The 51432-nt window shown below is 64.5% G+C and carries 47 protein-coding genes and 1 pseudogene (1 of these 48 running past the window's edge); 27 read left to right on the top strand and 21 right to left on the bottom strand.

What is annotated here, in order from left to right; translation table 11 throughout:
• Together CH251_RS21290 and CH251_RS21285 are read left to right on the top strand one after the other, a co-directional pair.
• Nucleotides 1–486, top strand: a pseudogene (locus CH251_RS21290) (hydroxymethylglutaryl-CoA lyase); the annotation flags it as partial.
• Between the two features lie 73 nt (nt 487–559).
• Entirely contained in the window at nt 560–1939 is a 1380-nt protein-coding gene (locus CH251_RS21285) for an SLC13 family permease (protein ID WP_094614913.1), read from the top strand.
• Nucleotides 1940–1972: 33 nt separating this feature from the next.
• Here CH251_RS21285 and CH251_RS21280 read toward each other — a convergent pair whose 3' ends face one another.
• Entirely contained in the window at nt 1973–2488 is a 516-nt protein-coding gene (locus CH251_RS21280) for an Lrp/AsnC family transcriptional regulator (RefSeq protein WP_094614912.1), read from the bottom strand.
• Nucleotides 2489–2665: 177 nt separating this feature from the next.
• Between CH251_RS21280 and hppD the strand changes: the two genes are divergently transcribed.
• Nucleotides 2666–3871, top strand: coding sequence for a 4-hydroxyphenylpyruvate dioxygenase (gene hppD, locus CH251_RS21275; protein WP_094614911.1), 1206 nt, complete (start codon nt 2666–2668; stop codon nt 3869–3871).
• Between the two features lie 28 nt (nt 3872–3899).
• On the opposite strand, the gene CH251_RS21270 is transcribed toward hppD, so the two are convergent.
• Nucleotides 3900–4385 carry an Lrp/AsnC family transcriptional regulator gene (locus CH251_RS21270; RefSeq protein WP_094614910.1) on the bottom strand — a complete coding sequence of 162 codons (486 nt, stop codon included), beginning with the start codon at nt 4383–4385 and terminating at the stop codon, nt 3900–3902.
• Between the two features lie 158 nt (nt 4386–4543).
• Here CH251_RS21270 and CH251_RS21265 point away from each other — a divergent pair, with 158 nt between their 5' ends.
• The 4 genes from CH251_RS21265 to lpdA are packed head-to-tail and all read left to right on the top strand — an operon-like array spanning nt 4544 to nt 9304.
• Entirely contained in the window at nt 4544–5659 is a 1116-nt protein-coding gene (locus CH251_RS21265) for a thiamine pyrophosphate-dependent dehydrogenase E1 component subunit alpha (RefSeq protein WP_094614909.1), read from the top strand.
• Nucleotides 5656–6660, top strand: a complete 1005-nt coding sequence (locus CH251_RS21260; protein WP_094614908.1) for an alpha-ketoacid dehydrogenase subunit beta — start codon at nt 5656–5658, stop codon at nt 6658–6660. Before CH251_RS21265 ends, CH251_RS21260 begins: the two co-directional genes overlap by 4 nt.
• The gene (locus CH251_RS21255) at nt 6657–7940 is read left to right on the top strand and encodes a dihydrolipoamide acetyltransferase family protein (RefSeq protein ID WP_094614907.1); all 1284 of its coding nucleotides are present in this window, start codon (nt 6657–6659) and stop codon (nt 7938–7940) included. Before CH251_RS21260 ends, CH251_RS21255 begins: the two co-directional genes overlap by 4 nt.
• A complete protein-coding gene (gene lpdA / locus CH251_RS21250) occupies nt 7937–9304 on the top strand; it encodes a dihydrolipoyl dehydrogenase (protein ID WP_094614906.1) in 1368 nt (455 codons plus the stop codon). Before CH251_RS21255 ends, lpdA begins: the two co-directional genes overlap by 4 nt.
• Before the next feature lie 120 nt (nt 9305–9424).
• On the opposite strand, the gene CH251_RS28300 is transcribed toward lpdA, so the two are convergent.
• Nucleotides 9425–10297, bottom strand: a complete 873-nt coding sequence (locus CH251_RS28300) for a VOC family protein (RefSeq protein WP_094717027.1) — start codon at nt 10295–10297, stop codon at nt 9425–9427.
• A 189-nt stretch (nt 10298–10486) separates the two neighbouring features.
• Between CH251_RS28300 and CH251_RS21240 the strand changes: the two genes are divergently transcribed.
• Nucleotides 10487–11197: a hypothetical protein gene (locus tag CH251_RS21240; protein ID WP_143537855.1), complete on the top strand. Its 711-nt coding sequence runs from the start codon at nt 10487–10489 to the stop codon at nt 11195–11197.
• Between the two features lie 148 nt (nt 11198–11345).
• On the opposite strand, the gene CH251_RS21235 is transcribed toward CH251_RS21240, so the two are convergent.
• Nucleotides 11346–12647, bottom strand: a complete 1302-nt coding sequence (locus CH251_RS21235) for an MFS transporter (RefSeq protein WP_094614904.1) — start codon at nt 12645–12647, stop codon at nt 11346–11348.
• 284 nt (nt 12648–12931) lie between these two features.
• On the opposite strand from CH251_RS21235, the gene CH251_RS21230 reads away from it, so the two are divergent.
• Complete coding sequence (locus tag CH251_RS21230) at nt 12932–14335, top strand: FAD-binding oxidoreductase (RefSeq protein ID WP_094614903.1); 1404 nt, start codon at nt 12932–12934, stop codon at nt 14333–14335.
• Here CH251_RS21230 and CH251_RS21225 read toward each other — a convergent pair.
• The 5 genes from CH251_RS21225 to CH251_RS21205 form a co-directional block, all read right to left on the bottom strand.
• Nucleotides 14319–15431: a CdaR family transcriptional regulator gene (locus CH251_RS21225; protein ID WP_094614902.1), complete on the bottom strand. Its 1113-nt coding sequence runs from the start codon at nt 15429–15431 to the stop codon at nt 14319–14321. The two genes, CH251_RS21230 and CH251_RS21225, sit on opposite strands and share 17 nt — an antisense overlap.
• 30 nt (nt 15432–15461) lie before the next feature.
• Nucleotides 15462–15830, bottom strand: coding sequence for a hydroxyphenylacetyl-CoA thioesterase PaaI (gene paaI / locus CH251_RS21220; RefSeq protein ID WP_094614901.1), 369 nt, complete (start codon nt 15828–15830; stop codon nt 15462–15464).
• 23 nt (nt 15831–15853) lie between these two features.
• On the bottom strand, nt 15854–16171 hold the full coding sequence (locus tag CH251_RS21215) for an EthD family reductase (RefSeq protein ID WP_094614900.1): 318 nt from the start codon (nt 16169–16171) through the stop codon (nt 15854–15856).
• Nucleotides 16168–18195, bottom strand: coding sequence for a phenylacetic acid degradation bifunctional protein PaaZ (gene paaZ, locus CH251_RS21210; RefSeq protein WP_094614899.1), 2028 nt, complete (start codon nt 18193–18195; stop codon nt 16168–16170). The genes CH251_RS21215 and paaZ overlap by 4 nt, the downstream gene beginning before the upstream one ends.
• Nucleotides 18196–18271: 76 nt before the next feature.
• Complete coding sequence (locus CH251_RS21205) at nt 18272–18883, bottom strand: TetR/AcrR family transcriptional regulator (protein WP_094614898.1); 612 nt, start codon at nt 18881–18883, stop codon at nt 18272–18274.
• 110 nt (nt 18884–18993) lie between these two features.
• Here CH251_RS21205 and CH251_RS21200 point away from each other — a divergent pair, with 110 nt between their 5' ends.
• The 11 genes from CH251_RS21200 (at nt 18994) to CH251_RS21150 (ending at nt 28730) form a co-directional block, all read left to right on the top strand.
• Entirely contained in the window at nt 18994–20193 is a 1200-nt protein-coding gene (locus CH251_RS21200) for a thiolase family protein (protein WP_094614897.1), read from the top strand.
• Entirely contained in the window at nt 20190–20912 is a 723-nt protein-coding gene (locus tag CH251_RS21195) for an enoyl-CoA hydratase/isomerase family protein (protein WP_094614896.1), read from the top strand. Before CH251_RS21200 ends, CH251_RS21195 begins: the two co-directional genes overlap by 4 nt.
• Nucleotides 20909–21760: a 3-hydroxyacyl-CoA dehydrogenase family protein gene (locus CH251_RS21190; protein WP_094614895.1), complete on the top strand. Its 852-nt coding sequence runs from the start codon at nt 20909–20911 to the stop codon at nt 21758–21760. The genes CH251_RS21195 and CH251_RS21190 overlap by 4 nt, the downstream gene beginning before the upstream one ends.
• Complete coding sequence (locus CH251_RS21185) at nt 21757–22527, top strand: enoyl-CoA hydratase/isomerase family protein (RefSeq protein WP_094614951.1); 771 nt, start codon at nt 21757–21759, stop codon at nt 22525–22527. Before CH251_RS21190 ends, CH251_RS21185 begins: the two co-directional genes overlap by 4 nt.
• A 120-nt stretch (nt 22528–22647) precedes the next feature.
• On the top strand, nt 22648–23595 hold the full coding sequence (gene paaA / locus CH251_RS21180; protein WP_094614894.1) for a 1,2-phenylacetyl-CoA epoxidase subunit PaaA: 948 nt from the start codon (nt 22648–22650) through the stop codon (nt 23593–23595).
• The gene (gene paaB / locus CH251_RS21175; RefSeq protein WP_094614893.1) at nt 23592–23954 is read left to right on the top strand and encodes a 1,2-phenylacetyl-CoA epoxidase subunit PaaB; all 363 of its coding nucleotides are present in this window, start codon (nt 23592–23594) and stop codon (nt 23952–23954) included. Before paaA ends, paaB begins: the two co-directional genes overlap by 4 nt.
• Nucleotides 23955–23982: 28 nt before the next feature.
• On the top strand, nt 23983–24900 hold the full coding sequence (gene paaC, locus CH251_RS21170) for a 1,2-phenylacetyl-CoA epoxidase subunit PaaC (protein WP_094614892.1): 918 nt from the start codon (nt 23983–23985) through the stop codon (nt 24898–24900).
• Entirely contained in the window at nt 24894–25403 is a 510-nt protein-coding gene (gene paaD / locus CH251_RS21165) for a 1,2-phenylacetyl-CoA epoxidase subunit PaaD (protein ID WP_094614891.1), read from the top strand. The genes paaC and paaD overlap by 7 nt, the downstream gene beginning before the upstream one ends.
• A complete protein-coding gene (paaE, locus tag CH251_RS21160) occupies nt 25403–26497 on the top strand; it encodes a 1,2-phenylacetyl-CoA epoxidase subunit PaaE (RefSeq protein WP_094614890.1) in 1095 nt (364 codons plus the stop codon). Before paaD ends, paaE begins: the two co-directional genes overlap by 1 nt.
• Before the next feature lie 18 nt (nt 26498–26515).
• Nucleotides 26516–27823, top strand: coding sequence for a phenylacetate--CoA ligase PaaK (gene paaK / locus CH251_RS21155; RefSeq protein ID WP_094614889.1), 1308 nt, complete (start codon nt 26516–26518; stop codon nt 27821–27823).
• 1 nt (nt 27824) lies between these two features.
• Nucleotides 27825–28730 (top strand): helix-turn-helix domain-containing protein, encoded by a 906-nt coding sequence (locus CH251_RS21150; RefSeq protein ID WP_094614888.1) that lies wholly within the window; start codon nt 27825–27827, stop codon nt 28728–28730.
• 10 nt (nt 28731–28740) lie between these two features.
• Here the strand turns inward: CH251_RS21150 and CH251_RS21145 are convergent, their stop codons facing one another.
• From CH251_RS21145 to styD, 8 genes are all read right to left on the bottom strand, one after another.
• Entirely contained in the window at nt 28741–29994 is a 1254-nt protein-coding gene (locus CH251_RS21145; RefSeq protein WP_256979210.1) for an acyl-CoA dehydrogenase family protein, read from the bottom strand.
• Between the two features lie 85 nt (nt 29995–30079).
• Nucleotides 30080–31027, bottom strand: a complete 948-nt coding sequence (locus CH251_RS21140) for a helix-turn-helix domain-containing protein (protein WP_143537856.1) — start codon at nt 31025–31027, stop codon at nt 30080–30082.
• A 120-nt stretch (nt 31028–31147) separates the two neighbouring features.
• The gene (locus tag CH251_RS21135; protein ID WP_094614886.1) at nt 31148–32668 is read right to left on the bottom strand and encodes a GMC family oxidoreductase; all 1521 of its coding nucleotides are present in this window, start codon (nt 32666–32668) and stop codon (nt 31148–31150) included.
• Between the two features lie 125 nt (nt 32669–32793).
• Nucleotides 32794–33270 carry a DUF5134 domain-containing protein gene (locus CH251_RS21130; RefSeq protein WP_179273478.1) on the bottom strand — a complete coding sequence of 159 codons (477 nt, stop codon included), beginning with the start codon at nt 33268–33270 and terminating at the stop codon, nt 32794–32796.
• Nucleotides 33271–33281: 11 nt separating this feature from the next.
• Nucleotides 33282–34703 carry an APC family permease gene (locus CH251_RS21125; RefSeq protein ID WP_094614884.1) on the bottom strand — a complete coding sequence of 474 codons (1422 nt, stop codon included), beginning with the start codon at nt 34701–34703 and terminating at the stop codon, nt 33282–33284.
• The gene (locus CH251_RS21120; RefSeq protein WP_094614883.1) at nt 34696–36642 is read right to left on the bottom strand and encodes a primary-amine oxidase; all 1947 of its coding nucleotides are present in this window, start codon (nt 36640–36642) and stop codon (nt 34696–34698) included. The genes CH251_RS21125 and CH251_RS21120 overlap by 8 nt, the downstream gene beginning before the upstream one ends.
• A gap of 84 nt (nt 36643–36726) precedes the next feature.
• On the bottom strand, nt 36727–37296 hold the full coding sequence (locus CH251_RS21115; protein WP_094614949.1) for a TetR/AcrR family transcriptional regulator: 570 nt from the start codon (nt 37294–37296) through the stop codon (nt 36727–36729).
• A gap of 287 nt (nt 37297–37583) precedes the next feature.
• The gene (styD, locus tag CH251_RS21110; RefSeq protein ID WP_094614882.1) at nt 37584–39068 is read right to left on the bottom strand and encodes a phenylacetaldehyde dehydrogenase StyD; all 1485 of its coding nucleotides are present in this window, start codon (nt 39066–39068) and stop codon (nt 37584–37586) included.
• Between the two features lie 294 nt (nt 39069–39362).
• Here styD and CH251_RS21105 point away from each other — a divergent pair, with 294 nt between their 5' ends.
• The 3 genes from CH251_RS21105 to CH251_RS21095 are packed head-to-tail and all read left to right on the top strand — an operon-like array spanning nt 39363 to nt 42383.
• Nucleotides 39363–40418 carry a carbon-nitrogen hydrolase family protein gene (locus tag CH251_RS21105; RefSeq protein ID WP_094614881.1) on the top strand — a complete coding sequence of 352 codons (1056 nt, stop codon included), beginning with the start codon at nt 39363–39365 and terminating at the stop codon, nt 40416–40418.
• Nucleotides 40411–41412 carry a phenylacetaldoxime dehydratase family protein gene (locus CH251_RS21100; protein WP_094614880.1) on the top strand — a complete coding sequence of 334 codons (1002 nt, stop codon included), beginning with the start codon at nt 40411–40413 and terminating at the stop codon, nt 41410–41412. The genes CH251_RS21105 and CH251_RS21100 overlap by 8 nt, the downstream gene beginning before the upstream one ends.
• A 20-nt stretch (nt 41413–41432) precedes the next feature.
• Nucleotides 41433–42383, top strand: a complete 951-nt coding sequence (locus CH251_RS21095; RefSeq protein ID WP_094614879.1) for a helix-turn-helix domain-containing protein — start codon at nt 41433–41435, stop codon at nt 42381–42383.
• Nucleotides 42384–42389: 6 nt separating this feature from the next.
• Here CH251_RS21095 and CH251_RS21090 read toward each other — a convergent pair whose 3' ends face one another.
• Nucleotides 42390–43367, bottom strand: coding sequence for an alpha/beta hydrolase family protein (locus tag CH251_RS21090; RefSeq protein WP_094614878.1), 978 nt, complete (start codon nt 43365–43367; stop codon nt 42390–42392).
• Between the two features lie 221 nt (nt 43368–43588).
• Between CH251_RS21090 and CH251_RS21085 the strand changes: the two genes are divergently transcribed.
• Both CH251_RS21085 and CH251_RS21080 read left to right on the top strand, forming a co-directional pair.
• Nucleotides 43589–44080, top strand: a complete 492-nt coding sequence (locus tag CH251_RS21085; protein WP_094614877.1) for a MarR family winged helix-turn-helix transcriptional regulator — start codon at nt 43589–43591, stop codon at nt 44078–44080.
• Complete coding sequence (locus tag CH251_RS21080) at nt 44077–44457, top strand: DUF5313 family protein (protein WP_094614876.1); 381 nt, start codon at nt 44077–44079, stop codon at nt 44455–44457. The genes CH251_RS21085 and CH251_RS21080 overlap by 4 nt, the downstream gene beginning before the upstream one ends.
• Here the strand turns inward: CH251_RS21080 and CH251_RS21075 are convergent.
• On the bottom strand, nt 44451–46832 hold the full coding sequence (locus tag CH251_RS21075; RefSeq protein ID WP_094614875.1) for an ATP-binding protein: 2382 nt from the start codon (nt 46830–46832) through the stop codon (nt 44451–44453). The two genes, CH251_RS21080 and CH251_RS21075, sit on opposite strands and share 7 nt — an antisense overlap.
• 122 nt (nt 46833–46954) lie before the next feature.
• On the opposite strand from CH251_RS21075, the gene glgX reads away from it, so the two are divergent.
• On the top strand, nt 46955–48997 hold the full coding sequence (gene glgX, locus CH251_RS21070) for a glycogen debranching protein GlgX (RefSeq protein WP_094614874.1): 2043 nt from the start codon (nt 46955–46957) through the stop codon (nt 48995–48997).
• On the opposite strand, the gene CH251_RS21065 is transcribed toward glgX, so the two are convergent.
• Nucleotides 48978–50411, bottom strand: a complete 1434-nt coding sequence (locus CH251_RS21065) for an FAD-dependent oxidoreductase (RefSeq protein WP_094614873.1) — start codon at nt 50409–50411, stop codon at nt 48978–48980. The two genes, glgX and CH251_RS21065, sit on opposite strands and share 20 nt — an antisense overlap.
• A gap of 104 nt (nt 50412–50515) precedes the next feature.
• On the opposite strand from CH251_RS21065, the gene CH251_RS21060 reads away from it, so the two are divergent.
• Complete coding sequence (locus CH251_RS21060) at nt 50516–51076, top strand: TetR family transcriptional regulator (protein WP_094614872.1); 561 nt, start codon at nt 50516–50518, stop codon at nt 51074–51076.
• Nucleotides 51077–51081: 5 nt separating this feature from the next.
• Here the strand turns inward: CH251_RS21060 and CH251_RS21055 are convergent, their stop codons facing one another.
• Nucleotides 51082–51432 carry the 3' portion of a glycerol-3-phosphate dehydrogenase/oxidase gene (locus CH251_RS21055; protein ID WP_094614871.1) on the bottom strand. It continues 1356 nt past the right edge of the window, so only the last 351 of its 1707 coding nucleotides appear in the window; the start codon falls outside the window, past its right edge — the gene reads right to left on this strand; the stop codon is at nt 51082–51084.

Raw genomic sequence — 51432 nt, 5'->3', positions numbered from 1 at the left:
TTCATCGGCGGAGTCAGCACCGCATTCGTGTGCCCGTTCGACGGCGTCATCACGTCCGAGCGCCTCGTCGAGGTGTGTGAACGGATGGCCGACACCGGTGTTTCGAGCCTCGGTCTGGCCGATACCCTGGGGATCGCCACCACCGATCAGGTATTGACCGGTGTCGACGCCGTCCGAACAGCGTTGCCCGAGTTGACAATCAGCCTGCATCTGCACAACGCTCACGATCAGGCCCTCGACACAGCGGTACGTGCAGTACTCGACCTCGAGATCGAATACTTCGACAGCGCACTCGCCGGGTACGGCGGTTGTCCCTTCGCCCCGGGCGCGCACGGAAACCTGGCCACCGAACAGCTCGTGGATACGTTTCATCGCGCCGGAATCGACACCGGTATCGACACTGCCGCTCTGGCCGCCGCTGCCGATCTCGCTCGTGCAGTGGTCGATCGCGCCCTACCTCTCCCCACCCCCGCCTCCGCACTGTGATCAGACGGGCCCCGGCCCGCGCATCGCCGCTTCCTCTGCGGCACAACCTCATCCTCCGTCCGAAAGGCCAGCCATGGTCTACGCAATCTCGATCGTCGCCCTCATCGCCATCTTCACGGTCGCGACGATCACTCCCATCAACATGGGTCTACTCGCCTTCGCCGGCGCTTTCCTCATCGGTGGCGCGATATCCGGCATCCCCATCGACGACATCATCGACGCATTCCCCGGTAGTACGTTCATCATCGTCGGCGGCATCACCTTGCTGTTCGCCATCGCCAAAGCCAACGGAACCATCGATGTCGTCATAGATCGATCCCTCCGACTGGTGGGCGGACGACGCTGGGCCATTCTGTGGATGATGTTCCTGCTGTCCGGGCTGCTGATGGCCCTCGGCTCCGTTCTCGCCGTCGGCATGCTGGCACCGATCGCGATGCCACTGGCCAAGCGCAACAACATCAATCCCTTCCTGATGGGCATGGTCGTGAGCCACGGCGCTCTTGCGTGCTGCTTCTCCCCGATCAACCTGTACGGCGCTTTCGTCAACGGCCTGATGGATTCCACCGGAGTCGGCTCACATCCGCTGGCCTTGTTCCTCATCCCGTTCGTGCTCAACACCTTCATCGCTCTCGTGCTCTTCCTCGTTCTCGGCCGCGACCTCATCACAGACCGGACGCGTGCGTTCGACGTCCAGGATCTGCGCGACCAGGAGGGCGGACTGCCGACGCCGTCCGGACCGCGTCCGGGCCACACCGGGTTGCCCGAGGGCAGCGGTGGCGGCACCGCAGTGCAAGTCGAGGCCGATCCCATCGAAGCCGCATCGGTCACAACGGTTCCCGATCAGCCCGTTCCGCTGAATCGAGTGCGTATCCTCACGCTCCTCGGCATCGCCGCCCTGGTACTGCTGTCGGTGACCTTGGGTGTCGACATCGGCGTCAGCGCGATCTGCGTGTCGGTGGTGCTGCTGCTGTTGGCACCCAAGACCCACCCCAAGGTGGTCGACAACATCGCCTGGCCTGCCGTGGTCCTGGTCTGCGGCGTCCAGACCTACATGACGGTCATGACACAGAACGGCACACTGGGATTCCTCGGCGACGCCGCGTCGGCCCTCGGCTCACCACTGCTGACGGCACTGATCCTCTGCTACGCGGTGGCCATCATCTCGGCGTTCGGATCGTCGATCGGCACCATCGGTATCGCCCTACCCCTCGCTGCACCGATGCTCGCCGCCGGCGAGCTGGGTGCCATCGGATTCGTTGCTGCCATTGCTTTCTCGGCGACGGTGGTCGACGTCAGCCCGTTCTCCACCAACGGTGTCATGGTCCTGGCCGAAGCACGAGTGGACGACAAGGTCCGATTCCAGCGAAAGATGCTGGGGTACTGCGGGCTCGTCGTTCTGCTCGCCCCGCCAACGGTCTGGCTTCTGACAGTGGTTGCTCCATCGGTCACCTGACTCGGCGAACCGACACGCCCCTGCTGACCGCCCTCATTCCCGCGCGGGTCGGTAGGCAGGGGCTTTCGGCGTTCGATCGGTCTCTGCGGTGTTCAGAAGCGGCATCGTTCGGAACTCGACCAGTTCCGACAGCACCACCACACTGGTCGACCGCGCTATGGTCCGAGATTGGTTGAGCACGATCAGAGTTCGTTGCAGATCGTCGTGGGACGCAGCTGCGACTCGGCACAGCACGTCTCCCGAACCTGTGGTCGCGAAGGCTTCCAAGACACCGGGGATCTGCTCCAGGGTAGCGACGACGTCGCCGAGCGCACCTTGTGCAATCTCCAAGGTGACGAACGCCTGAACCCCGTAACCTGCTGCAGCCAACCCGATTCGCGGTCGGTATCCGGTGATGACACCGCTGTCCTCCAGCCGTTGCAGCCTCGCTGTCACCGTCGCCCGCGCCACCCCGAGGTTCCGCGACAGCTCGAGCACCCCGATTCTCGAATTGTCCTGCAGCGCAGCGAGTATTGCGCGGTCCAGCTTGTCGAGCGTCGGTTCCATCATGCACCTCGGTGGTCATCGCATTTTGTAGGCATATCGTATAGCAGGACGTGAGATCGTCTGCACTATCTGTACAGCTGAGACAGTCGAAAGGAGGTCGATTGACGACCTATCCACCAGATGTTTTGCTCGACGGAACAACTGGTCGACACGACGCCAGCTCGGCAACAGGGAGATTCAATGAGCCTCGACAACATCCTCAACGACGACGAACGGTTGGCCGATCTCGACGCCGAACAATTGCGTCAGCTCGTCGGTCTGGTCGAGTACGACGACAAGCGCGACCCCTTTCCGGTCAGCGGCTGGGACGCCATCGTGTGGGTGGTCGGCAACGCGACGCAGACCACCCATTTCTTCCAGTCCGCCTTCGGCATGGAATTGGTGGCGTACTCCGGTCCGACGACAGGCCAACGCGACCACCACGCGTACGTACTCAAGTCGGGCGCAGTGCGATTCGTCATCAAGGGAGCCGTCGATCCCGACAGCGACCTGGTGGCGCACCACACGCGGCACGGCGACGGCGTCATCGACATCTCACTGGCCGTCCCCGATGTGGATCGATGCATCGAGCATGCGCGGGCGCAGGGCGCGCGAGTACTGCACGAACCAACCGATATCACCGACGAGCACGGCACGGTGCGGACTGCGACCATCGCCACCTACGGCGACACTCGGCACACGTTGGTCGACCGATCCCGATACACCGGCGCCTACCTCCCCGGCTACGTGCCGCGGACGTCGACACTGCAGCGACCGGTAGGCGCTCCCAAGCGGATCTTTCAGGCCCTCGATCACGTGGTGGGCAACGTGGAGCTGGGCAAGATGGATGAGTGGGTGGACTTCTATCACCGCGTCATGGGATTCACGAACATGGCCGAGTTCGTCGGAGCCGACATCGCAACCGACTACTCGGCGTTGATGAGCAAGGTCGTCTCCAACGGCAACCACCGGGTGAAGTTCCCGCTGAACGAGCCGGCCGTCGCCAAGAAGCGATCGCAGATCGACGAGTACCTCGACTTCTATCGAGGCCCGGGCGCACAGCATCTGGCGCTCGCGACCAACGACATCCTGTCTTCGGTCGATGCCCTGCGCACAGCGGGCGTCGAATTTCTCGCCACCCCCGATTCCTATTACGAGGACCCGGAACTGCGGGCCCGCATCGGCAACGTTCGGGTACCGATCGAAGAACTGCAGAAGCGTGGAATTCTCGTGGACCGAGACGAGGACGGGTATCTGCTGCAGATCTTCACCAAGCCTCTGGTCGATCGCCCGACGGTGTTCTTCGAGCTGATCGAACGCCACGGCTCGCTCGGCTTCGGCATCGGCAACTTCAAGGCCCTGTTCGAGGCCATCGAGCGTGAGCAGGACGCTCGCGGTAACTTCTGAGAAGTGATCTGTTCGACGCCGCCCACTGTCAGCGTTCGGTGGGCGGCGTCGTGCGTCCCAGACCACCTCGGTCCTCGTCGAAGATCAGCCACGTGCGGGTCGCTCGAACGCCGTCGAGCGATTGCAGCCCCTCCAGCACCACTTGCCGCAAACTCTCGTTGTCGGGAGTCCTGATGAGCACCAAGACGTCGAAATCGCCACCGAGCAAACTGAAGTGGTCGACGAACTCCATCGACCGCAACCCCTCGGACACGGTCCGCCACGAATCCTGACGGATGGACAGCGCAATGAACGCCGAGGTCCCCAGCCCTGACGCCGCATGGTCGACCTGCACGGTGAACCGCTCGATTACACCCGAGTCCTTCAACCGATCGACACGCGTATAGGTATGTGCACGAGAGAGATTCAATCGATCGGCCAGTACCCGCATCGAGACCCGACCGTCGGCGGTCAGCTCGGTGAGGATGCGCCGATCGGTGTCGTCCAACTCCACACGCCTCGAGACGTCGTCCATTCGTCCGCTCCTACCTGGTCGTTCTATGCACTGATCGGACATATCGCTGGTGTACGCGAGGATCGGTAGCCATATGTCTGCAATTCTACGACCATAGGACTTCTTCCTCACAGAATCGGCCAGAATCGCCGTACAAGCCGATTTCAGGAGAGTGCGCCATGACGACCGTCGAGAAGGTTCCGGCAACGTCCTATCAACAGTTCATGCCCGCCGATCGTCCCGTGCAGTATCTCGCACCCGACGGGACAGGTGTCGACAGCGCCGCACGGTATGCGCGCCCGTCCGACGAACGGCTGCTGGAGATGTACCGCTCGATGGTGCACGGCCGCCGATTCGACCAGCAGGCAACGGCATTGACCAAGCAGGGCCGGCTCGCGGTCTATCCCTCCTCGCGTGGACAGGAAGCCTGCCAGATCGCCGCAGCCCTCTGCCTGGGTGAGCAGGACTGGATGTTCCCGACGTACCGGGACTCGATGGCTCTCGCGGCGCGAGGCGTCGACCAGGTGGAGTTGCTCGGTATGCTCGCCGGCTACTGGCACTGCGGTTACGACCCGACCGCCTACAAGGTCGCTCCCCAATGCACTCCGTTGGCAACACAATTGCTGCACGCGACCGGTTTCGCCTACGCCGAGGCCAAGCAGGGACGAGGCACCATCGCCCTCGCGTTCTGCGGTGACGGCGCGACCAGTGAAGGCGACTTCCACGAGGCCCTCAACTTCGCCGCGGTGTTCCGAGCCCCGGTCATCTTCCTGGTCCAGAACAACGGATTCGCGATCAGCGTTCCGCTCGCGCGTCAGAGTGCAGCTCCGTCGTTGTCGCACAAGGGCGTCGGCTACGGCATCGGCAGCGAGCAGGTCGACGGCAACGACCCCGTGGCGATGATGGCCGTGATGGACGAGGCCGTGAAGTACGTCCGAGCAGGCAAGGGACCGGTTGTCGTCGAGGCGCACACCTACCGCATGGACGCACACACCAACGCCGATGACGCCACGCGCTACCGCAAGGCCGACGAGGTCGAAGGATGGCTGGCACGAGATCCGCTCTCGCGCTTGGATTCCTACCTCGAAGGCCGAGGAATCCTCACCGACGAGCTCCGCGAGCAGATGACGTTATCCGCCGACGCCGACGCCGCGGCACTTCGCGCCGGCATGAACGTCGAGCAGGACGTCGACCCCGACGACCTGTTCCGGTTCGTCTACTCCTCCCCCATCCCCGGCCTGACCGAACAACGCAATCAGGTCGCCGCCGAAATCGCTGCAGGAGAACTGTCATGACCACGATCACCATGGCCGGAGCCCTCAACGCCGCCCTGCGCGACGCGTTGACCGAGGACGAGAAGGTCGTCGTCTTCGGCGAGGACGTCGGCACGCTCGGCGGCGTCTTTCGCGTCACCGACGGACTGACCCGCGACTTCGGTGACGACCGCTGCTTCGACACCCCGCTCGCCGAATCGGGCATCGTGGGATTCGCGATCGGGATGGCGATGTCGGGCTACAAGCCCGTAGTCGAGATGCAGTTCGACGCCTTCGCCTACCCCGCCTTCGAGCAGATCGTGTCCCATGTTGCCAAGCTGCGCAACAGAACCAGGGGCTCACTCACTGCGCCGATGGTCATTCGTATCCCGTTTGCGGGCGGTATCGGCGGCGTCGAGCATCACTGCGACTCCTCCGAGGCCTACTACGCGCACACCCCGGGATTGAAAGTCGTCTCCCCGTCCACCGTCGCCGACGCGTACTCACTGATGCGTGACGCCATCGCCGACCCGGATCCGGTGATCTTTCTCGAACCGAAGCGGCTGTACTTCTCCAAGGACGACATCGAGCTGACCAAGACCGAGCCGATCGGCACCGCTGTCGTGCGCCGTGCCGGTACCGACGTCACGCTTCTCGCGTACGGACCCACCGTGTCGGTGGCCATGCAGTCGGCAGAGTTCGCAGCCGAGGACGGTCGGAGCGTCGAGGTCATCGATCTGCGATCGCTCAATCCGTTCGACGACGAGACCGTTGCAGCCTCGGTACGCAAGACCGGACGCTGCATCGTGATTCAGGAAGCACAGGGCTTTTCCGGCGTCGCCGCGGAGATCGCGTCACGGGTATCCGAGCGTTGCTTCCATCACCTGCACGCTCCGGTCCTGCGGGTGACCGGACTCGACATTCCCTACCCTGCACCGAAACTCGAGCACTTTCACCTGCCGTCCGCAGACCGCGTACTCGACGCGATGGACCGACTGCAGTGGAACGACGCCCCGGATCTCAGCAAGGCGGTCACGGTATGAGCATGCAGGTATTTCTGCTCCCCGACCTCGGTGAGGGACTGACCGAGGCCGAGATCGTCGAGTGGAAGGTAAAGCCGGGCGATACCGTCACCATCGATCAGGTCGTCGTCGAGGTCGAGACAGCGAAGGCCTCCGTCGAGGTGCCCTGCCCGTTCGAGGGTGTTGTCGGCGAACTGCATGCGGCCGAGGGCACCTCACTTGCCGTCGGCGCTCCCCTGATCAGCATCACCGGCGGTGCTATCGCCGATACGCCTGCTGCCCACGAGCGGTACCGCGAGGAAGAACGCGCCGGTTCGGGCAATGTGCTCATCGGCTACGGCACGGGACACGGCCCTACCGGACGGCGTCGGCGAAGTGCGGCTCCGCCGCAGTGGCTTGAAAAAGTGCCCCCTGAGGCACTTAACCGCACCACTGCGCAGCACATCTCACATGCACCGAAGGTGCTCTCCCCCATCGTCCGCAGCATGGCGTTGCAGGGTGGGCTCGATCTGGCGAGCATCGATACAGCGGGCGGCCACGGAGTGATCACCCGCGCGGATGTCGAACGAGCCTTGGCCGGTTCGACCGTTACATCCTCGCCGGAGGGCGTCACGCGAATCCCGATCACCGGCATCCGTAAGACCATCGCAGACAAACTCTCTCGTAGTCGTGCGGAGATTCCCGAAGCGACCGTCTGGGTCGACGTCGACGCGACGGCTCTGCTGCAGGCCCGACGCGACCTCGACTCCTCCATCGACGGAGTCAAGGTAACGCTGTTGGCGGTCCTCGCCAAACTCACCATGATCGCGTTGGCGAAGTTCCCGGAGCTCAACAGCACGGTCGACACCGCAGCCGGCGAGATCCTGCGCTACGAGAACGTCGGCCTCGGCATTGCCGCGCAGACCGATCGCGGGTTGATGGTTCCCGTTGTGCCGCAGGCAGACAAGGCCGATCTGAAGGAACTCTCCGAGCGGCTGGCCGAGTTGACCGAACTCGCACGGACCGGTTCTCTCCCCGCAGCTCGACTGAGCGGCGGAACGTTCACCCTCAACAACTACGGAGTGTTCGGGGTCGACGGCTCGGCCGCGATCATCAACCATCCCGAGGCCGCGATCTTGGGCATCGGACGCATCATCGACCGTCCCTGGGTGGTCGACGGCCAGTTGGCCGTGCGCAAGGTCGCACAGTTGTCGTTGGCGTTCGATCACCGAGTGTGCGACGGCGGAGTGGCGGGCGGATTCCTGCGCACTGTTGCCGATTTCGTCGAGAACCCCGTCGTGGCATTGGGATCCGTCCGATGAGCGACGTGGACGTCATCATCCTCGGCGGTGGATCAGGTGGGTACTCCTGCGCCCTGCGAGCCGAACAGCTCGGCCTGTCCGTGGCCCTGATCGAGGAGGACAAGCTCGGTGGCACGTGCCTGCATCGCGGGTGCATCCCCACCAAGGCCCTGCTGCACACCGCCGAGGTGGCCGACGCGGTCCGCGGCTCGGCGCATGTCGGCGTCACTGCTTCGTTGACCGGCGTGGATATGCCTGCTGCACTCGACTATCAGCGCAGTGTGGTCGCAGGCTTGTACGCGGGGCTGCAGGGGTTGTTGAAGCGTCCGGGCATCGAGATCGTGTCCGGCCGTGGCCAGGTGGTCGGACCTCGCACCGTCGAGGTGGAGGGTCGGCGCATCACCGGGGCTTCGCTGGTTCTCGCCACCGGGTCGTATTCACGCACCATTCCGGGTATCGAACTGGGGCCGCGCGTGCTCACGAGTGACGGGGCCTTATCCCTGGATCGGGTTCCGGAGTCGGTCGTCGTGCTCGGCGGCGGCGTGATCGGCATCGAGTTCGCCAGCATCTGGGCATCGTTCGGTGCCAAGGTCACCGTCGTCGAGGCGCTCGATCGGATCGTGCCGGGCGAGGACGAATGGGCCTCGAAGCAGTTGGCCAAGGCATTACGCAAGCGCGGCATCGACATTCGTACCGGTACCAAGGTCGAGACAGTCAGCGAATCTCCCGACGACGTTGCGGTGGCACTGTCCTCCGGGGACACCCTTACTGCCGATCTCGTGCTGGTGTCCGTCGGCCGTGGACCCCGTACCGACGGTCTGGGTCTGGCCGAGCAGGGCATCGCCACCGAACGCGGCTTCGTCGCTGTCGACGACAATCTGCTCACCACAGCAGACGGCGTCTATGCCGTCGGCGACATCGTGGCGGGATATCAGTTGGCGCACCGAGGTTTTCAGCACGGCATGTTCGTCGCCGAGCACATCGCCGGCCTTTCGCCTGCGCGTATCGACGGTGACGTCGTTCCGCGCGTGACCTACTCGCACCCCGAGGTCGCATCGGTCGGTCTCACAGAGAAGGCCGCGGAGGAGAAGTACGGCACGGTGACGTCGGTGGTCTACGACCTCGGAGGGAACGGCAAGAGTCGAATTCTGGCTACTGCAGGTGGAGTCAAGGTGGTTCGAGCCCGTGACGACGGCCCGGTTGTCGGCGTTCACCTCGTCGGTGACCGCGTGGGCGAGCTGATCGGCGAGGCACAACTCGCGGTTGCGTGGGAGGCATTGCCTTCGGAGGTCGGCAGCTTCGTGCACGCTCACCCCACGCAAAGCGAGGCACTCGGTGAGGCAATGATGGCACTGTCTGGACAACCGTTGCACGCGCACAGCTGAACTCCCCAAGGCTCCGAGCCTCGCAGTGGACGCGTCACGGCGTCGCTCGTCCTGGTAGCTGTACGGTTTTCGAGGAGGCTGCCCTGGACGGGTTGAACGAGCCCATCGCGGCTTCGGAAGTTACGAGATGTGACTGGCCACGTTGATGACGCGACCCGCAGGGTCGCGTACGAAGAACCGGCGGATGCCCCACACTTCGTCACGCATCTCCCTCACGATCTCCAGCCCGTCCGCTCTGGCTCGAGCGTAGGCCGCGTCCACATCGCCGACCTCCATCGAAATGTCGACTGACGTGATTTCGGGATCCACGGCAGTCGGACTGTGCCATGCGACGATCAATTGTGTTGTCGGCGTGCTCATCGACGCGAACATGAGCATGCCGTCCTCCTCCATCGCGACGCGAAAACCGAGATACGTCTCATAGAACTCGCGCGCGGCGGCGGGGTCGTCTGTCACGATCACGGGCATTGCCCTGCGAATCTTCACGAGTACAAGCCCCGGTGCGGACGGTCGCCGCGTGGTGTCGTGCCGCCGGGCTGCCTCGCGGACCTCGGTGATGGCGGTGCGAATCATGACGCCGTATGCGTCGTCGGTCAGTGCGGCGGCGTGTTGTTCTGCAAGGTGAAGGTGCTCGGCCGCGATGTCGAATGCACCACTGCGCCGTAGGTTGTCGGCGATGTTCAGGTGCAGGCTCGGGTAGAAGCCCGCGACACTCAGCGACGAGTGGTGACGGCGGGCGCGTTCGTCGGAGAGTGCGTCGGCGGCGTCGAGGGCCCTGGTGTCCCACATCAGCGCTTCGGCCGAGTTCTCGTGGAGGTCGGCGAGGTAGTGAGCGAGGGTGCAGCGGTGAAACGGGTCGCCGGCGGCACCGATTTCTTTCCAGAGGGCCAGCAGCTCGCGGCGGGCCGCATCGGTGTCACCGCTGCGTCCGAGCGTGACCGCCTGGCTGATCGCTTCCATTGTCGGGTCGGATGCGGCGGGGGTGTCGGTCATCGGTGTAGCTCCTTACGGATCTGAGTCTCGTGCGGACGGCAATTCTTATTGTCCGGCTTCGACCTGGTCGAAGGTCAACTACGGGGAGGTGCTCGGCGGGTGAGACCATACGCGCGGGGCAACAGACCGAACTACTGTGTGAGGGGAATCTGCAGACCGGACAACTGCGTGAGAGGGCTGTGGAGACGAGTGAATACGGCACAAGCGGTGATCGTGTTCTACATCGCGATCTGGGTCGGAGTGTCGGCGGTCGCGGCGATGGTCGGCAAACGGGGGGCGCTGTCATGGGTGGCCGCGGTTGCATGGACCGTTCCCGCCGCCTGGCTGACGCTCACCGGTACATGGATACTTCCGGACCGAAGTCTGTACGAGCCTGCGGCCTCGGTCGCACCGTCTGAGCTGTGGCCGGTCTACCTCGCGTTGACCGTATGGGTGACGCCCTTTGCGGTGGTGGCTGTGTGGCTGCGAAGCGGGAGAGCGGTTCGTAACGCTTGCACGGTCTGTGGGATTGCTGCTGCGACGGGCGTAGCAGTCACCCTCTTCCAGATGGTCAACCCGGACGAACTGATCTTTCTGACTACTCGAAGCGACCGGCCGCACGTCTACATCATCGTGGGCCTTGTCCTCGCCGTCATCGGGCTCGTTCTCGTCTCGAGCCTCGTCCGGCAACCGGGAGCACATCACGTCAACCGTCTTGTCGCGGTCGCGGTCGTGTTCGGGGGTGCGGGCGTAGCCACCTCGATCGGCGGTCTACTCTGGCTCGGCTGGCTGTGCGTTGTCGCCGCGACAGTCGCTCTGGTCATCGCAGCGATCCGCGCCGATCGTCGGCGTCACATGCCTCGCCGTCACGAACAGAGCGCAAGCGAATTCAGACAGGGTGGCCGCACGCGGTCGGCGTGAAGTGCACTCGGCGCTGAGCGTGCCGACGATTATGCGGTCTCATCCACTACCCGGGTTCCGCGTCGACTCCAGCCGTTGCGGTCGGTCTTGTGCGCATACGACGAAAGCCCCGAAACCGTAGCAGTTTCGGGGCTTCGTCGTGGATGCGTCAGACGTTCAGATCCTCGTCTCGTCGGTTCTTGATTCGCGAGGTCGCAATGAAGGAGATGGCCGCCAGGATCATCAGGTAGATCGAGATCGACATCGAGGTACCCGTTCCCTTGAACAGTGCCTCGGAGATCGTGGGAACGAAAGCTCCACCGAGCACGGTGCCGATCGCGTAGCCGATGGATGCTCCACTGAATCGGACTGCTGCGGGGAACATCTCGGCGTACAGAGCCGGCTGCGGTCCGTACGAAAGCCCGAGGCCGACGGCGAAGAGACCGAGGGCCACGTAGATCCAGTGCAATTCGCCGGTGTCGACGAGCAAGAAGAACGGGATGGCGCACAACACCATTGCCGCGTTACCGAGGTTCATGATGGTGGTTCGGGCGTAGCGATCGGACAGATGCGCGCCGAGCAGAGTGAACACACCCCAGACGATGGCCGCGAACAAGCTGGCCACCAACACGTCCACGCGAGCGAGTCCGTGTTCACGCGTCGAGTACGCCACGATGAAACCGCCGACGATGATGTAGCCGTTTCCGTTGGTGCCGATGAACGACAGCGCAGCGAGCATGACCTGCTTCTTGTTGGTGCGCCACAGTGCACGAACCGGAGTGTGGTTGCGCTCCTTGCGTTCTGCGAGCTCCTTGAACACCGGAGTCTCCTCGACGCGGCGTCGGATGTAGAAGCCGACGAGGATGAGCACGAAGCTGATCAGGAACGGGATGCGCCAGCCCCAGGCCTCGAACTGCTCTTCACTGAGCAAGCCGGTGCACAACGCCAACGTTCCCACCGCGATGAGCATGCCGAGCGGAACGCCCATCTGGGTTGCGGCACCGTAGATTCCGCGCTTGCCCTTCGGGGCATGTTCGACGGCCATCAGCGCCGCGCCGCCCCACTCGCCGCCGGTGGAGAATCCCTGCAGGATGCGCAGCACGATCAGGATGATCGGGGCCCAGATGCCGATGGTCGCGTAGGTCGGCAGCAGTCCCATACCGACGGTCGCCGCACCCATCAGGGTGAGGGTCGCGATGAGGACCTTCTTGCGACCGATCTTGTCACCGAAGTACCCCGCAACGATGGCCCCGAGAGGCCGGAAGACGAAGCTGATGCCGATGGTGACGTAGGCGACGAGCTGCCCGGACGGGCCCATGGGCGCGAAGAACAGTTGGGCGAAGATCAGCGACGCCGCCTGCGCGTAGATGAAGAAGTCGTACCACTCGACCGTGGTTCCGACCATGCTGGCCATCGCGGCGCGGCGATGCTCGCGCGACACCCCGATGGGCGTCTCGACCTGTGTTGACATCGACTTGTCTCGTTTCGTTCGGGCTCCGGCGCTCGGACAGGAGAGCGACGGTTCGGAGTGTCATGGGGTAGGAACAGCGGCAGTGTCGGAAACCGACGAATCGAATGAAACTCACCGTCCATTCGGTCGGTAATTACCGTGACCGGCGCCACCGTAGTTTGTCAAGGTGGCAGCGGACATGACAAGCCGCTGGACGCACTTCGTCGGAATTCACCGATCGAAGCTTTCGGGTTCGTGCGAATCGACGCAGACGCGGGCAGTGATGGAAGGTCATACTCGAAGTCATGACTGCACCAACGTCGACGGTCGATTCCGCAGCCGTCGGAGAGCTGATACTCGCGCTCGGCTCCGACGCGGTGGTGACCGATCCCGACATCCTCGAGAGCTATCGACGTGACGCCGCGGCCCTCTGCGAATCCACGCTTCCGCTCGCCGCGGTACTGCCGACCACCGAGTCCGACGTCCAGGCGATCATGAAAATCGCATCGGCGCATGGCATTCCCGTCGTGCCGCAGGGTGCATTGACCGGCCTGGCCGGTGCTGCAAATTCCAGTGCCGGAGCCATCGCGCTCAACACCCGCCGCATGAGCAGGATCGTCGATCTCGACGTCGTCAACCGCGTCGCGGTCGTGCAACCCGGCGTGACGAACAAGGAACTGAAAGACGCTGCCCGGAAACAGGGTTTGACGTACCTCCCTGATCCATCCAGCTGGGAGGCGTCGACGATCGGGGGGAACATCGCCACCAACGCCGGCGGCTTGTGCTGCGTGAAATACGGCGTCACCGCACGATTCGTGCGTGGGCTGCGTGTCGTACTCGCCGACGGCCGGGCAACCTTCGTGGGTCGCCGCACCGTCAAGGGTGTTGCAGGCCTGTCTCTTGCGGACTTGTTCGTCGGATCGGAAGGAACTCTCGGCATCATCACCGAGGCCACCGTCGGCCTCGACTTCCCCAGCGCTACCCCTTTGGCCATGGCCGCAACCTTCCCGTCCACCGTCGCTGCAGGAGAGGCAGTATCGCGGATTCGTGCGGCGAGTATCACCCCGAGCCTCTTCGAGCTGTTGGACCGCACCACGATTGCCGCGATCGACGCCTACGCGCGGATGGATTTCGGAACCGACGCCGCGGCAGTGCTGATCGCCCAGTCCGACATCGGCGACGGTGCAGTGCAGGAACTCGAGGCCATCGCCGCGCTGTGTACCGAATCCGGTGCGATCGATGTGGCGGTAGCCGAGGACGAGGTCGAGTCGGAGCAACTCGTTCAGGCCCGTCGACTGGCCTACCCCGCGCTGGAGCGCCTGGGTTCACCGTTGGTCGACGATGTGTCCGTACCCATTTCGCAACTTGCCACGATGATCGACGAGGTGGGTCGGGTCGCAGACCGGCTGGGCATCGTCATCGGCGTCGTCGGCCACGCCGGTGACGGCAACATTCATCCGACGGTCATCGTCGACCCCATCGATCCAGCATCGTTGGCCAAGGCTCACCGAGCATTCGACGAGATCGCAGCCTTCGCGCTCTCACTCGGCGGAACCATCACCGGGGAACACGGAGTCGGGCTGCTCAAGCGGGAACTCCTCGAAACCGAACTCGATCCGGTCGCAGCCGAACTGCAGCGTGGCATCAAGGAACTACTCGACCCGCACTACCTGCTCAATCCGGGGAAGGTCCTCACCGTCCGGCCTTGAGCCGGAGCGTCATCCACACGAGCAATCGGGTATCGGGATCGTCGAGATCGAGATCGAAGAGTTCCCTCGTCCGCCGCAACCGATAGCGAAAGGTGTTGGCGTGCAGATACAGCGATGCCGACGCTGCGGCGACGTTGGATTCGTTCGCGAGTAGGGCAAGTACCGTCGCGCCGTAGTCGGTACCTTCGGCAGCGTCGTAGGAGAGCATTCGTTCGACAGCCGGAATCGCCAGCGGTACGTCCGAGAGCGCATCGGACGCCCTCTTCAGGGTGACCGGCACTCGGCTCTGCTCGAAAGTCGTGGTGTGCGAACCGTTCTCGATCGCATCGAGCGTCCAGTGTGCGTGACTCCGCGCCACCGCAGGCCGCGCATGCGGCCCCCCGATCGCGAATGTCACCGGCACACCGAATGCCACTTCCGCCCGCCGTCGGACTTCCTCGGCCTCCTCGGCGACACCGCGATCGTCGTCCCTCGCCACCACGAAGAACACGAGGCGGTCGTCGACGATGAACCCGGAATCGGCATCACCGCCAAATGTGAGCTCCAACAGACCCCCGAGCTGCACCAACAGGGACTCGGGCTGCGCCGAGTCCACCCTTGCTGCCACTACTGCGAAGCTGCTACCGGGTGAAGTGACGACGGCAGGGTCGGTCAACAACGCACGTGCTCTGGCGTTACCGGATCCGGCCGGACGACGTCGAGCAAGAAGCAGTGGCACCGCAGCAGCGGCCGCGCGAGTCAATGCGGTTACCGCCCCGCGATCGGGTGGGCCGGACGGAGCCGTGGACACGATGCACCAGATCGAGCCGAGGTACTCGCCGTCGGACGAGACCGCTACTGCCAGACGCGGTAGCGCACCGGCCACATCGACGACGTGAACGGTCGAGCTGCGCCGGAAGTCCGGATCGATGTGATGCACCATGTATCGAGCCGGGACCTGCTTGCCCAGGATGCCGTCGCGTCGCACGTCGTCGATCGGCTGCCCCGGCACCGACGAATAAGCCACCACATAGCCCTGCGGGTCCATCACCGACACAGCACCACCCACCGCAGTGGCGGTGGCGTCTGCCAGCGCCGACAGGTCTGCAGTGGTCACCGACTCACAGTACTTCCACGCGCTGGATCGCTAGCGCGCTATCGTGCGACTGTCACCTCGGAATTCGGCGATCAGCTCGTCTCGGCACGTCACCGACACGTCGTAGATGCCGTTGCGGCCGAACCTCGCACGCTCGACGGCGTCGGCGACGAGGACGTCGCCGGTCTTCGTCGGACGCAGGTAACGAATGTCGCAGCGGGCCGCGACGGCCGAGTCCTCGTGAGAGTTACAGGCCATCGCGAATGTGGTGTCCGCCAACAGGAACACGTAGCCGCCGTGGGTGATGGCGTATCCGTTGACCATGTCCTCGGTGACAACCATCGACATCCTGGCATGCCCGGGTGACAGCTCGATCAGTTCGATTCCGAGCTTGCGAGACGCGGCATCGACCTCGAACATCTCCCGCGCAATAGGCGAATCGGTCACGGCTGCAACACCGAATGCTCGTCCTGGGTGAACATCGTGACGCCACCGGTCGCGAAGTTGCGCAGATCCTTGCCTGCCGCTGTCATCTCGGGCGAAGCCAATCCTGCCTTCATCGACGCCTCGTCCGCGAAGTACAGACTTGCGATTGCGTAGTAAGGCGGCGGGGACTGGTCGAGCGAGTCGAGCGTGCCCCAGGTGAAGTCGACCAGGCCGGGAACTGCGCGAGCGAGGGGCACGTGCACCTCGGCGTAGTGCCGATCGAAGGCGGCTGGGTCCTCGGGCATTCCGTAACAGACGGCTACTCGCACGCTCATGACGCGGCCTCGGGCTTCGCGACGAGAGTGAGCACGTCGTACGTGGCGACCAGGTCACCGTCCTGGTTGACGACCACTGCGTCCCAACGCACCTCACCGTAATCGGCACTCTGACGCGGAGTGATCAATTTGGCGGTCAGTGTCACCGTCAATGAATCCTCGGCCTTCACCGGCGTCAGGAAGCGCAGGCTGTCGACGCCGAAGTTCGCCAGGACGGGGCCCGGTGCCGGGTCGACGAACAAACCGGCTGCCAGCGAGACCACCAGGTAGCCGTGCGCGACGATTCCACCGAACAACGGATTGGCCGCTGCAGCTTCGGGATCGGTGTGCGCATAGAAGGTGTCGCCGGTGAACTCGGCGAAGTGATCGATGTCGGCGCGGGTGACCTGTCGTGGACCACCGATGATCGTGTCGCCCAGTTTCAGCTCGCCCAGGTTCTTACGGAACGGGTGAACGTCTCCGGTCGTCTGCTGCGCGCCGGTGACCCACTTGTTGCCGACCGCCGTCAGGACGTCAGGGGTTCCCTGAATTGCGGTGCGCTGCATGTGGTGCAGTACGCCGCGGATACCACCGAGTTCTTCACCGCCGCCCGCTCGGCCCGGACCGCCGTGCACCAGAACCGGTAGTGGCGAGCCGTGGCCTGTCGATTCCTTCGCGTCCTCGGAGTTCAGGACCAGGATGCGGCCGTGGTACGGCGCACTGCCCAGCACGACCTCGCGGGCGATCGCAGAGTCCTTGGTCACCAGAGATGCGACCAGAGAACCCTTTCCGCGGGCCACCAGATCGAGCAGGTCTGCAGTGCTGTCGTATCCGATGACGGTCGAGACGGGACCGAAGGCCTCGATCTCGTGCGGTTCGGTGGCGGCTTTGTCGCCGGCCTTCAACAACACCGGTGCCATGAACGCACCCGCTCGCTGATCGACGGTCTCCGGGTCGCCGTAGACCACCGTGGCGGACTTGCTCAGTCCACGAATGGATTTGAGGACCTCGTCGCGTTGTTCGATGCTGGCCAACGCTCCCATGGTGACGCCGTCGTCCTGCGGGTCACCGACGACCACCTTGTCGAGCTTGGCCTTCAGCGCCTCGATGACGGGTTCGACCGAGTCCCGCGGAACCAGCACACGGCGAATGGCCGTGCACTTCTGCCCGGCCTTGGCTGTCATCTCGGTGAAGACACCTTTGACGAACAGATCGAATTCCGGATCGCTCTGTGTCACATCCGAACCCAGGATGGACGCGTTCAGCGAGTCGGCCTCGGCCGTGAAGTGCAGTCCCTCGCCGACGACGTTGGGGTGTGAGCGCAGGGTCGCAGCGGTATCGGCTGATCCGGTGAACGCCACCGAGTCCTGGCCGCCGAGGTGGTCGAGTACACCGCGTGCACTGCCGCAGAGCAGCTGGACCGAGCCCTCGGGCAGCAGGCCCGACTCTATGATTCGGCGGAACACCAGCTCGGTGAGGTATGCAGTTTGGCTGGCGGGCTTGACGATCGACGGCACACCGGCGATGAACGCTGGTGCCAGCTTTTCGAGGAAGCCCCAGACGGGGAAGTTGAAGGCGTTGATCTGCACGGCGACACCGCGCCGCGAGGTGTAGATGTGCTGACCGAGGAAGGTGCCCTTCTTGCCGAGCTGCTCGATGGCGCCGTCGAGATAGACCGTCTCGTTGGGGAGTTCGCGTCGGGCCTTGCTCGCGTAGCTCAGTACGGTGCCGAATCCGCCGTCGATGTCGACACCGGAATCTCGCACGGTGGCTCCGGTGTGCCGGGAGAGTTGGTAGAACTCCTCTTTGCCGGCCAGCAGTGTCAGCCCCAACTGCTTGAGCAGCGCCGCGCGTTCGTGGAACGTCAGGGCCGCGAGTGCGGGCCCTCCGACGGTGCGGGCGTAGTCGATCATGCCTGCGACATCGAGGCCGCTGGACGACACCCGGGCGATCTCGCTGCCGTCGACTGCGCTCAGCAGCGGCGTTCCCTCGTCGGTCGCGGAATACCACGTGCCCTGGGCATAGCTTTCCAGAAGTCTGCTCACAACGCCTCCATCTCACCGTACGTTCGGTCGGTAATTACCATCGCCGTCGAACGCCGAGAAGTCAAGACTTGCGTTGCTACGTGCGGCGCAGGCCGTCGAAGGTCAGCGCCACCACGGCGTCGGCCAATTCCTGGACGGATCCGCCGGTGCGCGGGCGGTACCACTCGATGAGCGAGTTGACCGTGCCGAACACCAGCTTCGACGCCAGCGCCGGGTCGACACCGGGACGCAGGTCGCCCTCCTCGGCGGCGGCGACCACGAGCCCGGTGACGAAGGAATCGAATTCGCGTCGACGGGCGAGGGCCCGGCGCTCGACGTCGGTGTTGCCGCGAACTCGCAGCAGCAGCGTCACGTAGGGCAGTTCCGCACACAGGATGTCCACGCTGCGTCGCACCAGGTATTCGAGGCGGTCGATGTATCGCCCGGTCGTCGCCCGATCTTCGGTCGTGACGGCGAACAGTGCATTGAGAGCCCGCGACAGCGCGAGTTCGAGCAACTCGGACTTGCCGGACACGTGGTGATAGATCGAGGACTTGGTGATGCCGAGCCGCTTCGCCAGAACCTCCATGCTGGTGCCGTCGTATCCACGGTCGTTGAAGACCTTGACCGCCACTGCCAAGAGCGAGTCCAGGTCGTATCCCGGCCGCCCTGGCTGTCCGGTCTTGCGCGGCGCGCGTGCGGTTGTCATTGCCACATCTTCTCAGTCGGCGCCCGATTCCACAGCACCGTGGGCAGCAAACCTTGCCAAACGACCGAATGTTCGGTTATTAATGACGCAACCGTACGAAGGAGATCCCAGTGGGCGAAGTATTTCTCGTGGCCGGCGCACGTACCCCTCACGGACGCTACGGTGGTGCCCTTGCCTCGGTACGTCCCGACGATCTGGCCGGGCTGGTCGTCGCCGAGGCGGTCCGGCGAGCCGGTGTGCCCGTCGACCGGATCGACGAGGTGATTCTGGGTGCCGCGAACCAGGCAGGCGAGGACAATCGAGACGTAGCGAGAATGGCGGTTCTGCTTGCAGGACTCCCCCACACGGTGCCGGGATATACCGTCAACCGCCTGTGCGCGAGCGGACTGACGGCAGTGGCCAACGCCGCGAGCACCATTCGTAGCGGCGAGGCCGACATCATCGTCGCCGGTGGCGTCGAGTCGATGACCCGCGCGCCCTGGGTCATGGCCAAGCCGGGAACCGCGTGGGCCAAGCCCGGAGAAATCTTCGACACCTCCCTCGGCTGGCGTTTCACCAATCCGACCTTCGCCTCGCACGACACGGGGACCGATCCCAAGATCACTCTGTCGATGGGCGAAACCGCCGAGGAGGTCGCGCTCAGCGAGGGCATCACCCGCGAGGATTCCGATGCCTTCGCGTTCCGCAGTCAGCAGCGTGCCATCGCCGCCCAGGATTCCGGACGCTTCGCCGACGAGATCGTGCCCGTCTCGACCAAGAACGGCGAGGTGACCGAGGACGAGACACCGCGACGCGGAACCACACTCGAGAAGCTCGGCACGCTGAAGACCGTGTTCCGCAAGAACGGCATCGTCACCGCCGGAACGTCGTCGCCATTCACCGACGGTGCGTCGGCGCTGGTCGTGGCATCCGAGGAGGCCGTGACCAAATACGGCCTCGAGGTACGAGGCCGCATCGTCACGAGCGCGAGCGCAGGCATCGCGCCGCACATCATGGGACTCGGGCCGGTGCCCTCCACGCAGAAGGCACTCGCTCGCGCAGGATGGTCGGCTGATGACCTCGGAGCCGTCGAGCTCAACGAGGCCTTCGCCGCGCAGTCACTCGGCGTCATCCGTCAGTTGAAACTGAACGAGGACATCGTCAATGCCGACGGTGGGGCGATCGCCCTCGGCCACCCCCTTGGCTCGTCGGGTGCGCGAATCCTGTTGACACTGTTGGGCCGCATGGAACGTGAGAAGGCGTCACGCGGGCTCGCGACTCTCTGCGTCGGCGTCGGCCAAGGCGTGTCGATGTTGATCGAGGCACCGTGAACACGCTCGTCGTCGAGGAGCTGACGGACCGCGTTGTCGTCACTCTGAATCGCGAGAAGCAGCGCAACGCAATCGATTCCGAGATGATCGGCGAGCTGCACGAGGTGTGCGCGCTCGTGGAACAGGATCCGAGAATCGTCATCCTGACCGGCGCGGGCGAGCACTTCGCCGGCGGTGCCGACATCAATCAGCTGCGGGCCCGCACCCGCGACGACGCACTTCGCGGCATCAACCGAAACCTGTTCGATCGCATCGCCGCACTCCCGTTGCCGACGATCGCTGCCGTCCGCGGCTACGCCCTCGGCGGTGGAGCTGAACTGTCCTACGCCTGCGACATCCGGATCGCGTCGCCGACGGCCGTGTTCGGTAATCCGGAACCGGGCCTGGGCATCATGGCTGCCGCCGGGGCCAGCTACCGGTTACCGACCTTGGTGGGCGTGTCCGTCGCGAAGCAGGTACTCCTCGGCGGCCGGACGCTCGACGCAGAGGTGGCACTCCGGTCCGGCCTGGTGCAGGACGTCGTTGACGAGCCGTTGGCCGCAGCGCATTCCCTCGCGGATCGCATTGCCAAGCAAGCACCCCTGGCACTGAAGCTGACCAAGAAGATTCTCGATGCACCCGGTTCACACCCGTGGGCCGACGACATCGCGCAGGCTGTTCTGTTCGAGACCGAAGACAAACAACGCCGAATGACGGCATTTCTGGAGAAGAAGAAATGACAGTTCCCTCTAACGTGGCCGTCGTGGGTGGCGGCCGCATGGGCGCGGGGATCGCCCAGGTCTTCGCAGCCCTCGGTTCCGCCGTCGTCATAGCCGAAGCAGGCGACCAGACTGCAGCCCTCGGCCGAGTCGAGACAGGCTTGGCCCGAGCGCACGAGCGCGGCAAACTCAGCGAGGATCCCGCTGCAATCCTCGCCCGGGTCTCCACCGTCGCGGGGCCTACGGATCTGCCGGTTGAGCTCGATCTGATCGTCGAAGCGGTGCCCGAGATCCCGTCGCTCAAGGTCGAGGTCCTTGCCCTCATCGACAAGATCGCCGGGCCCCAGACCGTCATCGCGTCGAACACGAGCTCCATCTCCATCGCCGAACTCGGCGCGGCACTGAGTGATCCGAGCCGCTTCATCGGGATGCACTTCTTCAACCCTGTACCGGCGTCGACACTCGTCGAGATCGTGCGCGCGCCGGCCACCTCCGCGGACGTGGTGGAACGAGCACAGCAGTGGGTCTCGCTGCTCGGCAAGACCGAGGTGCTCGTCAACGACTCCCCCGGCTTCGCGACCTCCCGGCTCGGCGTCTGCCTGGGGCTCGAAGCCATACGGATGTTGGAGGAAGGCGTCGCCGACGCCGAATCCATCGATCGAGCAATGGAACTCGGCTACAAGCACCCCATGGGTCCGCTGCGGTCGACCGACCTCGTCGGGTTGGACGTTCGGCTCGCGATCGCAGAACACCTCGCGTCGACACTCGGCGACAGGTTCACTCCCCCGCAGTTGTTGCGAGACATGGTTGCTCGCGGCGACATCGGACGCAAGTCCGGTCGCGGCTTTCACGATTGGACGAACGCATGACGGTACGGTTCGACATCACCGACGGCCTGGCGACCATCACCCTCGCTCGTCCCGAAGCGCACAACGCGCTCGACGTGACGACGAAGGTCGCGCTGGCGGAGGCGGTGGCGAACGCTGCCGCACCCAGCGTCCGCGCGGTGCTCATCACCGCCGAGGGCAAGAACTTCTGCGTCGGCCAGGACCTCGGTGAACATGTCACCGCGCTCGAAGCCGACCCGGCCACCGCGATGGACACCGTCGGCGAGCACTACAACCCAGTGATCAGGGGACTGGCTGCGCTCGAGGTGCCGATTGTCGTGGCCATTCCTGGCGCATGCGTCGGAGCTGGATTGGGGATCGCCCTCGCCGGCGATATCCGGGTCGCGGGCACCAAGTCGACGTTCGCGACGGCGTTCACAGGCATCGGACTGGCCAGCGACTCGGGGTTGAGTTTCGCTCTGGTCGAGGCACTGGGATCGAGCCGGGCAGCGGGTCTGATGCTGCTCGGCGACAGGGTCGCCGCCGCGCAGGCCCTCGACTGGGGCCTGGTGCACCGCGTCGTCGACGACGCCGACGTTCTCGAGACCGCCCGCACGCTGGCGGCGTCCCTCGCTGCCGGTCCCACGCAGGCGTACCGGCAGGTGAAATCGCTGATCAGGAAGCCCGGACTCTCGGACGCCCTGGACCGCGAGGCGCAGGCACAGACCGAGCTGGGCCAGACGCAGGACCACAAGGCCGCCGTCGATGCCTTCCTGAGCAAGACGAGAGCCTCCTTCGTCGGCATGTGAGCGGAAGTTCGACCCCTGCTACGAAGTTACGTGCACGTGCGGCGAAGCCGCTCTTGTGCCTGGGGTCACTTCGATGCATACTGGTTACCAACCGATCATTCGGTAATGAAAGTAGGACTTATGACCACGTCAAACACCCTGTCCGCCGAGTCGTTGCAGGACGGGTTCGACGAGACCATTGCCCACGAGCAGCGCGTCGAGCCTCGTGACTGGATGCCCGACGGCTATCGCAAGTCGCTCATTCGCCAGATCGCTCAGCATGCGCACTCCGAGATCATCGGAATGCAGCCGGAGGGAAACTGGCTCACCCGCGCGCCGTCGCTGCGCCGCAAGGCAATTCTGATGGCCAAGGTGCAGGACGAGGCCGGTCACGGTCTCTACCTCTACTCCGCCGCGGAGACGCTCGGTGCAGACCGCGCCGACCTGACGGTCAAGCTCATCGAGGGCAAGCAGAAGTACTCCTCGATCTTCAACTACCCCACCCTGACGTACGCCGACGTGGGCACCATCGGCTGGCTCGTCGACGGCGCAGCGATCTGCAATCAGGTTCCGCTGTGCCGCAGCAGCTTCGGACCGTACGCGCGTGCGATGATCCGCGTCTGCAAGGAAGAGTCCTTCCACCAGCGCCAGGGTTACGAACTGCTCGCGACGATGATGCGCGGAACCGACGAACAGCGCGCCATGGTTCAGGAATCGGTGAACCGTTGGTGGTGGCCGGCACTGATGATGTTCGGCCCGCCGGACGACGAGTCCCCCAACACCGAGCAGTCCATGAAGTGGGGCATCAAGCGCCACACCAACGACGAACTGCGCCAACGCTTCGTCGACATGTCGATCCCGCAGGCGAAGGCACTCGGAGTCACCTTCCCGGACCCGGACCTGAAGTGGAACGAAGAACGTAAGTCGCACGATTTCGGAGAGCCCGACTGGTCCGAGTTCATGCAGGTGATCAAGGGCAACGGTGCCTCCAACGTCGAGCGCATCGCGAACCGTCGCGCAGCGCACGACGGCGGTGCCTGGGTCCGGGAGGCCGCCACCGCATTTGCCGAAAGGAACGCAGCATCATGAGCGAGTTCACCGCAGAGGGCGGCCACGGAGCAGTTCCCACCGAGAACGTGCCGGTCGAGCCGAAAAGAGAAGCAGTCAAGGCAGATTGGCCGCTGTACGAGGTGTTCTTGCGCGGCAAGCGCGGCCTGAACCACGTGCACGTCGGATCGCTGCACGCCGCCGACGACCACATGGCGCTGCGGCACGCGCGCGACGTCTACACCCGCCGCAACGAGGGCGTCAGTATCTGGGTGGTTCCGTCCAACTCGGTGGTCGCGTCGTCGCCGTCGGAGAAGGATCCGTTCTTCGCCCCCAGCGGCGACAAGGTCTACCGCCACCCGACGTTCTACGAGATCCCCGACAACGTCCCCCACATGTGAGACCGAATCTTCAAGAGGACAAGCACTCATGACTGATCACGACAACGCCTACGAGGGCCTCGTCGACGAGGATTCACACGGGCAATGGGCATTCGGAACGAGTTTCGACGACCCGCTCGCCGGTGTCGACACCACCGTCCCCGAGGACGTCGACCTGACGGCCCTTGCCGCGTACTGCCTCATGCTCGGCGACGATGCGCTGATCAGCTCGCAGCGCCTGGCCGAGTGGAGCACTCGCGCACCGGAACTCGAAGAGGAAGTCGCGCTGGCCAACGTCGGCCTCGATCTCTTGGGCCAGGCCCGACTGCTGCTGGCCCGCGCAGCGAAAGCCGATCCGACGGTGGTTCCGTTCATCTCGGACACCTCGCCTGCACCGTCGGAGGATGCGTTGGCGTTCTTCCGCGAGGAGGCGGACTTCCGCAACGTACGGCTCACCGAGCTCGACAACGGCGACTTCGCGAAGTCGCAGGTTCGTCTTCTGGTGTTCTCGACGTGGCGCCTTGCCGTGTTCGCTCGTCTGACCGAGTCCCGCGATCCCGTTCTTGCCGCTGTGGCGAACAAGGGCGTGAAAGAGCTGACCTACCACCGCGATTACGCGGCTCGTTGGGTCGTCACGCTGGGTTGCGGAACCGACGAATCGAAGCGACGCGTGGGCGAGGCCGTGACGCGCATCTGGCCGTACGTCTCCGAACTGTTCGTCCCGACGGACGAGGAGATCGCACTCGCGAAGGTCGGAGTCGCTGTCGATCCACGCGATGTCCGCGCAGAATTCGATTCCGTTCTGACGCAGGTGCTGCATGCAGCAGAATTGGCTGCACCCGAGGGCAAATCGGTCGGCACCATCGGCGGCCGCGGTGGTCGGCGCGGAATCCACACCGAAGCGTTCGGGCCACTGATCGCCGAGATGCAGGTCGTGGCGAGGGCACATCCGGAGGGAGTGTGGTGACCACTCTCGAGAAGACTGCACGCGAGATCGCGGCCACCGTCCTGGATCCCGAGATGCCGCTGCTCACCCTCGACGACCTCGGCGTCCTCCGTGACGTCGAAGTCCGTGAGGACGGCAGCGTGCTCGTCACCATCACCCCGACGTACTCGGGTTGCCCGGCGATGGCGACGATGCGCGACGACATCGAGCACAAGCTTCGCGACCACGGCTACACCCACGTCGACATCGTGACCAGCTTGACCCCGGCCTGGAGCACCGACTGGATCTCCGAGGACGGTCTTCGTAAACTGCGCGAAACCGGTTACTCCACACCGGGTCCGGCCCCCGCACGTACATCCGGCCCGGTTCCGCTGACCCTCACGGTCAAGCCCCGGCAGCTCACCTGCCCCCAGTGCAGTTCCACCAACACCCGGCTCACGTCCGAGTTCGGCGCCACCCTCTGCAAAGCCCAGTACCGGTGCGACGACTGCCTCGAACCCTTCGACCACGTCAAGGAAATCTGATGACCGTCACCGCCGAACCAGTACAGAAGAATCTGCGGAACAAGCCTTTTCACACGTTGACCGTCGCCGACGTCGAGCCGTTGTGCGACGACGCAGTGGCCGTCACCTTCGACGTTCCCGAGGGTCTGCGTGCGGAGTTCGATTTCAAGCCGGGCCAGTCGCTGATGCTCAGCCGCACGGTCGACGGTGTGGAGCATCGTCGTTCGTATTCGATCTGCGCACCTGTAGGTGCGCGCCCCCGCGTCGGCGTGCGCGAGGTGAGCGACGGTTTGTTCTCGTCGTGGCTCGTCCGCGATGTCAAGGCCGGCGACCGCATCGACGTTCAGGGTCCGACCGGTACCTTCCACGCCGATCCCGCGGTCGCCGGCAGGCACGTCCTCATCGCGGCCGGCTCCGGCATCACCCCGATGCTGTCGATCGCTGCTTCGGTCCTCGCCAACCCGGATGCCGAAGTCGTTCTGCTGTACGGCAATCGCCGGACGCGGACCGTGATGTTCGCCGAGGAGATCGCCGATCTCAAGGACCAGTACGGCAGTCGATTCGACGTCATCCATGTGCTGTCCAGGGAGCCTCGCGAGGTCGAACTGTTCAGCGGAAGACTCGACGCCGAGCGGTTGCGCGAAATACTCGACACCGTCGTCGCGACACCGGACATCGACCACTTCTGGCTGTGCGGCCCGTTCGGGATGGTCACCGATGCCCAGCAGGTCCTCGCAGACCTGGGCGTGGCCAAGAGCAGCGTCCACGCCGAACTGTTCTACGTCGACGACGTACCCCCGCCTCAGGAGACGCACCGCGAGCCCGGTATCACCGGCCCCAGCAGTGAGGTCACGATCATCCTCGACGGCCGCGAGGTCAAAGGCGCACTGCCTCAGGACGAGTCGATACTCGATTCGGCCGAGCAGCTGCGCTCGGATCTGCCGTTCGCGTGCAAGGGCGGCGTGTGCGGCACGTGCCGCGCGAAGGTGACTTTCGGCGAGGTCGACATGCGTCGCAACTACGCGCTCGAGGACAACGAAGTCGACGCCGGCTTCGTCCTCACCTGCCAGACCTTCCCCGTCAGCGACACCGTCACCGTCGACTTCGACGCCTGAGACCACGAGAGAGCAATCATGACCAGCGTCTTGTCCACACCGACCGACAGCCCCGACATCGAGCACGCCAGCCGCGACCGGATCGCGACCCTGCAGCTCGAGCGCCTACGGTGGTCGCTGCAGCATGCCTACGACAACGTGGCTCACTACACCAAGGCGTTCGACGACGCCGGTGTGCATCCCAGCGACCTGAAGGACCTGAGCGATCTGGCGAAGTTCCCCTTCACGTCCAAGCAGGACCTGCGGGCGAACTACCCGTTCGGCATGTTCGCCGTGCCGCAGAACCAGGTCTCGCGCATTCACGCGTCCTCGGGCACCACCGGTCGCCCCACCGTCGTCGGCTACACCGCCAAGGACATCGACAACTGGGCCGATCTCATCGCACGCAGCCTCCGCGCGGGTGGCGTCAAGCCCTCCGACAAGGTGCACGTGGCGTACGGATACGGACTGTTCACCGGTGGACTCGGTGCCCACTACGGCGCAGAACGGCTGGGCTGCACTGTCATTCCGATGTCCGGTGGCATGACCGATCGACAGATCCAACTGATCCAGGACTTCGAGCCCGACGCCATCCTGGTCACCCCGTCCTACATGCTGACGATCGTCGACGCCATGGTGAAGAAGGGGATCGATCCCGCGACGACGTCTCTGAAGACCGGGGTATTCGGTGCCGAGCCGTGGACCGAGGAGATGCGCACCGAAATCGAGAACACTCTGGCGATGGATGCCGTCGACATCTACGGCCTGTCCGAGGTGATGGGACCGGGTGTGGCGATGGAATGCGTCGAAACCAAGGACGGACTGCACATCTGGGAGGATCATTTCTACCCGGAGATCATCGATCCGGTGACCGGCGAAGTCCTGCCCGACGGCGAGGAGGGTGAATTGGTGTTCACTTCCCTGACCAAGGAAGCGATGCCGATCGTGCGGTATCGCACCCGGGATCTGACGCGTCTGCTGCCGGGCACGGCCCGCACGATGCGTCGGATGCAGAAGGTCACCGGCCGTACCGACGACATGATCATCCTGCGCGGCGTCAACCTGTTCCCGACGCAGATCGAGGAGCTCATCCTGGGTGTTCCCGCGCTCGCACCGCAGTTCCAGTGCGTACTCGAACGGGCAGGCCGAATGGATTCCCTGACGGTGCGGGTGGAGGCCAGGCCGGATGTGCCGTCCGATCAGTACGCCGTCCTGGGCGTGACGCTGCAGAAGCTGGTCAAGAACCGGATCGGTGTGACGGTGAACGTCGACGTACTGCCGCAGGCTGCGTTGGAGCGTTCGATCGGCAAGGCCCGCAGACTGATCGACAACCGCCAGGCCGTATGACATGAGCCCGGTGGCACAGGATTTCGAGCAATGGCGCGAGAACGTCTCGACGGCGTTCGTGCCGCTCGACGCTGTGTCCACCGGGCCGTCTCCGTTCCAGGGCACCCTGGTGTCGTCGACGTTGGGTTCGCTGCAACTGAGCGAGGTCGCGGGACGTGAGGTGGACGTGCGCCGCACACGCGCCACCATCAAGCGTGCCGATCCCGGGTTGATCAAGGTCGGCCTGCAATTGACCGGCCGCGGCACGCTGGTCCAGAACGACCGCGAGGCCGTGCTCGAGCCCGGCGACTTCGCGGTGTACGACACCAGTGCCCCCTACGATCTGCATTTCGTCGGGGACTTCGAGATGTTCGTGGTGATGTTTCCGCGCGACGCGCTGCGCATCGATTCCCGTGAGTTGACGACCGTGGCCGCGCGTCGCATCGAGGGCGATCACGGCGTCGGCGCGTTGGTGTCGCCGTTTCTGTTCAACCTGCGCCGCAACGCCGCCGACGGGACTCTGCCGACGACGCCGATGCTGGAGAACGCCGTCCTCGATTTGCTCTGCGCCGCTCTCGACGACGCGGCTCCCCACGATGCGCCGGGTTCGACACTGCTGATCGAGGCCAAGAGTCTCGTCGAGTCGCAGCTGTGCGATCCCACACTGTCCACGGCTTCTATCGCTGCGCGCCTTCATATTTCGACGCGCTACCTGCAGAAACTCTTCGAGTCCGACGGTCGCACGGTGGCGGGCTGGATCAGATCCAGGCGACTGGATCGATGTCACCGCGATCTACGTGACCCTCGTTTCGCCATGGACAGCATCGGAACCATCTGTGCACGTAACGGTTTGATCGATTCCTCGAATTTCTCGAAACTCTTCAAGGAAACCTATGGAGTGTCTCCACGGGAATACCGTGCCGGGTGAGCCGAGGACCTTACGCCATTCCGGACGCAGCGAGTGGATCCCATCCCGCAGTCCGCATGAGGTCGTGCATCTGCCGACGACGTACGCCGGTGTTGCTTCCTTCGATGATCGGGTACGCGGTGGCGTCGGCGAGATATCGCAGTATCGGAAAGCTGGGATTGTATGCTTCGACGCCGACGATCTTGACCAGGTCGTTGATCACCGCGACCGCTGTTTCGGAACCGAAAATCTTTGCGTGCAGAGCCATTTCGAGTGCGCTCGGATGTTGTGACATCACGGCGTCGAGCGCCCGCCACGACAGCAGTCGGACCGCTTCGATCTGTCCTTTCGCGTCGGTGAGTACGTCGGCAACCGCTTGATGATCGATGATCGGCACCGCCCCGCCTCGTGTCTCGGTCGTGGCGAACTCGAAAGCCGCAGCGTAGGCCTGGCGCATGGCGGCGACGGAGAACGTTCCAATCGATGCACCACTGGCCAAGAACGCATTTCGCGTCAATTGTACTCCCTGTCCTTCCTCCCCGATCAGGTTGGACTTCGGGATACGGACGTTGTCGAATCGGACGCGTGACGTCAGGCAGCCCTTGAGTCCGGGCAGGTCGTACACCTCTTCCACCGAGAACCCGGTCGAGAGCTGTTCGCGCTCGACGACGATGATCGAGACACCACCTGGAGTCCGACACACGACCGACATGATGTCGGGTCCGAGTCCGTCCCACCCTCCCAGGTGTGACGCCCAGATCTTTTCGCCGTTGAGAACCCAGTGATCGCCGTCGAGAGTCGCGGTCGTCCGGGTCCCCTCGGCGGGCGGCGGCGCGTCGAAGTTCGCACTGCCGCCGGGTTCGCTGTACGCCATGGCTGCGACCGGGCTGCCGGCGTCGACCAAGAACGGCGCAACGAAACGGGCAATCTGCTCCGGGGTTCCCGCCTCGTACACCGGAGCAAGCGCAATCAGCGGCCCCGCCAGGCTGATCGTGAAATCAGGACTGGCAGAGGCGAATTCCTCGACGAACAGGGCAGCGTCCACACCGCTCGAGGCGAGTCCGCCGAACGGTACCGGAATCAGGCCTTTCAGGAACCCCGCCTTTACTGCCTTCTCGAAGACCGGCCGGGCCAAGAGTGCACGTTCCAGCGGATCCGGCGTGGACTGCACTCGTGCGGACAGGTCACGGAGATAGGTGTCGGCGAACTGACGCGCGCCCTTCTTCAGGGCTTCCTGCTGGTCGGTGAGATCGAAACTGATGGGCATCGTGGTGTCCTCTTCCATGTGGCGGGCGGACTCCTAGTTCACCGCCGGAGCACATCCACGGTCTTGTCGCCCAGCGCAAGATTGTGTGCCGTTCACGCAAGAATCACCTCGACGAACGTGCCTGTGCCCGATAGTCGCGTGCAGACATGGAGTACTTCTGCCGGAAGGCTCTACTGAACGAGCTCGCATCGATCATGCCGTGGCGAATCGCCACCCGCGAGATGCCGGCCGAGTTGTTCGGATCTCGTAGCGCTGCGGCGATCGCAGCCAGTCGGTGTTCGCGCAACACCGTGGCAAACGACGGTCCGGTGGAAAATGCGTAGTGCACGGTCCGTGGCGATACGGACAACGCTCGGGCTACGACCGAAACCGACAAGTCGGGGTCACTCAGATGTGAGCGGATGTATTCCGTCGCCGACGCGGTGATCGCGGTCGACGAATCTGCGGCAGTCCCCCACTTTTCGCCGAGGACTGCCGCGACCGTGGCGTGGAAGGCGCGCTCGAGATGCACGCCGGTCTCCTCCGATGTCGATTCCTGGGATCCATTCTCCCACAACGCCTTCATGACAGCCGTGACAGCCAGGCCCGTTCCTGAACCGGTATCCATCGATCGACCGATCGAGCGTGCCCGCGACGGGTCCGACCGGTCCAAGAATCGATGCGGCACTTGGTAGGACATGACGCGCCACGAGCCCTCGCAGTCGAACCAGTACGGACGAGTGGTGTCGACAATGGTGAACTGACCGGGAACCACACTCGTGACGCCGGTTTCGGTACGGACCCGACAGATACCGGCCAGCTGGATGTTGACGAAATACACCCCTTCGCCCGTCTGCGCCACCTCTGCCGGTCCGTGCGCGATACGTTGCCCGACAGATTCGAGCACGGCGCGATTGGTCGACCCCAGTGGCCTCAATTCGACGCGGCCATCGAATCCGTCGTCGGCGACGGCCGCGTCGGGTGTGAGCGGGGTGAACTCGCGGCAGATCACCTCACGCCACACCTCGAATCGATCACTTCGACGGTGGCTGGACAAGTCGTGCAACACCATGTCGACTCCGCTCGAATACCGGACACCTCCGCGCGAGGCGTGCACTGTTCACAGTGGCGGCACTGCACTTCGGTGACGTCACCTCCGCGTTTCGCGGGTGCAACAACCGTGTCCGTTCTCCTAGCTTCCCAGGATCAGATCCGAGGCCCGCTCACCGACCATGATGGACGGCGCGTTGGTGTTGCCCGATGGCACCGTGGGCATGATCGACGCGTCCGCGACCCGCAGTCCCTCGACGCCGCGGACCCGAAGGTCGGCTCCGACAACGGCATCGGCGTCCGAGTCCGCTCCCATCTTGCAGGTGCCGACCTGATGGTGGTACGTACCGGCGGTCTGTCGAACGTAGGCCCGTAGGTCGTCGCGGGTACGCGCACTCGGTCCCGGAACCACCTCGGCCTTGCGCCACGGCGCGAACGCGTCGGATGCTCCGATCTCGCGGCAGATCTCCACGGCGTCGACCATCGCTTCGAGGTCGTACGGATCGGCCAGGATGTTCGGGTCCGCCAGCGGCAGTTCGCTCGGATCCGAGGATGCCAACCGGAGAGTGCCACGCGAACGCGGAGCGACGATGCCGGGCGCGATGGTGTAGCCGTTCTCGGGCACCGGGTATCCGTCGGCCGGGTACGGAATGTGCATGAACAGTGGCTGCAGATCCGGTGCAGCGCCTGCCCATCCGGTACTGCGGGCATACAGCTGCGCCTCGAGCAGGTTGTTGGTGCCGGCTGCGAGGGGTTCGAGCGATTCGTAGATGTTGCTGAGCAGCAAATGGTCGTGCAGGTTCTCGCCGACACCCGGCAGATCCACGACCGTGTCGATCCCAAGTTCGGCCAAGTGCACGGCGGGTCCGATTCCACTGAGCAGCAACGTCTTCGGTGATCCGAGAGCTCCACCGCAGAGGATCACCTCGTGATCCGCGAACGATCGCTCCACCTCGGAACCCCCGCGGCTGTACTCGATTCCCACCGCTCGGCCGTTCTCGAGCACCACCTTGTGCACGAGTGCGCCAGTGGTGACGGTCAAATCATGATGGTCGATCACCGGGCCGACGAAGCTCTTCCACGCACTCATCCGTTCGCCGTCGCGGGTGGTGGTGTGGTTGTAGCCCGCGCCCAGCATCTCGTCGGCGTTGAAGTCGTCGATCAGTTTGTGCCCGTGCTCGACCGCCGCATCGACGAAGGCAGCCGCCAAGGGGTGCGGGGTACCCATGATCGACACCGGCAGCGGCCCGTCGCCGCCGTGGAACTCGTTGGCACCGAGCTCGTATGACTCCGAGCGCTTGAACAGTGGCAATACGTTCTCCCAGGCCCACCCGGCATCTCCGGTTGCGGACGCCCACGCGTCGTAATCGCTGGAATGTCCTCGGACGTAGATCATTCCGTTGAGCGACGAGCTGCCGCCGAGTACGCGCCCGCGTGGCCAGAAGATCCGCCGATCGTTGGCGTGCTTCTGCGGGGTGGTGAACAGTCCCCAGTCCTGCGATCCGCCCAGCAGCGTCGGCCAGCCCTGGGGTGAGTGGATCGCCGGATCGGTGTCCACCGGTCCTGCTTCGATGACATGCACGGTGTGCCCGGCATCGAGCAGTCGGCGAGCGATGACGCTTCCTGCTGATCCTGCTCCCACTACGATGTAATCCGTCGACATGCGCTGCCTCTTTCTGTTGTGACCGTCGACACAACAGTGGCCGAATCTGCGAGCACAAACATGTCGCTGCGCGCACACATTCTGGGTCAGATGCGCACCGGGAGCGGAGCCTGCAGGAGCGACCGTCAGTAGACCATCGGTGCCATTCCCAGGATCATCAGTGCGGAACCTGCGGTGACTCGTCGTCCGGGCGGGTTCGTGCGCAGCAGGTGGATCGTCACGGCCATCCACCCCACCAGGAGCAGCGCGGCGATGATCCTTGGATCCGCCTCGACTCCGTGCCGGTGCCGCGTCGACGCCTGCGGATCCGCGTGGGAGTGCATGGGCAGCAGCATCATCAGCAGCACGGCCATGCACGTCAGGTCCACCGCGCACGGAATCGATCGAGTTCTGTTCGGCCGGTCGGCGGTGACATGGACGGCAGCCGCGACGAGAGCAAGGATCGAAATCAGCGCCACGGATGGGTCCGTGCCGAGGACCACCATGGCGGCCATGACGGTGCCCATGCACAGGTGAGCCCACCGGACCCGCCCCGTGTGGTTGCGGCGTCCGATCAGGGGCAGGACAGCACCCACCGCACCCAGCGCCATGAGCACCGTCATGACCATCGGTGTCAGCCCGTCGGCTCGAGATCGAGGGCGCGAGATCCGGTCAGCCGAGCTACGAGGATCCCCGCCGCGAAGAACGTCGCGACGACGATCAACAGCAGCGCGGCGAGCACCCCCGAACCGCCGATGAGCAGTGTGAAGTTGTCCAGCACAAGACCGAGGATCGCCACCAGACCCACGGTTCCGAGTACCGGGGCGACAACGGTGTGCCAAGTACGCGTATCCACGGTCGATCGACGGAAGAAGGCGATGATGGCACCGCCGGTGAGGATCATCAGGACCAGAATGCTCACGGTGGCCAGCCCGGACATCCAGGTGAACAGTTCCAGCACCGGGTCTGCGCCTGCTGCCGCGAAGACCACGAGAACCACTGCTGCGGAGGCTGTTTGGAACAGTGACCCCATGTGCGGGGAGCCGTGCCGAGAGTGCGTGCGCGCCAGCATCGACGGGGCGACACCTTTGCGAGCGAGCGCGAAGACGTACCGTCCGATTGCGTTGTGGAACGCGAGAAGGGCGGCGAAGAGACTGGTGACCAACATGATCTCCATGATGTCCGCCGACATCGGGCCCAGGTACTGGGCGGCAGCGGCGAACGTCAATCCCGCCGTGTCGTCGGCAGCGGCCTGCGCGACGGATGCACTGCCGAAAGCGAGTACGACGGCCCAACTCGATACCGCGTACACCAGTCCGATGGTGACAACAGCGGCGTAGGTCGCGATCGGAACGGTCCGCGTGGGGTTACGCGCCTCCTCACCGTAGATCGCGGTGGCCTCGAAGCCGATGAACGACGCGATGGCGAACATCAGGGCGATTCCCGGGGATCCGCTGAAGAAGGCCGAGGGAGTGAACGATTCGACGTCGATGCCCGCGGCACCACCCTTGGCGAACACCGCGACCGACAGGATTACGATGATGCCGATCTCGAGCACCAGCAGTACCCCGAGGACCTTGGCACCGAGATCGATGCTGCGGTAGCCGAGCAGCGCCACGATCGCGACGAGACCGAGTGCCCACACCCACCACGGCAGGTCGGGGCCGCCGTACTTCACGACGAGGCTGTCGACGGTCGATGCGGCGAGTCCGTAGATGCCCGCCTGAATGGCGGTGTACGTCAGCAGCGCCAGACCCGCAGCGCCGAGGCCCATGGTTCTCCCGAGCCCCTTCTCCACATAGGCGTAGAACGCGCCGGTGTCGACCATGTGTCGGCTCATGGCCGCGTAGCCGACGCTGAAGATCAGCAGAACGATCGCGGCGACGATGTAGGCGAGCGGTGCGCCCGCTCCGTTGCCGGTCGCGATCATGACCGGTAAGGCCCCACCGATGGCGGTCAGTGGCGCTGCAGCAGCGATGACCAGGAACACGATCCCGACTACGCCGATGGAACCACGTAGCGCGCCGGCCGTCGAATTAGATTGGCGCTCAGACATTCTGCTCACCGCTCTCGCAGCTCGATGCGGCGCAGTGCGAAGAACTCGAGCGGGGCACGTCGAGGGTGGGGTTGCGATCGAAGAACCCCGCGGGCTTGAGTTTGAAGCCGGTGTAGTCCACCGGCATGATCGGCCAATCCTCGGGCCTCGGGAAGTGGGTCAGCCCGAAGGTGTGCCACAGCACGATGTCCTCGTCGACGAGGCTACGGTTCGAGGCGACGAATGCCGGCAGGCCAGCTCCCCCGTGGTGCTGGTTGACGAAATCGCCTGCGGCATACCGTTCGCTTCGGTCGAACTGCGTCACCCAGAGATGCTTGGTGGCGAACGTGGCGCGTCGCGCGATCGACGAGTTGTCGTCGGCCAACAGCAGCGGCTGCCCCTCGGGGTGCAGTGTGTATCCGACGGGCTTTCCGAGTCGGCTCAACGAGGTGGGATTGGTGACGTGCCAGACGCGCCCCACTGTGCCGTCGGCGACGCGTTGCGCCTCGGACTCCGTGGCCAGCGGCGTGTGTTGCAGAGCAAAGGCGTTGCCGTGCAGGTTGTCCGGGCCCATCGGTACTCGGCGGGTCTCGATCTCCTCGACGGAGTTGCCGATGCCGTCGACCATCATGTCGAGTCGCGCACTGAACAGGTGCTGATGGCACGGCGCACCGAGCCCGGGGGCGATCTGCGTCGCGTACGGATAGTCACCACCGGGATGCCCGGAAGTGAACACGATTCCGGTTGCCTTGACCTCGAATTCGATGGTGCCGTCGAGGTAGAGGTACCAGAAGAATCCGTAGTCGTAGTTGCCGATGGTGGTGAAGAAGGAGATCACGAGTCGACGCTGACGCCGGGTCTCCTGCGATCCCGACCACAGATCGGTGTGCTTCCACAGCACCCCGAAATCCTCCTCGTGCATGCACACGGCGTTCGTCAGCGTTTTCGGGTTGCCGAATTCGTCGGCGATCACGGCGTCGAAGTACGTGATGTCCCCGACGCAGTCGCACCCGAGTTCGAGTGAGTTCGCGAACCGTCCCACCAGGTACTCACCGGTGTCGAAGTAGTTCTGCCACGACCGCACCGGGGACGGATCACCATAGGGCACAACCATTTCGGCGATCGAAGCGCGGTGGATGATCGGACGGACGGTACCCCCGTCCTCGAACCCGATCTGGTGCAGCACCAGGCCCTCACGCACATCGAAGCCGACTCGGAAGGACCACTTCTCCCAGTCGACGCGATTGCCTCGAACCGTGAAGCTGGGCCCCTCGGGTTGAGTGATCTCGATCGGCTTCTGCGTGGTGCGCAGCGGGCCGGTGACGGCCGAATCGTCGAAGTTTCCCGATTCCTCCGGGATGGGAACCACACCCAGGTCGACAACCTTGTCCACCGTCCAATTCATCACGTCCACGAACGCGACCAGCCCGTCGATAGGATGGGCCCACGCGTGATCGGCGGGGTAGTCTTGCCGAAAAGCCAAGCCGCGCAGTATGCGTCGACCGTGCTCGCCCGGGTAGTCGAACACACCTGCCGACAGGGGTGCCACTCGAACGTCGGCTACGTCCAGTCCGCGCGCGGCCAGCGCGGCGAGCCAGTCCGGATCGGTGGAGAGCACCTTCTCGACGAGCTCGAATTCCTCGTCGAGCACCGGCATCTGGCCGTCACGGATCGCATCGAGGCGGGTGGAGCCGATCACCTGACGCTCGTCGAGGGAGACGAGAAGGTCGACGGCATCGGGTGTCGAGATGTCGTGCAACAGCACCCGGAAGGTGCGTCGGGTGGTCGGTTCGGCGACGTACAACTCGGACTTCTCCGGTTCGTCCAGTCCGAGGTAGACGAACCGCGTTGCAGCCGTGACGAATCCGGCGGCGTCGACGATGTCTCGAACCTGTGCGATCTCGTCTTCGGTGGGCAACGACAACGCGTGGTCGATTGCGTGTGGCGTGAGAGTTGGCATGGATATTCCTCGAGGTCGGTGTTGGTTCTACAGACGTTGAATAATGAAGACATGCGGGACCATGAGTCGCCTGCACACAGGTGGTTACAGCTGAGCTATGAACCGGTCGAGCATCTCGAACTGCCGGTCGGCAGTGGTGTCGTCGGGGGTGAGCACGCCGAGGATCTGCATACCCATCATCATGTTGAGCAACATTTCGACGGCGAGATCGACATCGAAGTCGCCGGCGTCGCCTTCTGCGCGGGCCTGCTCGAGAAACTCAGCCATCCGCGCCCGCCACGACACCAGGGATCGATGGTTGGTGTCGTCCATGTGCCCGTCGTACATTGCGCGCTGCCACAGCGAGACTGCGATTCTCGCCTCGAGCAGAGTCTCTTCGGTCGTCGGCATCACTTCTCGGCAGAAGATGCGGAGCGCATCGAATCCCGTTGCGTCGCCCAGTGCTTCGTCGATACGGCGGTTCGTTGCCTCGAAGACGTGCTCGAATGCAGTTCGGAGAATCTCGTCCTTGCCCGCGAAGTAGTGGCTCAGCGCGCCGTTCGTGTATCCCGCCTCGGTCGCGATGTCCCGCATGTTCGCGGCATCGATCCCCTTGGCAGCGATCAGACGCCAGGTTGCCGCGGTGATCGCGCGGCGGCGTTCGTCGTGATCCACGAGCTTCGGCACAGCCCTACGGTAGCGGCTCCCTGCTGGAACCTAGGGTTCGGGCATCGTCATCATCGCCTTCCGATCCGTTCGGCCGTTGTTCTACGTCCGTTGAACTAAATCTTGCGACCTGCTCGTTACGAATCGCGTGTCCTTCCGTAAACACCGCGTTACCCCAGGTGAGCGGAAACTCGACCCCTGCTACGAAGTTCCGCTCACCTGGGTCGTTCCGCAGGCTCCACTCCCGCTCACCTGGGTCGTTCCGCAGGCTCCACTCCCGCTCACCTGCGTGAGCTCTACAGGACGATCGTGACTACCTTCTCCTCGGTGTTGGCCTCGATGCCGGCCCATCCGAGTTCACGGCCCGTGCCACTGGTCTTCATTCCGCCCCACGGGAGTGCGGGATCGATTGCAGCCCAACCGTTCACCCAGACCGCGCCGGATCGGACCTGCGCAGCCAAGGTGTGCGCCCTCGACACGTCGCGGGTCCAGATGCTCGCGGCCAATCCGTACACGGTGTCGTTGGCGATACCGATCGCTTCGTCTGCGGTGTCGAACGGAATGACCGTGCCGACGGGCCCGAAGATCTCCTCCTGGGCGATCTTCATGCCGTTGTCGGCGTCGGCGAAGATGGTCGGCTCGACGAAGTATCCGGCCCCGTCGGGGCGGCCACCTCCGGCCGCCACTCGGGCACCGCCGTCGCGTCCGGCCTGGATGTACCCCAGCACGCTGTCGCGCTGCTTCGCGTTGACCAGTGCCCCCATCGTCGTCGACGGATCGAACGGGTCGCCCAGTACCTGAGCCGACGCCGCAGCGGCCAAACCGTCGACCACCTGTGAGTACAGCGAGCGATGCACCAGCACCCGGGTACCAGCCGCACACACCTGGCCCTGATTGAAGAACAGTCCCATCGCGGTTCCGTTGATCGCTGCCTCGAGATCCGCGTCCTCGAGGATGATCTGCGGAGACTTGCCGCCGAGCTCGAGCGTCGTCCGCTTGAACGTGTCGGCAGCCTTCTTGGCGATGAGCTTGCCGACCCGCGGGCTGCCGGTGAAGCTGATCTTGTCGACGTCAGGATGACCGACCAACGCGTCGCCGGTCACTTCTCCCAGTCCCGGAAGGACATTGACGACTCCGGCAGGTACGCCCGCCTCGTCGATCAGACGAGCCAGATGCAGGATCGACAACGGGGCGTCCTCCGGCGGCTTGATCACCACGGTGTTTCCCGCAGCCAGCGCAGGTGCGAGCTTCCACCCGGCGATCATCAACGGGGTGTTCCACGGAACGATCATGCCGATCACGCCGACGGGCTCGCGAACGGTGTACGAGTGCGTCGGCTGACCGAAGTAACCCGCAGTGGGGATGGAGCTACCGGTGATCTTGTCGGCCCACCCGGCGAAGTGTCGGAAAGTGGCTGCAGCATTGGGGATGTCGAGCATCGCCGGCTGACCCACCGGCTTGCCGACGTCGAGAGCCTCCAGCCGCGCCAACAGATCCCCGTCGCGCTCGATCAGATCGGCAATTCGATTGAGCAGCTTTCCGCGGACCGCTCCGGGCGTGGCACCCCATTCGCCACCGAGCTGGGCGCGAGCCGCACGCACCGCAGCATCCACATCCGACGCCGTGGCGGCGGCAACCTCGGCCAGTGGCTGCTCCGTGGTGGGGTTGAGGTCGGTGAAGGTGCCTCCGTCGGATGCACCGCGCCACTGCCCTGCGATGTAGAGCTCGGTGGCGGTGCCGGTCGGCAACGACGGTGCGGCAGATTCCTGTACTGCGGTCATATTCGAAAGCTCCTTCTCGGGTGCCGATCACGGCACCTGTGGCGTGTGCAGTTCCCAGATTGCGCCCGCAGCGGCACGAAGGTCTTGTGTGATCGCGCACACATTGTGCGATAGATGCGCACCGCCGGCCGACCTCCCCGCGTGACGATCGTGTGTCCACACACGAGGCCCCGGTTACCGCAGTGTTTCGGCATCCGGCCGTGCGACGGAGAGTCAATTTTTCCGACACATCGAGGCCATCGAACGGCCTTTCAGCAGGCAAAACTGGGGCACTCCCCAACGAAAGGCCCTTCCATGAACCACCATCAGTTCCGCGCCGCAGCAGTCCAGGCCGCACCGATCTTTCTCGATCTCGACGCCTCGATCGACAAGGCGATCGGCCTGATCGAGGACGCAGCTCGCGCCGGAGCCGAGCTCGTCGCGTTTCCCGAGACCTACCTGCCCGGCTACCCCTGGTACATCTGGCTCGACGCACCCGCATGGGGATTTCAGTTCACGCAGCGCTATTTCGACAACTCGCTCGAGTACGGGACACCGCAGGCAGCTCGAATTGTGCAGGCCGCCAAGGACAACCACATCATGGTCGTGATGGGTCTGAGCGAGCGTTACAAGGCCAGCCTCTACATCGCCCAGTGGATCATCGACGCGGAAGGCAAGACCGTCGCGATGCGTCGCAAACTCAAGCCGACTCACGTCGAGCGCACCGTCTACGGCGAGGGCGACGGATCCGATCTGTCGGTGTACGACACGGACCTCGGACGCGTCGGCGCACTGTGCTGCTGGGAGCACCTGCAGCCGCTGTCGAAGTACGCAATGTACGCCCAGAACGAGCAGGTTCACATCGGAGCGTGGCCCAGCTTCTCGCTCTACACCGGGGCGGCCTACGCCCTCGGGCCCGAGGTCAACACGGCCGCCAGCCGCATCTACGCCGTCGAAGGCGGCTGTTTCGTCATCAGCCCGTGCGCGACGGTCTCACCCGAGATGATCGACATCATGTGCACCGACGACGCCAAGCGCGCGATGCTCACCGCGGGCGGCGGTCATGCCCGCATCTACGCTCCCGACGGCCAATTGATGCACGAACCGCTCGCACCCGACGCCGAAGGCCTGGTGTTCGCCGACATCGACACCAGCCTGATCTCGATCGCCAAGGCCGCAGCCGACCCGGCCGGCCACTACTCGCGTCCGGACGTGACGAGACTGTGGCTCGACAAGACTCCCGGCGACCGCGTCGTGTCGGGTGCGCAGCCAGTCGCGAACGCGCGCTACGACTTCACCGAGGACGCCGCCGAGGTACGTCTCGAGATCACCGAGCAGCTCGCTCACGACGAGGACGCCGCCCATGTCTGAGCTCGAATCCGCGATACCCGATCATCTCGTCGTTCCACGGTCGTGTCCGCGCAGCACACCCGAGGGCTACCAGCCGCCCTTCCCGTCGTACGTCGCCCGCTTTCCGGTGTCCACCGAGCGAGTCGTCATGGGCTACTTCGGAATACAGGGCATGCCCGACGCCTCCCCGTGGGGTGACGAAGGTCCACCCCGGACGGACCGGGCGCGCTACACCGACGAGGAAGGCACCGACACGACGGTGTTCATCGGCTACTGGGACGACGTGGCAACGTTCGACCGCTGGTTCGACACCGTCGGCCGACACTGGACGAGCGTCCGAGGTCGCTTCGTCGAGATCATCAGACCGACCGTCGACCGCTACGAGACACTGTTCTCCTCCACCGGACGAATGGAAGGTGTTGCCACTCTGACCGATTCACTCAGCGGGACCATCGTCGAGCATGCCTACTGGGGCGGGGTTCGAGATCGAATCCCGTTGTCGCAGAACGACTCGCTTGCTCCCAGTGGGGATCCGGAGATCGTCCGCGAGGGCGACAGAGTCAGGATCGTGCCGCAGGAGAACCTCTGCCTCATCCGATCCGGGCAGGACTGGGCCGATACCGCCGGGGCCGAACGGGAGATGTACCTGCGAGACGTCGAACCGGTGTTGCGTGCCGGCATGGACTTTCTCCGCGACGACGGACTCGCCATCGGCTGCTTCGCCAACCGGTACATGACCGTCGTGACCGACAACGGCACCGATACCGACAAATCGTTCGGCATGAGTTGGTGGCGCAGCCTGAGCGATCTGGAGACATGGGCCGAGTCGCATCCGACGCACGTGGCCATCTTCGGTGCCGCACTGAAGTATCTGTCGACGATGGGCCCCGCTGCCTCCCTGAGGCTCTATCACGAGGTGACCGTCGCGGCGGCGGACGAGCAGTACTTCGAGTACTTCGGTTGCCACGGCCGCACAGGTCTTCTGCGCACCGCTGCGGAGCGTTCTACTCTGTGACCGGACAGGAGGTACCTGACATGGGCGATCCGCTGCGCACCGATTCGGTGGACCAAGCCGACAGCGTCGACTTCTGGACGGCGGCGGTGAGCCGGACGTACGTCGATCTCGAGTGCACGATTCCGGAGGACGCGTCTGCGATCACCGGGCGTATCGAGTCGACCGGGCTTGCGACTCTCGGATTGTCGCGGGTGACGGCGACGGCGCAGAGCGTGCTGCGGACGCCTGCAGGTATCTCCCGAACCAGTGACGACTACTTCCTGGTCAGTGTTCAGACGTCGGGAACCGGGTTCGTGGTCCAGGACGACCGAACTGCGGTCCTGCAACCGGGGGACTTCGCGCTCTACGACACCACCCGGCCCTACAGTCTTCGCTTCGACGACCCGTTCGCTCAGTACGTTCTGATGCTCCCCGGAGCAACGCTACGGACGCTCGTCCGGGATACGAATTCGCTGACCGCGCGGGCTGTGTCCGGGCGGCACGGCGCGGGAAAACTGCTCGTCAGCATGATCTCGTCGATCATGGACGACGCCGACATGAGTACCGCGTCGGCCGAGGCCGTGTCGCAGAGCGTCGAGTACATCCTGGTCGCGGGCCTGGTCGGACTCACCGGAGTCGAGAAGCCCGCACCGTATGCGGCGTCCGAGAGACTCGGCGAGATCAAGCGCGCGATGACCGCGCGACTGCGTGATCCGGACCTGACCGTGACGGAAGTGGCTGCCTCGCTGCACTTGTCGTTGAGCACGGTGCATCGAGCCTTCGCCGGTGAGCCGTGTACCGCCAGTGAGTGGATCTGGATGCAGCGACTCGACGGCGTCAAACGTGCACTGTGCGAGCCGCAGAATGCTCGCACCACCATCGGCGCGTTGGCGGCGTCGTGGGGATTCACCGACCCCGCGCACTTCAGCCGCGCGTTCCGTGCACGCTTCGGCTGCACCCCCAAGGATTTTCGCGACACCAACCGCAGCTGAGCCGGCTCAGATCCCGAGCGACCCGGCCAGTGTCGGCCAGCTCTTGGGCAGCTGATCCACCCAGTACGGCCACGAGTGGGTGCCGGTCTCGGTGAAATCGAAGGTGGCAGGAATGTTCAGCTGGCCGAGTCGATCCGCAAGTCGATGGGTGCAGTAGTTCGCGCCCACCTCGATGATGCCGCCGACCACCACCACATCCAGTGCTGCTGCGCTGTCGAAGCTTTCGTGCGGTCCCGGCGCTCCCGTTCCCACCGACACGTACACGTCGGTGCCGCGCAGACTTTCGGCGTTGACCACCGAATCGTGTTCCGCCCAGGCGGGATCGAGCGGGCCACCCCACATGTTGTCGGCGTTTCCGCCGAACGCGCCGACGATCGCGCGAATACTAGCCTGCCCCATCGGCTCCGAGGAGGCGAAACAACCGCTGTACGACGCCACCCCGGAGTAGAGGTCGGGGTGACGTGCGGCCAGCATCATGGCCGACTGCGCACCCATGGACAGCCCAGCGATCGCGTTGCGTCCGTTGCCGTCCACGGTTGCGTCGATCAACGGGGGGAGTTCCTCGGTCAGAAACGTCTCCCATTGGTATCGGCCGAGTTTCGGATCGTCCCGTTGCCAGTCGGTGTAGAAGCTGCCGGGGCCGGCCAGCGGTAGGACGACGTTGACGTTCTTGTCGGCGAAGAATTCGGCCGCGCCACCCTTGCGGAGCCACATGCTGTTGTCGGGATCCTCCTCGCCGATGCCGCTGAGCATGTACAGCGTCGGCCGCGAGCCGCTCTGTGCGGCGGGGGTGAGCACCTGTACCTCGACGACGGCCCCCATCGCGGGCGATTCCACGCTGAGCGTGCGCAGGGTGTCCGACGCGATGGACGTGTCGACGATCCGAGCGACCGGCTCGACGGGATCGGCCGTCGCGATGCCGACCGAGGACACGGACAGCGCTGCGGCGACGACGAACGGGGTGAAGATGCGTCGACGACGCATGGCGATCCTCTCGGGATTGTCACAGGGCGGGATTTGTCACAACGAAATGGCGAATTGCATGGAGCATTGCACAGCAACCGACCGGATGGAATGCCGAACGCCAATCCATCCGATTCGGACCGACCGGGACTCTGACAACACCTCACCGCACGAGCATTTGCCCTTCTTTGCAACATCTTTCGGGCACCGGGTACCGACTTTCGACATCGCATCGTCCACTAATGATTAGTGCACTAACCAATTCTGGTAGCCTGGCCCCCGTGGCCACCGCCGAAGATCCACTCGCACTCGATCGACAGGTCTGCTTTGCACTCGCCGTCGCCAACCGTGCCGTGCTGTCGGTGTATCGGCCACTGCTCGAGCCGATGGGACTGACGCATCCGCAGTATCTGGTGATGCTGGCGCTGTGGGGCGAGTCGCCGATGTCGGTCAAAGCCATCGGATCGGCACTGCAGCTCGACTCCCCCACCCTCTCGCCGCTGCTCAAGCGTCTGGAGTCGATGGGGTTGCTCACCCGCAATCGAAGCGCCGAGGACGAGCGCGTTCTGCTCGTCGCGCTCACCCCGGCCGGGGCCGCGCTCCGCAAGAAGGCCGAGAAAATTCCACCCGCCGTCGTGGCGAAGCTCGGCGCGTCACTCGCCGAGCTCGACGAACTGCGACGCGTCCTCTCCCGCGTCAACGACGCGGCCATCGCAGCAGGAGCACTGTCGTGAACACTCGCCCGACTCGCCCGCCCCTCGGCCAATGGCTGGGTTACGCCGTCCTCGGCCGCAAACTCCCCGACGAGTTCCAGGGCTGGGTCCGACGCGATCTCGTCGGGCCGGGTGCGACGCCCCGTCACATCCTGCGATCGATGATTCCGTTCCTGCCGATCTTCATCGGATTCTTCGTCCTCTTCCCCGGAGCGATCTGGCTACGCGCCTCGATGGTGTTGCTCAGTCTGCTGCTCGCGCTGTTCTACACGGCGGCGTACATGGAGCAGAACCGTGCCCGACGCCTCGAGATCCACGGACTTCCGGCCGATCTGAAGAGCGAGAAGAAGACCGCCGAACTGGAACGGGAACGCGAGAACTACCGTCGCAATCACTGACGCTCTCGGCCGAGCCCGGCGGTGAAGTCGTCGACGATCATGGCTGCCAGGTCGCGGGTCTTGCGGTTGGAGTTCTGCGACAGTTCGGTCAGCTGGGTGAACGCGGCATCTTCGTCGATGCGGTAGACCGACATCAGGATTCCGACTGCGCGGCCGATCGTTCCGCGGGTGTCGAGGGCCGCGCGAAGCGTCGACGCCTGGTTGTCGCTTTCGTCGATCAGTTGTTCACGCATCCGGGACAATTCGAGATGAACGCGCACTCGGGCCACGAGTTCCCGATCGTGGAACGGTTTGACGATGTAGTCCTCCGCCCCGCGTCCGAGGCCGTCGAGCACGAAGTCCGTTCCCGCTCGCGCGGTCAGCAGGATGACCGGCACTCGCTTCAGCATGTCGTCACGCCGTATGTCGTCGACCAGGTCCAGGCCGCTGCGGCCGGGAAGCATCACATCGGACAACACCAGCCCCGGTCTCGTCGATCGCGCCCGATCGAGTGCGGTGTCGATGTCGCCTGCGGTGGCGACCGACCACCCTTCCTCGGTCAGCAGCCTCAGCAGGTAGTTGCGCATGTCGACGTTGTCCTCGACGAGCAGAATGTCCGCTCGATCGGGCGTCGCCTGCGTCGATTCGTGGGCCACGAAGATCGCCGACACCGAATCGGTCGGTGTTGCCGGACGGTCGACGGGCACCGCGGCCTCGACCGGCACCCGGGGCACGACCACGGTGAACGTGCTCCCGATGCCCACCTCGCTGTCGACATCCACATGCCCGTTCAGGGCTGTGAGCAGGTCCGATACCAGCGCGAGCCCGATGCCGAACCCTTCGATACTGCGCGCTCCCGCGTGCTCGACCCGGTGGAATCGATCGAAGATGCGCGACAGATCGTCTTCGGGGATTCCGAGCCCGGTATCGGCGATCACGAGCCGAACGGTGTCGGTCTCGGCCCTCAGACGCACCGACACCCGGCCCGTGGGGGTGTACTTGATGGCGTTCGCGACGAGGTTGAACACGATCTTCGACCACATCTCGCCGTCGCTGAGCACGACGACGTCCTCGGACGTATCGACTTCCAGGTCGAGACCGCGGTCCGACGCCACCGTCGCGAACAGCGTCGCGCAGTCACGCGTCACCGCCGTGAGATCGGTGGGTTCGAGACGGGCCTCGAGTCGGCCCGCGTCGGCGCTGACGGCATCCATCAGATCGTCGACGAGTCGGCGTAGTCGTACCGATGCGCGGTGGACCACGTCGAGGGATTGCCGATCGGGTTCGCTCAACTGCGAGGAAGCACTCTCGCGTACCGAGTCCAGCGGACCGGCGAGAAGGGTCAGCGGTGTTCGGAATTCGTGCCCAACGGTTTCGAGCAGCCGCGTCTTCGCCGCATCGGCCTCGGCCAGCGCCACGACGCGTTGCCGCTCCATCTCGAAGGCCTGGGAGGCGGTCAGCGCAGTCGATACGCGTTCGGCCACGACGCCACAGAACGAGGTGAAGGCATCGTCGATCACTCGGTGGCTGCTCACCCCGATCAGCAGCGCACCGACCGGCTGCACACGGCCTGCCATCGTCAACGGCACGACGACGGCCCGAGGAACGTTGCCGTCCACGCCGACCGTCGCCACGGCCACTGCGCCGTCGGCGACCCGGGCGAGATCGGCGCACTCCCACGTCGAGCGCTCGTAGCCGACGTCGCCGCCGGTCACGACACACTCGACACGGCCGTCCGCATTCATGCCTTCGCGGAGGTAACCGGAGACGAGCGGAAACTCCGATGCTTCGGCCGCGAGCGCACCCACGGCTGCCCGGCAGATGTCCTCGGCACCGTCGGTGTCGATGCCTGTCAGCGTCCCCAGGCTCAACAACGCCTGCATACGACGGTCACCGAGCACCTGCTGGGTGACCTCCGACGTGGCGACGAACACGCCGAGGACCGCGCGCCCGGGACCGTGGATCGGGCTGTAGGAGAAAGTGAAGTACGTCTCTTCGAGGAATCCGTACCGGTTCATCATGAACCGTTGGCGAGCACCGTGCACTGCCGTGCCGCCGTCGACGACCTGTCGGGCCAACTCTCCGATCTCGTCCCAGATCTCCGCCCAACAGACCTTGGCCGGCTGCGCTGCGGCCGCGGGGAACTTGTCCCCGAGGAAGTCGGTGTACGTGTGGTTGAAGATCTGCACCAGGTGAGGACCCCACCAGATCAGCATCGGAATCGTCGACGGCATGACGGTGCGAATCGCGGTGATCAACTCTTGCGGCCACTGGTCCACCGGCCCCAACTCGGTCGCCGCCCAGTCCAGTTCCCGAAACCTGGCGTCGGTCGCGTTGTCACCCGGAAACAGCTCGTCCAGGCGGGCCGAACCGGCATCGGGTCGTAGGGAAGTCATCGCATCGTCCTTAGTCACTTGCGGCCGCCGGTGTCCAGCGGGCGCAACCTAGCCGTCGATACTAGCCGAACGACCGGTATGCAGGCGTTTCGCACACCCCGCGCGGGGGTACAGCCGCAGTCATGCCCTCCTCATCCAGTCTCCCGTACCCCTTGGGCGTCTCACGTCTGTCGAACGACGGTGCCAACCTTGCCGTCTACTCCGAAACAGCGGACTCGGTCTCTGTGGTCGTATTGAACGACGACGGAACAGAGCGCAGTACAACGCTTTTGACGCAGCGCACCGGTCACGTCTTTCACGATCTGGTTCCCGACGTCACCCCGGGAGCGCGGTACGGTCTGCGCGTCGACGGTCCGTGGGACCCCGCGTCGGGGCTGCGGCACAACTCGGCGAAGTTGCTCCTCGACCCGTACGCCACCGCCATCACCGGTCAGGTCGACTGGAACGAGTCGGTCTTCTCGCATCTGCACGACGAGCCGGAGACCCGCAACGACGAGGATTCGGCACCGTACATGCCGTATTCCGTTGCTGTGCAATCGAACTTCGATTGGTCGGGAGACGAGTCACCGCGCACACCGTTGGACAAGACGGTCGTCTACGAGGTGCACGTCAAGGGATTCACCGCCACCAATCCCGATGTGCCCGAGGACATTCGCGGCACCTACGCCGGACTGGCACACCCCGCAGCCATCGCACATCTGAAACGAATCGGCGTTACGGCAGTGGAACTGCTGCCGATCCACCAGTTCGTTCAGGATTCGCATCTGCTGGAGGAGGGCCGTCGCAATTACTGGGGCTACAACTCCATCGGCTTCTTCGCCCCGCACAACGAGTACAGCAGCACCGGCGACACCGGCGGCCAGGTGGACGAGTTCAAGGCCTTGGTCAAAGCCATGCACGACAACGGCATCGAGGTCATTCTCGACGTCGTCTACAACCACACCGCCGAGGGCAACCATCTCGGACCGACCCTCTCGCTCAAGGGAATCGACAACGGCTCGCACTACCGACTCGTCGACGACGACCGGAGCGCGTACTACGACACCACCGGTACCGGCAACAGCCTCAACGTCGGTCACCCCGCCGCTCTGGCACTCATCCTCGACTCACTGCGCTACTGGGTAACCGAGATGCACGTCGATGGCTTCCGCTTCGACCTGGCCAGCACCCTGACTCGTCAGGACTCGGACCTCGACGTGCACAGTGCGTTCCTCAGCCTCGTGCATCAGGATCCGACGCTCGCGCCGGTCAAGCTCATCGCCGAACCGTGGGACACCCAGGGCTACCAGGTGGGCGGCTTCCCGGCGCGTTGGTCGGAGTGGAACGGAAAGTTCCGCGACGACGTTCGCGATTTCTGGCGCGGCGAGAGCGGGGCGCTGCCTGCACTGGCGCAACGTGTCACCGGCAGCCCGGACGTCTACGAGAGCACCCGTCGTCCCACGTTGGCCAGCGTCAACTTCATCACCGCACACGACGGCTTCACGTTGGCCGACCTGAACTCCTACGACGACAAACACAACGAGGAGAACGGCGAGGACAGCCAGGACGGCGAATCCGACAACCGCTCATGGGGTTGCGGTGCCGAGGGCCCGACCGACGACGAGGGTGTCAACGCATTGCGGGCTCGCCAGCAACGCAATCACCTTGCGACACTGCTGCTCTCGGCCGGTGTGCCGATGATCCTCGGCGGCGACGAGCTCGGCCGGACGCAGAACGGCAACAACAATGCCTACTGCCAGGACAACGAGGTCTCCTGGTTCGATTGGAGCACAGCCGATCAGGACCTCATCGACTTCACCACCCACCTCATCGCGCTTCGCACCGAGCACCCGGCACTGCGCCCCACCTGGTTCCGGCACGACAGCGATTCCGACGAGGAGGGAGCCGGCCCGGACACCGTCGACTTCTATCGCGCCGACGGCGAGAAGCTGTCCGACGAGGATTGGTCCGACGGCAACGCCCACAGCATTCTGGTCCTCATGCGCGCCGGGGAAAGTGATGCCTCGTTCGCGTGGATGGTCAACGCCTCACCCGGAGCCGTGGAATTCACTCTGCCGAAGGGCACGTGGACTCAGTCGACCTCGAGCGACCCCGATCAGGCGTACGAGGCCGGTGGCCCGTCCATCCTGATCCGCGAGCATTCGTTCACGTTGCTGCAGGGCTGATCGAGGCGGAACACTCTGCTGTCCACCGGTCTCGAACAGCCTGCCATCGATTCGAGTCCGATCGTCCGGCCCATGCGATGTATCCATCGGGCCGGACGAGGACTGCCGGACCGTGGTCGGCTCGGCGGGGGATATCCGTTCGGCTGCAATCGTTCTCGCCGATCATCAGAAAAGCGGTGTCGCGCAGCGCCGTGGTGACGGTGCCGTCGATGAGGGGTATCTGCACTGCGCGCCGGCCGACCAGCGGGTGCTCGCCACGTCGGCGAGCATACGAGATCGAAACACCGGAGAACATCCCGGCTATCCTGCCGACGGCACGTTGTCTACGAAGCACCCGTGCGGAGACGATGTTGCGCAACGTCCGCGCTACCACCGAGCGCAGCAACAACATGCGAATCGTCGCGCCGCTACTGCGCAACACCAGCTTTCCCACTGGGTGCCGCTCGTCGTGATAGGTGTCGAGAATCTTCTGATCGGCACCGCCGAGGACGGCTGCCAGCTTCCAGCCGAGGTTCATCGCGTCCTGGATTCCCGTGTTCATGCCCTGCCCGCCCGCAGGCGAATGCACGTGTGCCGCATCGCCCACGAGGAACACGCGGCCCTCTCGGTATCGCGAAACCTGCCGTTCGTCGCAGGCGAATCGCGAACTCCATCGAACTTCACTCCAGCCGTAGTCGGTACCGACCGCACGGCGTAACACTGCACGCAGTCTGGATTCGTCGACCGGTTCGGACTCTGCCGCGCCGTCTGTGCGATCCCAGGCGATGACACGGAACCACCCGTCTCCGAACGGAGCCACGAAGGCGAAACAGTCCGTTCCTGCGTCGACGTTGATCAGACCGTTGGGAGGATCGGTCAACCGCACATCCGCCAGCATGATCGAGCGAAGCAACTCCTTGCCGGGAAAGTCCAGTCCGATCGCAGTTCGGACGGTGCTGTGCACTCCGTCGGCACCCACCACGTACCGGGCCGTCCACTGTTGCTCGCGACCTTCGGCGTCCCTGCCGTGCACAGTCACACCGTCGCCGCGCTGCACCAGACCGCGCACCGTCACCCCGCGCAGGATGCGGGCACCGTGCTCACGGGCGTTCGATTCGAGCACCCGGTCGACGTTGCTCTGAGGTGTGACCAGCAGAAACGGGAACGACGACGGCAACACACCGAGGTCGAGTTCCAGTCCGTTCCACAGCTTCAACCCCCGCGCACGTGTTCCGTTCGCCAGTAGCGCATCCGCCATCCCTCGGCTGTCCAGGATCTCGAGGGTTCGCGCATGCACGCCGAACGCGCGCGACAACGGCGAAGGCGCTGCATGTTTCTCCAGCACCGTCACCGAGCGACCGGCCCGCGCGAGTTCGCCTGCCACCATGCACCCGGCAGGGCCGGCTCCGACAACGAGGACATCGGACTGATTCATGGCGCGCTCCCTGGGGGTCCGAACTCGGCGGTCAACGGTTGTTGACTTCCGACCATAGACCCACCGCGCAAAGGGGTCAACACACGTTGACTTAGGCTACGAGGATGGCTGACCGCCCCCCACGATCCGCAACCGCCACCCGCACTCGCATCCTCGACGCCGCCCGTGCACAATTCGCCGCCGACGGCTACGACCGCACCACCATGCGATCCGTCGCCGCCACCGCGGGCGTCGACGCGGCGATGGTCGTCAGGTATTTCCGAACCAAGGAAGCGTTGTTCGCCGAGGCCGCCACGTTCGAACTCGACATTCCGGATCTGACCCACGTCCCACCGGAGCGCATTGCAGAAGTGCTGATGCCCAGGTTCTTTCAGGTCTGGGAGGAAGACGGAACATTCCTCGCCCTGATGCGCGCTGCGGCTACCAATGCCGCGGCGGCAACGACGATGCAGCAAGTGTTCGCCACCCAGGTCGCGCCGGCGCTGGCCGCAGTCTCGCCGGATCGGTATGCGGAGCGGGCCGCACTAGTAGGAACCCAGGTACTCGGTCTGGTGTTCGGACGCTACATCCTCGCGGTACCTCCATTGGCCGAGATGACCCACGAGCAGTTGGTTCGGTGGGTAGGACCGACGCTGCGGCGCTACCTCACCGAACCACTGGGCTGAGAAATTCAGCTCACGCCGAGACGCACGTCCGGCGCTCCGAGGCGCGCCGCGTCGGCGGTGTCGTCATCGGGCTGTTCCTGCGAATCACGTTCTGCCAGAACACGAAGGCGGTAGTGCTCCACCTCTTCGGCAATGTGCTGAGCATCCCAGCCGAGGATCGGTGCGACGAGATGCGCCACTTCCTCGGCCGCTGCCTCACCGCGGTCGGGGACCTCGATGGAGATGCGCGTACGACGGGTCAGAATGTCGTCGAGATGTTGCGCGCCTTCGTGACTGGCCGCATAGACCACCTCTGCCTTGAGGTACTCCGGTGCACTCACGAGAGGATTACCGAGCTCCGGATCGGCGTCGATCAA

The sequence above is a fragment of the Rhodococcus sp. 06-462-5 genome (genome assembly GCF_002258315.1).
Lineage (GTDB): Bacteria > Actinomycetota > Actinomycetes > Mycobacteriales > Mycobacteriaceae > Rhodococcoides.
The sequence above is the reverse complement of the archived record's forward strand: the minus strand, read 5'-3'. Positions and strand labels throughout refer to the sequence as shown.

What these genes read in the sequence shown, in the direction of transcription:
- CH251_RS21095 (WP_094614879.1), top strand. Translation starts at nt 41,433, where the DNA reads ATGGGCGATCCGCTGCGCACCGATTCGGTGGACCAAGCCGACAGCGTC.
- CH251_RS21265 (WP_094614909.1), top strand. Translation starts at nt 4,544, where the DNA reads ATGACGACCGTCGAGAAGGTTCCGGCAACGTCCTATCAACAGTTCATG.
- paaC (WP_094614892.1), top strand. Translation starts at nt 23,983, where the DNA reads ATGACTGATCACGACAACGCCTACGAGGGCCTCGTCGACGAGGATTCA.
- CH251_RS21090 (WP_094614878.1), bottom strand. Translation starts at nt 43,367, where the DNA reads ATGCGTCGTCGACGCATCTTCACCCCGTTCGTCGTCGCCGCAGCGCTG.
- CH251_RS21125 (WP_094614884.1), bottom strand. Translation starts at nt 34,703, where the DNA reads ATGTCTGAGCGCCAATCTAATTCGACGGCCGGCGCGCTACGTGGTTCC.
- paaI (WP_094614901.1), bottom strand. Translation starts at nt 15,830, where the DNA reads ATGTTCGAGGTCGATGCCGCGTCTCGCAAGCTCGGAATCGAACTGATC.
- CH251_RS21230 (WP_094614903.1), top strand. Translation starts at nt 12,932, where the DNA reads ATGACTGCACCAACGTCGACGGTCGATTCCGCAGCCGTCGGAGAGCTG.
- CH251_RS21260 (WP_094614908.1), top strand. Translation starts at nt 5,656, where the DNA reads ATGACCACGATCACCATGGCCGGAGCCCTCAACGCCGCCCTGCGCGAC.
- paaB (WP_094614893.1), top strand. Translation starts at nt 23,592, where the DNA reads ATGAGCGAGTTCACCGCAGAGGGCGGCCACGGAGCAGTTCCCACCGAG.
- CH251_RS21190 (WP_094614895.1), top strand. Translation starts at nt 20,909, where the DNA reads ATGACAGTTCCCTCTAACGTGGCCGTCGTGGGTGGCGGCCGCATGGGC.
- CH251_RS21100 (WP_094614880.1), top strand. Translation starts at nt 40,411, where the DNA reads ATGTCTGAGCTCGAATCCGCGATACCCGATCATCTCGTCGTTCCACGG.
- CH251_RS21060 (WP_094614872.1), top strand. Translation starts at nt 50,516, where the DNA reads ATGGCTGACCGCCCCCCACGATCCGCAACCGCCACCCGCACTCGCATC.
- paaK (WP_094614889.1), top strand. Translation starts at nt 26,516, where the DNA reads ATGACCAGCGTCTTGTCCACACCGACCGACAGCCCCGACATCGAGCAC.
- CH251_RS21105 (WP_094614881.1), top strand. Translation starts at nt 39,363, where the DNA reads ATGAACCACCATCAGTTCCGCGCCGCAGCAGTCCAGGCCGCACCGATC.
- CH251_RS21235 (WP_094614904.1), bottom strand. Translation starts at nt 12,647, where the DNA reads ATGTCAACACAGGTCGAGACGCCCATCGGGGTGTCGCGCGAGCATCGC.
- CH251_RS21285 (WP_094614913.1), top strand. Translation starts at nt 560, where the DNA reads ATGGTCTACGCAATCTCGATCGTCGCCCTCATCGCCATCTTCACGGTC.
- lpdA (WP_094614906.1), top strand. Translation starts at nt 7,937, where the DNA reads ATGAGCGACGTGGACGTCATCATCCTCGGCGGTGGATCAGGTGGGTAC.
- hppD (WP_094614911.1), top strand. Translation starts at nt 2,666, where the DNA reads ATGAGCCTCGACAACATCCTCAACGACGACGAACGGTTGGCCGATCTC.
- styD (WP_094614882.1), bottom strand. Translation starts at nt 39,068, where the DNA reads ATGACCGCAGTACAGGAATCTGCCGCACCGTCGTTGCCGACCGGCACC.
- glgX (WP_094614874.1), top strand. Translation starts at nt 46,955, where the DNA reads ATGCCCTCCTCATCCAGTCTCCCGTACCCCTTGGGCGTCTCACGTCTG.
- CH251_RS21185 (WP_094614951.1), top strand. Translation starts at nt 21,757, where the DNA reads ATGACGGTACGGTTCGACATCACCGACGGCCTGGCGACCATCACCCTC.
- CH251_RS21075 (WP_094614875.1), bottom strand. Translation starts at nt 46,832, where the DNA reads ATGACTTCCCTACGACCCGATGCCGGTTCGGCCCGCCTGGACGAGCTG.
- CH251_RS21140 (WP_143537856.1), bottom strand. Translation starts at nt 31,027, where the DNA reads ATGGTGTTGCACGACTTGTCCAGCCACCGTCGAAGTGATCGATTCGAG.
- CH251_RS21150 (WP_094614888.1), top strand. Translation starts at nt 27,825, where the DNA reads ATGAGCCCGGTGGCACAGGATTTCGAGCAATGGCGCGAGAACGTCTCG.
- CH251_RS21255 (WP_094614907.1), top strand. Translation starts at nt 6,657, where the DNA reads ATGAGCATGCAGGTATTTCTGCTCCCCGACCTCGGTGAGGGACTGACC.
- CH251_RS21120 (WP_094614883.1), bottom strand. Translation starts at nt 36,642, where the DNA reads ATGCCAACTCTCACGCCACACGCAATCGACCACGCGTTGTCGTTGCCC.
- CH251_RS21215 (WP_094614900.1), bottom strand. Translation starts at nt 16,171, where the DNA reads ATGAGCGTGCGAGTAGCCGTCTGTTACGGAATGCCCGAGGACCCAGCC.
- CH251_RS21085 (WP_094614877.1), top strand. Translation starts at nt 43,589, where the DNA reads ATGATTAGTGCACTAACCAATTCTGGTAGCCTGGCCCCCGTGGCCACC.
- CH251_RS21130 (WP_179273478.1), bottom strand. Translation starts at nt 33,270, where the DNA reads ATGACGGTGCTCATGGCGCTGGGTGCGGTGGGTGCTGTCCTGCCCCTG.
- CH251_RS21270 (WP_094614910.1), bottom strand. Translation starts at nt 4,385, where the DNA reads ATGGACGACGTCTCGAGGCGTGTGGAGTTGGACGACACCGATCGGCGC.
- paaE (WP_094614890.1), top strand. Translation starts at nt 25,403, where the DNA reads ATGACCGTCACCGCCGAACCAGTACAGAAGAATCTGCGGAACAAGCCT.
- CH251_RS28300 (WP_094717027.1), bottom strand. Translation starts at nt 10,297, where the DNA reads ATGACCGACACCCCCGCCGCATCCGACCCGACAATGGAAGCGATCAGC.
- CH251_RS21205 (WP_094614898.1), bottom strand. Translation starts at nt 18,883, where the DNA reads ATGACAACCGCACGCGCGCCGCGCAAGACCGGACAGCCAGGGCGGCCG.
- CH251_RS21280 (WP_094614912.1), bottom strand. Translation starts at nt 2,488, where the DNA reads ATGATGGAACCGACGCTCGACAAGCTGGACCGCGCAATACTCGCTGCG.
- paaA (WP_094614894.1), top strand. Translation starts at nt 22,648, where the DNA reads ATGACCACGTCAAACACCCTGTCCGCCGAGTCGTTGCAGGACGGGTTC.
- CH251_RS21135 (WP_094614886.1), bottom strand. Translation starts at nt 32,668, where the DNA reads ATGTCGACGGATTACATCGTAGTGGGAGCAGGATCAGCAGGAAGCGTC.
- CH251_RS21065 (WP_094614873.1), bottom strand. Translation starts at nt 50,411, where the DNA reads ATGAATCAGTCCGATGTCCTCGTTGTCGGAGCCGGCCCTGCCGGGTGC.
- CH251_RS21145 (WP_256979210.1), bottom strand. Translation starts at nt 29,994, where the DNA reads ATGGAAGAGGACACCACGATGCCCATCAGTTTCGATCTCACCGACCAG.